The sequence below is a fragment of the Clostridium sp. ZBS15 genome (assembly GCF_023845705.1).
Classification (GTDB): Bacteria; Bacillota; Clostridia; order Clostridiales; family Clostridiaceae; genus Clostridium; species Clostridium aquiflavi.
The window spans coordinates 2,830-60,500 of sequence record NZ_JAMQHY010000012.1; the positions used below are offsets into that span (position 1 = coordinate 2,830).

At 28.4% G+C, this 57,671-nt stretch carries 49 protein-coding genes, 2 pseudogenes and 2 riboswitches (1 of these 53 running past the window's edge); of the genes and pseudogenes, 40 read left to right on the top strand and 11 right to left on the bottom strand.

Translation table 11 applies throughout. The annotated features are described in order from the left end of the window. Positions 1 to 465: 465 nt before the first annotated feature. The 10 genes from NG904_RS06100 to NG904_RS06145 all read left to right on the top strand — a co-directional run bounded on the left by NG904_RS06100 (position 466) and on the right by NG904_RS06145 (position 10,830). Positions 466 to 1,932: a glycosyltransferase family 39 protein gene (locus tag NG904_RS06100; protein WP_252230510.1), complete on the top strand. Its 1,467-nt coding sequence runs from the start codon at positions 466 to 468 to the stop codon at positions 1,930 to 1,932. 106 nt (positions 1,933 to 2,038) lie between these two features. After that, positions 2,039 to 2,344, top strand: a complete 306-nt coding sequence (locus NG904_RS06105) for a nucleotidyltransferase domain-containing protein (RefSeq protein ID WP_252230511.1) — start codon at positions 2,039 to 2,041, stop codon at positions 2,342 to 2,344. Continuing rightward, a complete protein-coding gene (locus tag NG904_RS06110; RefSeq protein WP_252214377.1) occupies positions 2,325 to 2,720 on the top strand; it encodes an HI0074 family nucleotidyltransferase substrate-binding subunit in 396 nt (131 codons plus the stop codon). The genes NG904_RS06105 and NG904_RS06110 overlap by 20 nt, the downstream gene beginning before the upstream one ends. Positions 2,721 to 3,135: 415 nt before the next feature. Then, a complete protein-coding gene (locus NG904_RS06115; protein WP_252230513.1) occupies positions 3,136 to 4,611 on the top strand; it encodes a protein adenylyltransferase SelO in 1,476 nt (491 codons plus the stop codon). 325 nt (positions 4,612 to 4,936) lie between these two features. Further along, the gene (gene modA / locus NG904_RS06120) at positions 4,937 to 5,731 is read left to right on the top strand and encodes a molybdate ABC transporter substrate-binding protein (RefSeq protein ID WP_502801455.1); all 795 of its coding nucleotides are present in this window, start codon (positions 4,937 to 4,939) and stop codon (positions 5,729 to 5,731) included. Between the two features lie 49 nt (positions 5,732 to 5,780). Next, positions 5,781 to 6,590 (top strand): ABC transporter permease, encoded by an 810-nt coding sequence (locus NG904_RS06125; protein WP_252230517.1) that lies wholly within the window; start codon positions 5,781 to 5,783, stop codon positions 6,588 to 6,590. A 20-nt stretch (positions 6,591 to 6,610) separates the two neighbouring features. Continuing rightward, positions 6,611 to 7,651 (top strand): ABC transporter ATP-binding protein, encoded by a 1,041-nt coding sequence (locus tag NG904_RS06130; protein WP_252230519.1) that lies wholly within the window; start codon positions 6,611 to 6,613, stop codon positions 7,649 to 7,651. A gap of 18 nt (positions 7,652 to 7,669) precedes the next feature. Next, on the top strand, positions 7,670 to 8,404 hold the full coding sequence (locus NG904_RS06135) for a Rossmann-like domain-containing protein (protein ID WP_252230521.1): 735 nt from the start codon (positions 7,670 to 7,672) through the stop codon (positions 8,402 to 8,404). A gap of 820 nt (positions 8,405 to 9,224) precedes the next feature. Continuing rightward, positions 9,225 to 9,365, top strand: coding sequence for a hypothetical protein (locus NG904_RS17460; RefSeq protein WP_353846050.1), 141 nt, complete (start codon positions 9,225 to 9,227; stop codon positions 9,363 to 9,365). Positions 9,366 to 9,753: 388 nt separating this feature from the next. Continuing rightward, positions 9,754 to 10,830: a galactose ABC transporter substrate-binding protein gene (locus NG904_RS06145; protein WP_252230523.1), complete on the top strand. Its 1,077-nt coding sequence runs from the start codon at positions 9,754 to 9,756 to the stop codon at positions 10,828 to 10,830. Between the two features lie 341 nt (positions 10,831 to 11,171). Here the strand turns inward: NG904_RS06145 and NG904_RS06150 are convergent, their stop codons facing one another. Further along, the gene (locus NG904_RS06150) at positions 11,172 to 12,035 is read right to left on the bottom strand and encodes an ABC transporter substrate-binding protein (protein ID WP_252230525.1); all 864 of its coding nucleotides are present in this window, start codon (positions 12,033 to 12,035) and stop codon (positions 11,172 to 11,174) included. A 974-nt stretch (positions 12,036 to 13,009) separates the two neighbouring features. Between NG904_RS06150 and NG904_RS06155 the strand changes: the two are divergent. The 3 genes and pseudogenes from NG904_RS06155 to NG904_RS17465 all read left to right on the top strand — a co-directional run. Beyond that, positions 13,010 to 14,018, top strand: a pseudogene (locus tag NG904_RS06155) (xylulokinase); the annotation flags it as partial. A gap of 152 nt (positions 14,019 to 14,170) precedes the next feature. Further along, complete coding sequence (locus tag NG904_RS06160; RefSeq protein ID WP_252230527.1) at positions 14,171 to 14,587, top strand: cupin domain-containing protein; 417 nt, start codon at positions 14,171 to 14,173, stop codon at positions 14,585 to 14,587. Positions 14,588 to 14,750: 163 nt separating this feature from the next. Further along, positions 14,751 to 15,071, top strand: coding sequence for a helix-turn-helix transcriptional regulator (locus NG904_RS17465; protein ID WP_353846051.1), 321 nt, complete (start codon positions 14,751 to 14,753; stop codon positions 15,069 to 15,071). Positions 15,072 to 15,191: 120 nt separating this feature from the next. Here the strand turns inward: NG904_RS17465 and spoVAE are convergent, their stop codons facing one another. Genes spoVAE through NG904_RS06185 form a run of 5 tightly spaced genes read right to left on the bottom strand, consistent with a single transcriptional unit; the run spans position 15,192 to position 18,141 of the window. Further along, a complete protein-coding gene (spoVAE, locus tag NG904_RS06165) occupies positions 15,192 to 15,545 on the bottom strand; it encodes a stage V sporulation protein AE (RefSeq protein WP_252214366.1) in 354 nt (117 codons plus the stop codon). A 22-nt stretch (positions 15,546 to 15,567) separates the two neighbouring features. Continuing rightward, positions 15,568 to 16,569: a stage V sporulation protein AD gene (gene spoVAD / locus NG904_RS06170; protein WP_252214364.1), complete on the bottom strand. Its 1,002-nt coding sequence runs from the start codon at positions 16,567 to 16,569 to the stop codon at positions 15,568 to 15,570. Then, complete coding sequence (gene spoVAC / locus NG904_RS06175; protein ID WP_252214362.1) at positions 16,570 to 17,049, bottom strand: stage V sporulation protein AC; 480 nt, start codon at positions 17,047 to 17,049, stop codon at positions 16,570 to 16,572. Positions 17,050 to 17,061: 12 nt separating this feature from the next. Continuing rightward, a complete protein-coding gene (locus NG904_RS06180) occupies positions 17,062 to 17,922 on the bottom strand; it encodes a DUF421 domain-containing protein (protein ID WP_252230529.1) in 861 nt (286 codons plus the stop codon). A gap of 12 nt (positions 17,923 to 17,934) precedes the next feature. After that, positions 17,935 to 18,141, bottom strand: a complete 207-nt coding sequence (locus NG904_RS06185) for a DUF1657 domain-containing protein (RefSeq protein WP_252230531.1) — start codon at positions 18,139 to 18,141, stop codon at positions 17,935 to 17,937. Positions 18,142 to 18,377: 236 nt separating this feature from the next. Here NG904_RS06185 and NG904_RS06190 point away from each other — a divergent pair, with 236 nt between their 5' ends. Beyond that, positions 18,378 to 18,581, top strand: coding sequence for a DUF1657 domain-containing protein (locus NG904_RS06190; protein ID WP_252214356.1), 204 nt, complete (start codon positions 18,378 to 18,380; stop codon positions 18,579 to 18,581). Positions 18,582 to 18,778: 197 nt separating this feature from the next. Here NG904_RS06190 and NG904_RS06195 read toward each other — a convergent pair whose 3' ends face one another. Together NG904_RS06195 and NG904_RS06200 are read right to left on the bottom strand one after the other, a co-directional pair. Further along, the gene (locus tag NG904_RS06195) at positions 18,779 to 19,144 is read right to left on the bottom strand and encodes a DUF4363 family protein (protein ID WP_252230533.1); all 366 of its coding nucleotides are present in this window, start codon (positions 19,142 to 19,144) and stop codon (positions 18,779 to 18,781) included. Positions 19,145 to 19,158: 14 nt separating this feature from the next. Further along, positions 19,159 to 19,887, bottom strand: coding sequence for a DUF421 domain-containing protein (locus NG904_RS06200; RefSeq protein ID WP_252230535.1), 729 nt, complete (start codon positions 19,885 to 19,887; stop codon positions 19,159 to 19,161). A gap of 345 nt (positions 19,888 to 20,232) precedes the next feature. On the opposite strand from NG904_RS06200, the gene NG904_RS06205 reads away from it, so the two are divergent. From NG904_RS06205 to NG904_RS06245, 9 genes and pseudogenes are all read left to right on the top strand, one after another. Beyond that, positions 20,233 to 21,285, top strand: a complete 1,053-nt coding sequence (locus tag NG904_RS06205; protein WP_252230537.1) for a galactose ABC transporter substrate-binding protein — start codon at positions 20,233 to 20,235, stop codon at positions 21,283 to 21,285. Between the two features lie 492 nt (positions 21,286 to 21,777). Further along, entirely contained in the window at positions 21,778 to 22,122 is a 345-nt protein-coding gene (locus tag NG904_RS06210; RefSeq protein ID WP_252230539.1) for an FAD-dependent oxidoreductase, read from the top strand. Between the two features lie 257 nt (positions 22,123 to 22,379). Beyond that, positions 22,380 to 22,610 (top strand): annotated as a pseudogene (locus NG904_RS06215) (serine dehydratase subunit alpha family protein); the annotation flags it as partial. 23 nt (positions 22,611 to 22,633) lie between these two features. Next, on the top strand, positions 22,634 to 23,389 hold the full coding sequence (locus NG904_RS06220; protein ID WP_252214344.1) for a J domain-containing protein: 756 nt from the start codon (positions 22,634 to 22,636) through the stop codon (positions 23,387 to 23,389). A gap of 335 nt (positions 23,390 to 23,724) precedes the next feature. Further along, complete coding sequence (locus NG904_RS06225; RefSeq protein WP_252230541.1) at positions 23,725 to 25,173, top strand: SWIM zinc finger family protein; 1,449 nt, start codon at positions 23,725 to 23,727, stop codon at positions 25,171 to 25,173. Between the two features lie 14 nt (positions 25,174 to 25,187). Then, positions 25,188 to 26,993: a hypothetical protein gene (locus tag NG904_RS06230; protein ID WP_252230543.1), complete on the top strand. Its 1,806-nt coding sequence runs from the start codon at positions 25,188 to 25,190 to the stop codon at positions 26,991 to 26,993. An 81-nt stretch (positions 26,994 to 27,074) separates the two neighbouring features. Continuing rightward, positions 27,075 to 28,166: an ATP-binding protein gene (locus NG904_RS06235; RefSeq protein ID WP_252230545.1), complete on the top strand. Its 1,092-nt coding sequence runs from the start codon at positions 27,075 to 27,077 to the stop codon at positions 28,164 to 28,166. 42 nt (positions 28,167 to 28,208) lie between these two features. Then, the gene (locus NG904_RS06240) at positions 28,209 to 30,578 is read left to right on the top strand and encodes a DUF5682 family protein (protein WP_252214336.1); all 2,370 of its coding nucleotides are present in this window, start codon (positions 28,209 to 28,211) and stop codon (positions 30,576 to 30,578) included. Positions 30,579 to 30,590: 12 nt separating this feature from the next. After that, the gene (locus tag NG904_RS06245; RefSeq protein WP_252214334.1) at positions 30,591 to 31,754 is read left to right on the top strand and encodes a VWA domain-containing protein; all 1,164 of its coding nucleotides are present in this window, start codon (positions 30,591 to 30,593) and stop codon (positions 31,752 to 31,754) included. 136 nt (positions 31,755 to 31,890) lie between these two features. Here the strand turns inward: NG904_RS06245 and NG904_RS06250 are convergent, their stop codons facing one another. Further along, positions 31,891 to 33,105 carry a DUF6348 family protein gene (locus NG904_RS06250; protein WP_252230547.1) on the bottom strand — a complete coding sequence of 405 codons (1,215 nt, stop codon included), beginning with the start codon at positions 33,103 to 33,105 and terminating at the stop codon, positions 31,891 to 31,893. Positions 33,106 to 33,452: 347 nt separating this feature from the next. On the opposite strand from NG904_RS06250, the gene NG904_RS06255 reads away from it, so the two are divergent. The 11 genes from NG904_RS06255 (at position 33,453) to NG904_RS06305 (ending at position 46,698) form a co-directional block, all read left to right on the top strand. Further along, positions 33,453 to 34,370 carry an MBL fold metallo-hydrolase gene (locus NG904_RS06255; RefSeq protein WP_252230549.1) on the top strand — a complete coding sequence of 306 codons (918 nt, stop codon included), beginning with the start codon at positions 33,453 to 33,455 and terminating at the stop codon, positions 34,368 to 34,370. A 206-nt stretch (positions 34,371 to 34,576) separates the two neighbouring features. Continuing rightward, positions 34,577 to 34,676: riboswitch (purine riboswitch) on the top strand. Between the two features lie 83 nt (positions 34,677 to 34,759). Further along, complete coding sequence (locus NG904_RS06260) at positions 34,760 to 36,163, top strand: NCS2 family permease (protein WP_252230551.1); 1,404 nt, start codon at positions 34,760 to 34,762, stop codon at positions 36,161 to 36,163. 255 nt (positions 36,164 to 36,418) lie between these two features. Next, the gene (locus NG904_RS06265) at positions 36,419 to 36,838 is read left to right on the top strand and encodes a YjdF family protein (RefSeq protein WP_252230553.1); all 420 of its coding nucleotides are present in this window, start codon (positions 36,419 to 36,421) and stop codon (positions 36,836 to 36,838) included. A 22-nt stretch (positions 36,839 to 36,860) separates the two neighbouring features. Continuing rightward, on the top strand, positions 36,861 to 37,469 hold the full coding sequence (locus NG904_RS06270) for a methyltransferase (protein WP_252230555.1): 609 nt from the start codon (positions 36,861 to 36,863) through the stop codon (positions 37,467 to 37,469). Positions 37,470 to 37,895: 426 nt separating this feature from the next. Further along, entirely contained in the window at positions 37,896 to 39,224 is a 1,329-nt protein-coding gene (locus NG904_RS06275) for a uracil-xanthine permease family protein (protein ID WP_252230557.1), read from the top strand. Between the two features lie 518 nt (positions 39,225 to 39,742). Further along, positions 39,743 to 40,414 carry a hydrogenase nickel incorporation protein HypB gene (gene hypB / locus NG904_RS06280; RefSeq protein ID WP_252214320.1) on the top strand — a complete coding sequence of 224 codons (672 nt, stop codon included), beginning with the start codon at positions 39,743 to 39,745 and terminating at the stop codon, positions 40,412 to 40,414. Between the two features lie 140 nt (positions 40,415 to 40,554). Next, a complete protein-coding gene (locus tag NG904_RS06285; RefSeq protein ID WP_252230560.1) occupies positions 40,555 to 43,245 on the top strand; it encodes an FAD-dependent oxidoreductase in 2,691 nt (896 codons plus the stop codon). 106 nt (positions 43,246 to 43,351) lie between these two features. Continuing rightward, the gene (locus NG904_RS06290) at positions 43,352 to 43,693 is read left to right on the top strand and encodes a hydrogenase maturation nickel metallochaperone HypA (RefSeq protein WP_252214316.1); all 342 of its coding nucleotides are present in this window, start codon (positions 43,352 to 43,354) and stop codon (positions 43,691 to 43,693) included. Between the two features lie 64 nt (positions 43,694 to 43,757). After that, entirely contained in the window at positions 43,758 to 44,780 is a 1,023-nt protein-coding gene (locus NG904_RS06295; protein ID WP_252214314.1) for an ABC transporter substrate-binding protein, read from the top strand. Then, entirely contained in the window at positions 44,780 to 45,862 is a 1,083-nt protein-coding gene (locus NG904_RS06300) for a FecCD family ABC transporter permease (RefSeq protein WP_252230562.1), read from the top strand. The genes NG904_RS06295 and NG904_RS06300 overlap by 1 nt, the downstream gene beginning before the upstream one ends. Continuing rightward, positions 45,862 to 46,698, top strand: a complete 837-nt coding sequence (locus tag NG904_RS06305) for an ABC transporter ATP-binding protein (RefSeq protein ID WP_252230564.1) — start codon at positions 45,862 to 45,864, stop codon at positions 46,696 to 46,698. Before NG904_RS06300 ends, NG904_RS06305 begins: the two co-directional genes overlap by 1 nt. 209 nt (positions 46,699 to 46,907) lie before the next feature. Here NG904_RS06305 and NG904_RS06310 read toward each other — a convergent pair whose 3' ends face one another. Further along, a complete protein-coding gene (locus tag NG904_RS06310) occupies positions 46,908 to 48,380 on the bottom strand; it encodes an amino acid permease (protein ID WP_252230566.1) in 1,473 nt (490 codons plus the stop codon). Between the two features lie 278 nt (positions 48,381 to 48,658). Beyond that, positions 48,659 to 48,833, bottom strand: a riboswitch (Lysine riboswitch). Between the two features lie 261 nt (positions 48,834 to 49,094). Between NG904_RS06310 and yjeM the strand changes: the two genes are divergently transcribed. Next, a complete protein-coding gene (yjeM, locus tag NG904_RS06315) occupies positions 49,095 to 50,606 on the top strand; it encodes a glutamate/gamma-aminobutyrate family transporter YjeM (protein WP_252230568.1) in 1,512 nt (503 codons plus the stop codon). Positions 50,607 to 50,726: 120 nt separating this feature from the next. On the opposite strand, the gene NG904_RS06320 is transcribed toward yjeM, so the two are convergent. After that, entirely contained in the window at positions 50,727 to 51,101 is a 375-nt protein-coding gene (locus tag NG904_RS06320; RefSeq protein ID WP_252214304.1) for a MerR family transcriptional regulator, read from the bottom strand. A gap of 186 nt (positions 51,102 to 51,287) precedes the next feature. Between NG904_RS06320 and NG904_RS06325 the strand changes: the two genes are divergently transcribed. The 5 genes from NG904_RS06325 to NG904_RS06345 form a co-directional block, all read left to right on the top strand. Continuing rightward, the gene (locus tag NG904_RS06325; RefSeq protein ID WP_252230570.1) at positions 51,288 to 53,048 is read left to right on the top strand and encodes a 1-deoxy-D-xylulose-5-phosphate synthase; all 1,761 of its coding nucleotides are present in this window, start codon (positions 51,288 to 51,290) and stop codon (positions 53,046 to 53,048) included. Positions 53,049 to 53,171: 123 nt separating this feature from the next. Beyond that, positions 53,172 to 54,053, top strand: coding sequence for a Cof-type HAD-IIB family hydrolase (locus tag NG904_RS06330; protein WP_252214300.1), 882 nt, complete (start codon positions 53,172 to 53,174; stop codon positions 54,051 to 54,053). A gap of 199 nt (positions 54,054 to 54,252) precedes the next feature. After that, a complete protein-coding gene (locus tag NG904_RS06335; RefSeq protein WP_252214298.1) occupies positions 54,253 to 54,717 on the top strand; it encodes a UPF0158 family protein in 465 nt (154 codons plus the stop codon). A 203-nt stretch (positions 54,718 to 54,920) separates the two neighbouring features. Further along, entirely contained in the window at positions 54,921 to 56,099 is a 1,179-nt protein-coding gene (locus NG904_RS06340; RefSeq protein ID WP_252214296.1) for a M20 metallopeptidase family protein, read from the top strand. A 432-nt stretch (positions 56,100 to 56,531) separates the two neighbouring features. Next, positions 56,532 to 57,671, top strand: the 5' portion of a protein-coding gene (locus NG904_RS06345; protein WP_252230572.1) for a beta-N-acetylhexosaminidase. Its footprint extends 465 nt past the window's final position; 1,140 of the gene's 1,605 nt are visible here — the first part of the coding sequence; the start codon lies at positions 56,532 to 56,534; the stop codon falls past the right edge of the window.

The following is a 57,671-nucleotide window of genomic DNA, read 5'->3' on the forward strand; positions in this document are numbered from 1 at the left end:
TTTACCTATTGCATATATCAACACGCATTTAAAACATAGCCTAATTTTTAAATTATTGAAGAAACCTTTATTAATGGAAGTTACCTTTGAAAAAAATTTTTTGACTTTTTCAAAGGTAACTTCTTTTTATTATATGAAATATGATTAAATGCAGCAAAATAGACATATAAAAGCAAAAATGGTAAACTTATAAAGTGAAATGTTTGTTTAGTAGATGATTAAAAATAAAGAAAGCTTAAAGTAAATGGAGATTAATAATGAAAAAATGTATAATTTATAAAAATATGAATTTCTAAAGTTGAAAAGAAATACTACATTTTTTTGTATTATATTAATTAAATATTTCAATCATGTGTACTTATAGGACAAGCAATATAACATAGGTCCTCATATCTACAAACAGATAATTTAACTCAGAGGTAATAAGATTTATGAACGTAACCCTTTAAAGTTAAAGGAGTAAAAATGAAAGTTAAAGGAGTAAAAATGAATAAATTAGATAACTTATGTACTAAGGTTATGAATACAATGTTAAAAATTATATTATCAATTATAATTATAGCAAGCATTTGTATTTTATTTCCTATACTTATAGATAGCAATGTTGGGACAATAGTATTTTTATTAGTTATAATAATTTCTATATTATTTGAATATAAAATAATAAATTCTAATATTAGCTATAAACAAAAAATATTTTCATTAATATTAATATCAATTTTTATCAAAATTTTGTGGATTTTAAATGCAGATAATACACCAAATTCTGATTTTAAAGTCATGTATGAATGTGGTAAAAATTTCATAGCAGGAGATTTAAGTTGTTTTAAAGGAATAGGCTATATAGGAAGATTCCCACATTTAACTATACATGTTTTATATATGGCAGCAATACAATATTTATCTCCAGCAAATAATTTGTTAATTATGAAGATTATAAGCTTGTTTTTAGGAACAACAGTAGTGTTAATTGTATATTTAATAACACTAGAATTGTTTAAAAGCAAAGAAAAAGCATTATTATCATTATTAATAGCAAGTGTATTTCCACCTTTTATAACGTATACTTCAGTATTTTGTAGTGAAAATTTAGCAATGCCTTTTTATTTATTAAGTATCTACTTATTTTTAAGAGGTATTGAATCTGATAAATATAAATTTCGATTATTTTGTATCAGTAGCATATGTTTAGCTTTCGGAAATTTATTTAGAATGGTTGCTATTATAATTTTAATTGCATATACTTTATATATTTTAATTTATTATAAAGATAGAATATTTAAAAAGTTAATAAATATAGTCTTTGTTATTGTTCCATATTTTTTAATTATAGTTTTAGTTAGTAGCATTCTTCAAAAGGTAAATATTACAGAAAATCCATTATGGAGAGGAAGCGAACCTAAAATAACAAATGTATTAAAAGGAACTAATTTTAACAGCTTAGGTATGTGGAACGTTGAAGATGCAAAATTGGTAGAAGAAAATATAAATAACTATGATGAACTTAAACTAAAATGTAAAGAAGTAATACATGATAGGTTTACAACTGCGCCTACTATTAAAGTGTTGATTTTTTATTTGGGAAAATTAGGATCACAATGGTGTATAGGAGATTTTGCAGGATCTCTTTGGACTCAAAAAGATGTTCCAAAAGAAAAAATAATATTTAAGATAGGAATTTTTAGTTCAGCACCTTTTCAAATATTTTATATTATAATATTGATTTTTATTTTTTTAGGATTAAAGAAGAGAAGTGTTATGAATTCAAACTCAAAATTAAATTTATTTTATCTAATATTTCTAGGATATATAGCTGCTTATTTAATTACTGAAAATCAAAATAGATATGGTTATATAATAAGTTGGTTATTTATTATTTTAGCTGTTGATGGAATTAAAGATAGATTTTTATTTAAAGCAAAAGATGAATAGATTTATAATTTATTTAAAAACAATTATATTTTCTATAATTCTTGAAATAAAATAATAAGTATATTTATAATTTGCTTATGTTATAATTATATTAAAAAAATTAAAGGTGATTAATTTGAATTTAGATAAAAATATATTAGAAGAAATAATAAATATAAGTAAAAAATATGATTATATAAATAAGGTAGTTCTTTTTGGATCAAGGGCTAGAGAAGATAATAGTTTAAAAAGTGATATAGATTTGGCTATATACTCAGATAAGGATTTAGGAGAATATATCGAGGATATTGAATTAAATACTAGAACATTACTAGAATTTGATTTCTCTGATATGAAAAATATAAAGGATGAATTTTTTAAAGCGCAGATTAATAAGGATGGTGTCATTATATATGAGAAATATAGATTTTAAATATATGAATTTAAAAAAAGCATATAATAAATTAATGGAAGTAAGTAAATTATATGATGGTAAAGATGAAATCATAAGAGATAGTTTAATACAAAGGTTTGAATTTACTTATGAATTGACACATAAAACACTAAAAGAATTTTTAACTTATTCAGGGGTGACATTAGAAAATTCATTTCCTAGAACCATTTATAAAAAAGCATATGTTAATAATCTAATTTCAGATGATCAAGTATGGATTAACTTATTAGAAGATAGAAATAAAACATCCCATATTTATAATGAAGAGTTAGTAAGCGATATTGCTAATAGAATAGTTAATTGCTATGTTGGAGCAATTGGTGAATTAGTGAGTAATTTAGAGAAAATGATATAAATATATATTCAATCAGGGAGTAGGATACTCCTTATTAGTTAAATGATAATAGAATGCGTGATACAATGGAAAGTCCTTTGAATTAAGGGCTTTTCTTTGTTTTATGATAAAACTAATTGAGAACAAGACAAATTATTTAAAAGCTTAAGTGAAGCCTTTATTATAAATTCTATGAATCATCTAATTATTATGAATCATCTACTTATGAAGAAAAAGTTCTCATTATAAATATATATACAAGTTAATATTATTGATGAAATAATAGTGTAAATTATAGCAATAAAGATTAATAAGAAAAAAATTTATGTATAAACTAATGAAGTAAACTATAGCTATTTTTATAATTTAGCTATAAATATGTAATTATAAGAATATCTAGTACTTTATTACAAATATAAATATTAAAGGAGATAAAATGAATAATAAAGAAGTAATTACTAATGCTCATTTGAATTTAGAAAATACGTATATTAAACTTCCTAAAAAATTATTTTCAAAACAAAATCCAAACAAAGTACCAAGTGCGAAGCTAGTAGCATTTAATAGATCACTAGCAAAGAATCTAGGGTTAAATGAAGAGTTTTTGCAAAGTGATGATGAAGTAGATTTTTTTGCTGGAAATAAAATTTTAGAAGGTACAGTTCCAATTGCACAAGCTTATGCAGGTCATCAATTTGGACATTTTACAATGTTAGGGGATGGTAGAGCCGTTCTTTTAGGTGAATTTATATCAAAAAATGGAGAAAGATTTGATATTCAACTTAAAGGCACAGGTAGAACGCCATATTCAAGAGGTGGAGATGGAAAAGCCACTTTAGGGCCAATGCTTAGAGAATACATAATAAGTGAGGGCATGTATGGGTTAGGAATTCCGACAACTCGTAGTTTAGCAGTAGTTTCAACAGGGGAAGATGTAATAAGAGAACAAATTTTACCAGGAGCAATTTTAACACGTATAGCAAAAAGTCATATACGCGTTGGTACATTTCAATTTGCTGCAAACTGGGGAACATTTGAAGAACTTAAAGCATTAGCTGATTATACTTTAAATAGACATTTCAAAAAGGCAGAATATGAATGTAATCCTTATTTATATTTACTTAATGAAGTTATAAAGAGTCAAGCGAAGCTTATTTCAAAATGGCAGTTAGTGGGATTTATTCATGGAGTTATGAATACTGATAACATATCTATTGCAGGAGAAACGATTGATTATGGTCCTTGTGCATTTATGGATGTCTATGACCCTAATACTGTATTTAGCTCTATTGACATTAATGGGAGGTATGCTTATGGGAATCAACCTAAAATAGGAGCTTGGAACTTAGCTAGATTTGCAGAAACATTGTTACCATTATTAGACGAAGATTTAGAAAGGGCGACCAAGATGGCTGAAAATTCAATATCTAAGTATAGTGATTTATATAATAAATATTGGTACGTGGGAATGAGAGCAAAGCTTGGAATATTTAATGAAGAAGAAGAAGATAAAAAGTTAATACAATCTCTTTTAACTATGATGAAAAGATTTAAGGCAGATTATACAAACACTTTTCGTAATTTAACATTAGGAAATCTAAATGATATAGATATGTTTAAAAGTGAAGAATTTAAGATGTGGTATGAATTATGGCAAGAAAGATTAACAAGGCAAGATGGATCAAGTGAAGAATTAAAGAATCTAATGGAACAAAATAATCCAACAGTGATACCACGTAATAATAGAGTAGAAGAGGCCTTAGATGCAGCAGTTAAATATAATGATTATGGTGTTATGCAACGTCTTGTAGATGTTCTTAAAAATCCTTATGATTATTCAAATATCAATGAATATTATTCTACATTACCAAAATCAACAAGTTGTGCATATAAGACTTATTGTGGTACTTAAATGAAGATAAAAATGCAATACATTTCTAAACTGCCCAATGTCTACTTGACAGAGGGCAGTTTATTGTTGTGGGTTATTTTAATTTGTGGAAAATAAAGAAGAACTTAATATGTTTTTAGATAAAATATTTATAATAGAAAATTATAATAAATTTAAATAAACAGTCATAGAAATAGTTAATATGTTGAAAAATGAAAAAATAGATATGGAATTTATTGACTGGTAAATAATGGAGTGGTATTCTATTTGTATAGAATACGAAAGAAGATGGTTACATTAGAGTGAAAGGGGCTAAAATGAATTACTAGAAGAGAGGATGATTTTTGTGAAGAAAAGGAATTCACTGATTTTAATTTCAACATTGTTAATAGTTGCTATTATGTTAGGGGGATGCGGACAAGCATCAAAACCTACTACTGCAAATAATGAAAAAGACAAATCTTTATTAATTTATTGTGCTGCAGGTTTAAAAAAGCCAATGGATGAAATAGGGGAAAAATTCGAAAAACAAAATGGTGTTAAAGCTGAATTTACTTATGCTAATGCATCAGATCTTATAGGTCAAATGGAGATTTCACATAAAGGAGATATTTGTGTATTACCTTCAAATAAAGACTATGAAACGGCAAATAAAAAAGAATTAACGCTAGATAAAAAGGATTTAACATATCATACACCTGTAATTGCTGTGCCTAAAGGAAATCCACTTGATATAAAAAACTTACAAGATTTTTCAAAGTCTGAAGTCAGAGTTATCTTAGGAGACCCTGAAACATCACCATTGGGGAAATTGGCTATGAAATTATTTACTAAAGCAAGCATTCAAGATGAGGTAAAACCTAATATTGTTTCAACAGTTTCTACTGTAAATGAGATAGTAACCTATCTTTCTATGAAAAAAGCAGATGCTTCAATTGTTTGGGAAGATAATGCTCTTAATGCAGCTAAAGATATAGATTGCGTTCAAATTCCAAATGAACAAAATTCAGTTGAAAAGGTAAATATAAGTACTCTGAAAAGTTGTGAAGATAAGGAGTTAAGTCAAAAGTTTATTGATTTTACTAATTCAGATGAAGGAAAGGCTATATTTACAAAAAATAATTTAAAACCTATTGAATAATATGCAAAATGTAATTGTTTACTTTGAAGCAGTATTGAGAGGCTAACTAATGAGATTTAATAAAAATTTAAAAGACATTTTTTTTAAAACATCTATATGTATATTTCTTTTGGTTTTTATATTATTTATAATTTTTGCAATATTTGGGGTATTACTAAGAGGCATTCCTAATTTAATAGAAAGTCTATTGGATAAAGAAATTCAGTTTGCAATTAAGTTAAGCTTTTTTACATCAACCATATCAACAATAATTTGTTTGATGTTTTCTATACCTATATCATATGGATTAGTTAGGTTTAACTTTTGGGGTAAAAAAATTATAAATGCAATAGTACAAATGCCAATTTCAATTCCACCAATTGCATCAGGAATAGCTCTTTTATTACTATTTACTACAAAGCCTATAGAGAATATTGTTACTAAATTAGGAATAGATCCTGTTTTCTCTGTATATGGAATAATAGTAGCTCATTTTTTTATTAATACTCCATATATGATAAGAATTTTAAAAGTAACTTTTGAAAGTATTAATCCTAAGTTAGAATTTGTTGCTAGAACACTTGGTTATAGCAGTTGTGAATCATTCTTTAAGGTAACGCTTCCATTAGCAAGAAATGGAGTAATTTCAGGAGTTATAATTGTATGGACTAGTGCATTGGGCGAATTTGGTACTGCTCTTATGCTTGCAGGAGCTATTCGTATGAAAACAGAGACATTACCAGCAGCAATATTTTTAAATTTAGCTGGTGGGGAACTGGATAAAGCGTTAGCAGCAGCAACAATATTAATAATTATGTCTATAGTATGTTTGTCTATTTTTCAATTGCTTGAAAAGAGAAATACAGAAAATATAAAATAATACTAAAAAGGAGTTATTTTATGCTTAAATTAGAGCATATTTATAAAAAACTGGGTAACTTTAAACTTAAAGATATAAATTTTGAAGTAAAAGAAGGGGAATATTTTGTTATATTAGGACCAACAGGAGCAGGTAAGACTATAATTTTAGAAATAATAGCAGGAATTTATAATCTGGATAAAGGGAGTATATATATAAATAATAAAAATTTGAACAATGTTCCACCGGAGCATAGGAATATAGGATTTGTATATCAAGATTATTTGTTGTTTCCTCATTTATCTGTGAGAGAAAATATCCTCTTCAGTTCTAAAGTAAAAAGTATGTCTAAAAGTAGTGCAGAGAAAGCTTTATTTAGTATATGTGAAATGCTTAATATAGAGCATTTATTGAATAGAAATATATATATGTTAAGTGGAGGAGAACAACAGCGTATTGCTTTCGCAAGAGCTATTATTACTTCACCACAAATACTATTATTGGATGAAGTCAGCAGTGCACTTGATCCTTGTACTAAAGAAATTTTTCAACAAAACCTAAAAAAAATGCATAAAAATCTAAATACTACAACTATTCATGTTACTCATGATTTTAATGAGGCTTTGTATTTAGCAGACAGAATAGCAGTTATGAATAATGGAGAAATTCTTGAAATTGGAAGTCCAGAGGAAATATTTGAACATCCTTCATCAGAATTTATAGCTAAATTCACAGGATTTAGTAATCTATTTAAATGTAAGGTAAGTGATAGAAGAGCGATTTTATCAAATGATGTGAAATTTGTTGTTAAAAATAACAGTGTACTTAATGAGGCCATAGCTGCAGTACGTGGTGAAAATATTTTTCTGTTCTTAGACCCTAGAACTCAAAGCTTTGAGAATAAATTCAAAGGTAGAATTGTTGAAATTATTAATCAAGGATTTATAAAAAAAGTTATAGTTGATGTAGGAATTGAATTAAACTCATTTGTAACAAAAAAATGCATTGAAGACTTAGAGCTAAATCCAGGGAAAGAAGTATATGTGGGAATTAAAGATAGCGATATACAAATTTTGAAATAGAATTATGGAGGCAATAATATGAATGAAACAGAATTTTATAATAGTTTATTTAATAAATTTATGAATATAGTCAATGATAATAATTTTTTAAATGATGAAATTAAGGTAAAAGGAAAGGCTTTAAAGCCAGAGGAAGCTATAGGAAATCCAGACAGAAAAGATTTTCCTATTATAAAAGGAAAGGAAAAATTGCTTGAAGCGGATTTTAGAGGTCAAAAAGGTCAAGCTTTTACGGATATGCCTAATAATTTTGAAGGAACTTTAAAACAAATTATTGAAATGCCTTTAAAAACTAATTTTGATACAGCGGTATATATTGCAACTTTAAATGCTGTATGTAGATATTTAAAATTAACAGATAAAACTATTCATTGTAAGGATGGAGAACCAGAAGTATGTGCAGAGAAATTTGCTTATTATATTAAAGATAAGTATGGTAATCCTAAAATAGCGATGATAGGGTATCAACCTGCAATATTAGAAAACCTTTCTAAAAAATTTCCACTTAGAATTGTAGATTTAGCTTGTGATACAGTAGGTAAGATTAAATATGGTGTGTTAGTTGAAGATGGAAATAAATCTATAGATGATTTGTTGAATTGGTGTGATATAGTAGTTGCTACAGGCAGCACAATAGCAAATAAAACAATAACAAATTTTTTAATCGATAAACCTACTATTTTTTTTGGTACAACACTTGCAGGAGCAGCATCTTTAATGAATCTTGAAAGATTTTGTTCATGTTCAAAATAGTAGGTATAATGTTAATATCCTTTTCTAACTTTATAATTTTTAACTCATCCAGTTATTCCAGAAATTAAGTTAAAGATACGGGATTGTTTGAATTTAAAATATTTTCTTATATAAAAGTTCAAGTTTAAAAAAATTTTATGTTAAAGTACACTTTATTGTAATAAATGAAAAATTAAGTGTAGATAGAAATACAAAAAAGAAGAAGATGTAAAGCAAATTTATGAAATTATAAAAGAATTAGTTTAATAAGCTTACCTAAAAGACTTAACCTAAATTTTCATTCTATTTAAAATTAGTACTTAAAGAATAAGTTAACTTTTGTATCTCGCTAAGTAGATATAGCCTAAGAAGCTAGTGTATTATCTACTTAACGGGGTGATTTTTTCTTTTTCAAATATATCGATACATGTTAAGGTTATTAAAAACTTAGCCAAAAGCTAAATGGTGAGTATTAGAAAGATATATGTCTTGAAGAAGAAACAGATGATTCTTATTGGTGGAGTGATGAACAGGAAATAATATAAGGAGCAAAATTATTTTATAATAAATATTAAAAATTTAATTTCAAATGCTCAAGTATGGATTAATTTATTTAGAAGATAGAATTAGAATATTTTTTTTATTAATACAAATGATAATATTAATTATTATAATTAAATATTTGTCTTGGAGGATTTAAATGAGCATTTAAAAAAATATTAGTATTTATTATAATAGAGATTCTACCGATAGGAGTTTTTAAAAATAATGTATTTGCTAATTCAAATTTTAATAAAGAGACTCCGATTAAGATAGCTGTATTCTAGGCAATTCTAATTCCATGTATATTTTTTTACTTAAAGAAAATTTGGAACGTATTGAAAAAGAGAATAAAGGTAAAGTAAAATTTACTTTCTTTGATGCAAAAGATAATCAAAGTTTACAAAATGAAAGTATTAAAAAAGCCCTTACAGAAAAATAGGATCTTTTTATAATAAATTTAATTACTCATAACTTAAAAGGTAGAATTGGAAGTCCATTAACATATTTAAGAACAAAGCACTCTATTTTAGCACTTAATGAAGCGGGAATAAAAACAGAAGAGATTGCATTATCTAACTGTGAATAGATACAAGATTGCGCTAAAAATTCTATTGAAGCTTTTTATTCTATTGGAATGAATTTAGCCTTTGGCAGACCTCCTCTTGAAAATACAAATTATAAATTTGATAATACAGGATTTACAGTTCATTTAACTTACAAGGAGTACACAAATAGTACAAAGTAAATGACAAATGTAATTATTCGTAGCTATGTTGGGTCTATTAGGTGAATATAGACTAAGTAAAAATAAACTAAGGAGAAATAATATGGAGGCATTAAGAAGAGTATTAAAAATTATAATAACTTCAATTATCATTTTAGTTATACTAGTATGTAACAGTAAAAAAGTTATAAGTGTTAGCAAAGACTTTCCAACAAGACGGTCTATTAAAGTAGCTGTACTTGCAAAAGATCTTGTTACTGATGATTATCTCAGAACTATTTGCAAAGAATTTGAAGATATTGGAAGAAAAAATCAGGGTAAGGTTGAATTTACATGTTATGATTCAAAATCCAATTTGGCAATACAAAATGAAATTATTGATAAAGTACTTAAAGAAGGTGTTGATCTTATATTACTAGATACAGCTGATACAAGATATTTACAAGAAACTATTAATAAAATTAAAATATATAATATTCCAGTAATAATATTTAATAGAGAACCACTTACAATGGAGGCTATTAAGTCTTATCCCAAAGCTATATATATAGGAACAGATTCAAAACAATCTGGAATAATGCAAGGAAAAATGCTTATTGATCAATGGAATACTAATAAAGAGCTAATTGATAGAAATAGAGATAACACAATGCAATATATTATGTTGCAAGGTGAACGTTACAATATGGTACCAATCGAAAGAACGAAATATTCTGTTTTAACAATTAAACAAGCTGGAATACAAACAGAAGAACTTGCATTAATTGTTAGTCAATGGGATTATGAATTAGCTAAAAGTGAAGTTAAGTCATTGCTTTTAAAATATGGCAATAAAATTGAAGTTATAATTTCAAACGATGATACAATGGCAATAGGAGCTATTCAGGCATTACAAGAATTTGGATTTAATAAAGGCGATAAAACAAATACAATTCCAGTTGTTGGAGTTGATGCAGTACCAGAAGCTCGAGAATTGATTGATAGAGGAATTATGTTAGGTTCTGTTGTTCATTATCCCAATGACTTGGTTCAGGCTCTTTATAGTGTAGGCATGAATTTAGTTGATAATAGAAATCCAGTTGAGGGTACTCAATACAAGCTTGATGATACAGGAGTTTCAATACATATTCCCTTTAGAGGTTATATAGAAAATGTTAGAGGTTATGTAGAAAACAAATAATTAATTTGCGGAGAATGTAGATATAGTAAATCTAGAGGAAGGTGGATCAATTATAATCACAAACAGCCCATATGTTGGTTATAATATGGGAGCATATCAATTTGGAGAATAAGAGAATTAGCCAAACATCTATAGAAATATAAGTGCTTTTTGTACTTGAAAAAGAAAAAATTGTATCATTAGAAAATATGTAAGATTGGATATGAAGTAGTGGATTTTAAAGGTCATGCGTAGTCTCCACCATAGAAAAAACTGTACATTTTTTGTACAGTTTTTTATTTTTAGACATAAATTTATTATGGAATTCTTATTTAAGTTATAATAATTAATTAGAATATCTACTATTTTTTAATATCGTCAGCTAAATATTTATCACTTAATCCATATTTTTTTAGAATTTTCTTGATAGTTTTATCTTTTTTCATATCATCAATTTTTTTATTCATTGCATTTAGCAAAGTAATATCATGTTTTTTGATTGCTATTCCTATAGTTCCAGGATATTCTGGGGTATATGGTTGTAATATTTTTAAATAGAGATTTCCTTTAAATAATAGATATTCTCCAATAATTGAGTCCATTAGACCAGCATCTATTTTCTTTGAGCTTATTGATGATAATAACTCAGGTATATCTTCAAAAACAATCACATCTTTTACTTTACCTTCTTTTTTCCATTTTTCTGCTAAATCTAGATACACGGATCCTTTTTGTGCTCCGATAACTGCATCTTTTAAATCTTCTATAAAATTGATTTTTGAAACTTTCGGCACAATGATAGCTTCTGACTGTTTATACAATGGATCAGTAAAATTTACTAATTCTTTACGTTTATCTGTAATAATAATTCCACTAGCTGCTACATATGTGCTATCATCACTATTTAGTTTTTCAAGTAAATCTGAAAAAGGAACTATTTTCATTTCTACTTTATTAAAGCCTAGTTCTTTTGCAATTTCATTCATTATATCTATATCTATTCCAGTGGGTTCATTTGTTTTAGTATCTATAAAAGAAAATGGAGCAAGATTAGATGTTAAAACAGTAAATACTTTTTCTTCTTTAATTTTTTCTATTTTATCATTATCTTCTGTATTAATTGGAGTTAAAGTATTAGTAGTTTCTGCACTACATATCTTAGAAAACCCAATACTATTTATAAGTAGAAGAAGTAAAATTATAATTTTTTTATAATTTTTTTTCATAAATAATATCCTCCTTGTATAATGTAGTTGTAACATTTGATAGAAAACTATTTATAATTCTATTAAAAAAGTATTATAAAATTTATCTGGTATATATTCAATTTATATTATTTAATTATTTACATATAACTGTATAGAAATGCTGTTATTTATGTATACATAATTTCATAATGAAGCAATATCAGGTTTGTTCTTATTATTGTCAGTATTACTCTTATCATTCTTGTTTTTGTTATATTGACATTTACCCATTAGTATCACCACCTTACTTTACTTTTTTATTATTCTCGGAAGAAGGTTACGCTATTCATCTTTGTAAATAAATTTTAGAAATTAGACTTCTTTATGTTGAAACACAAGCCAAACTATAACCTAAATTTGATGAAATAATTTGAAGTGGAGTACTTGATACAATTCTAATGCCTGATTTGTCAGTAGTTTTTGTTTAATATCAAGTAGTATAGATGAAAAAATAAAATTATGAAGCTAAGATCTGATTTCGATATTCAATTAAAGTCAGATCTTTAATTTTTTTTAGTAGCCCTTTTTGTAGTGTGAAAAATTATAGAAAATAAATTTCTAGTAAAAATATTGATAGACATTAGAGCGCTATCAAAATATAAAAATGTAAAAAGTTAATAAATAAAATGTGAGGGGGAAGTTTAAAGATAATTATTACTTACTTTGAGTGTAGATTCTGTTAATACAGTATAATTTAAGAACCCGAACTCATTTGATACTAGTAGAATTGAAGAAGTTTTGAGATAAATACTACGTTCTTAGTGATTAAAGGAGCAATTAGTAATAAGGAATATTATTTACATTAAGAACATTTTAAATAATTATGTAAAAGTTTACTGAAAAATGTTTACTAAGAGTAAAATAGTACGTACAATAAACTTATTAAAAGATATTTTAAAAGTTGTGATTTAAGTATAAATAAAAATATGTGTATAAAAATGGGAGGTTTAATTATGAGATATTTATTAGGTTTGGATATTGGAACATTAGGAACTAAAACAGCATTATTTGATGAAGAAGGAAACACAATAAAAACTGCAACATATGCATATGATTTATTTCAACCACAAGTAGGATGGGCAGAACAAAATCCAGAGGATTGGTGGCAAGCATGTGTTAATGGGATAAAAAATGTTATTGAAAAAAGTAATGTACAAGCATCTGATATTAAAGGTATTGGATTAAGTGGTCAAATGCATGGGCTTGTTTTATTGGATAAAGAATGCAAAGTAATTAGAAATTCTATAATTTGGTGTGATCAAAGAACAGAAAAAGAATGCGATTATATGACAAAAGTTATAGGAAAAGAAAGATTAATTAAAATAACAGGAAACCCTGCATTAACTGGATTTACGCTTTCAAAATTATTATGGGTTAGAAATAATGAACCTAATAATTATAAAAAGATATATAAAGTACTTCTTCCAAAGGATTATATAAGATTTAAATTAACAAATACATTTGCAACAGAAGTTTCAGATGCTAGTGGAATGCAAATGTTAAATATAGATACTAGAAATTGGAGTGAAGAATTACTTAAGGATTTAAATATAGATAAAAATATATTAGCAGATGTCTATGAATCGGTTGTTGTTAGTGGATATGTTACAGAAGAAGCTGCTAAGCTTACAAAACTAGAAGTAAATACACCAGTAGTTGGAGGCGCAGGTGATCAAGCAGCTGGAGCTATAGGAAATGGAATAGTAAATGAGGGAATAATATCAACTATAATAGGTTCATCAGGAGTAGTATTTGCAGCAACAGATACACCAAGATTTGATAAAGAGGGAAGAGTTCATACTTTATGTCATGCAGTACCTAATAAGTGGCATGTAATTGGTGTTACTCAGGGATCAGGTTTATCTTAAAAGAACATTCTGTGCTAAAGATTTTGAATATAGTGAAAAGTTGGGCACTGATGTATGCGATTTATTAACAAAAAAAGCAGCAAAATCAAAACCAGTAAAATAGCTACTGAGCAAATATGAAATTTGCTCATTTAATAAATACCTAGTTTTTTTATTATAAAGTTTATTGAAAATAAAATAAAAAGTGGTGTTAGTATAAAGTAGTGGCTATATTCTGCTAGTAATAAAAAAGATTTTTTATTCTTATTGTCAGTAGATAATTGCTATGATATAATTCAAACAATAAATATAATAAAAGGTGATTATATGGATTTTGAACATGAAACGATAAACATTAATCAAGATATTAGTGTTAAGTTTCAATATTATGATGATAAAGGCAGTATAATCTCGAAGCACTGGCATCGTAGCATTGAAATGATATACATTATAACTGGAAGTCTTGAAGTAAACGTAAATGGTATAGATTATAATTTAAAAGAAAACGATTTAATAGTTATTAATTCTCTTGAAATTCACTCAACAATGTGTAAGTATGGGAATACGGCTGTAGTACTACAAATACCTTATCAGTTTTGTGAAAAGTATATTGACAATATGTCTACAACAAAATTCTTTTGTAACCAACTATTACAGAGAAAATACCTTCCCTTAATAAGTTGAAAGAAATTTTAGTTAGTTTTCTTGCTATTTATAATAAAAAAGAATTAGGATATAAACTTAAAATTAACAGTTTGATTTTTAATTTACTATTTATTTTAGTAAAGGAATTTAGTAAAATCGATAAAAAATTTGACAATAAGAATAGTGATAAATATCTGGATAAATTAGCTTTAATAATAGATTATGTAAAAAACATTATTCAGAGCATATAACGCTTGAGTCTGTTGCAAGTGAACTTTATTTAAATTCAGAATATTTTTCTCGTTTTTTTAAAAAATATATGGGAATCACATTTTTAAAATATTTAAATAGTATTCGTCTGGAACATGCTTACATAGAGCTTGTAAACACGGATCATAATATTTCTGAAATTATCGAACGTAATGGTTTTAAAAACTATAAAATGTTCACGAAGTTATTTAAGGATGAATATGATTGTTCTCCTAATGAAAAACGTAAACAAATTAAAATTAACAATAATTAAATTTCTTTGTTTCCACCATTGAAACCCACTGCAACACTAATGTAAGTGTTGCAGTGGGTTATTTTAGTTGTTACATCAATTAAATATATGTAGGCATATGAAAGATTTTTTTTCATATGCCTAACCTTTTGGTTTAAATATCATGGCAGAAATAAATCCAAATATTATTGCGGAGGAAACACCTACACTTACTGTCTTTAAAACACCAGTAAATATTCCTATAAAACCCGTTTGCTCAGCCTCAGTTATAGCAGCTGTTACAAGGGTATTTCCAAAGCTACTTATAGGTACAAATGCTCCAGCACCTGCGAATTTCACCAAAGGATCATATAGACCAAATCCACCTAAAATTGCACCAATTACAACTAGTGTACAAGTTGTATGTGCAGGGGTAATCTTTAAAGTATCCATTATAAGTTGCCCAATAACACAAATTAATCCACCTATTATAAATGCAAAAATAAATTTTTCCATAACTTAACTCACACCTTCTTTTTTACATTTCTATAGAAACAGCATGGGCAACACTAGGTATGCTTTCCTTTTGTTGGAAGGAGATAGGAGACATTAAGGCACCTGTTGCAACAATCAATATTTTCTTTAATTCCCCTTTTCGCATACGATTAAGTAAATGTCCATAAGTTACAGTAGCAGAACAACCACAGCCACTTCCACCAGAAAAGCTTGGTTGGTCTTCTTTATATATTAAAAGACCACAATCTGTAAATATATCCGTTGGCATATTTATTTCATGTTTTTTTAATAAAGCATTAGCAAGTTCATGGCCAACTTTTCCTAAATCACCAGTGGCAATAAGATCATAATGAGAAGCATCAATATTTAAATCTCTAAAATGCGCTTCAATGGTATCTACAGCTGCTGGTGCCATGGCTGCACCAACGTTATATGGATCTGAAATACCCATATCTACTACTCTTCCTATGGTCGCAGAAGTTATTTTAGGTCCGTTTCCATTTTGTCCAAGGACTGCAGCTCCAGCGCCAGTTACTGTCCATTGAGCAGTAGGTGGTCTTTGCACACCATATTCTGTAGGATATCTAAATTGTTTTTCAGCAGCTGCATTATGACTACTTGCAGCTGCTATAACATATTTAGCTGCTTTACTTTCTATTAATTGAGCAGCTAATGCTAAACCTTCCATGGAGCTAGAGCAAGCACCAAATATTCCCAAATAAGGTATTCCTAAAGTTCTTGCAGTAAAGCTACTAGAAATGATTTGATTCATTAAATCTCCACTTAAGAAAAAGTTAATATTTTCTTTTTGTATCTTTGATTTTTGTATTGCTCTTTCACAAGCATGCTCAAGTAGAGCCTTTTCTGCTTTTTCATAGCTATCTTGCCCAAGCCATAAATCATCATAAAGTATATCAAAGTCATCAGCTAAAGCACCATTACCTTCAAAAGGACCACCAACGGCGGCAGAAGCTAATATTGTAGGTTTAGAATTAAAAATCCAGGATTGATGTCCTTTAAGCATTTACATCGCCCCCAACCATGTTATTGTTATTTTTATTGTAGCAATTACAAAAGAAGCAAAAACTCCATAAACAATAACTGCGCCTGCAAGACTGAACATATTTCCAGCTACTCCAAGTACAAATCCTTCAGTTTTATGTTCAATTGAAGCAGAAGCTATAGAATTGGCAAAGCCTGTAATAGGAACAGCAGATCCACATCCAGCCCACTGACTAAGATGATCGTAAATTCCAAGGCCAGTAAATAAAGCTGCAAAAAATATTAAAACTAGGGACGTAGGACCTACTGAGGTTTTTTCATCAAAATTAAAGTAGTTAATAAAAATCCACTGTAGTCCTTGCCCAATTGTACATATTGTGCCACCTACGAGAAAGGCTCTAATACAATTAGTTAAAATGGGTCTTTTAGGTTCTATACTATTTACTAATGTATCATATTGCTGCTGAGCTGAGGTCATTTTTTTCTTTTTCATATTTGACATTTATTTCACCTTCTAACGTAATAAATATGGTTCTAATTTTTTTATGGTTTTTTCTAATTTTTTAGCACTTTGTGAGTACATAGTTTTTGCATCTTCATTGTCACAGTCTAAAGAAAATGAAATAAGATCTGCTTGACTTTTTTGAATACTAGCATAGAGCATTTCTTTAATTTGTGTTTTAGGGACTTGTATCATATCATCAAAAAGATCTATATATAAGTCGCCAGAAGAATCTACTTGACCAAGAAAAACATTTTCAAGGATAACCCCTTTGATTTCTAGCTGAGTTGTAAGCCAGCCTCGATTTAATCCAGCATTAGTAAGACCTTCATTTAATATGTTTCCATCTAAAATAACTGTTTGTGGTTCAGTCTTAGGTGCTACTTTTTCTCCTAAATCATATGGGGTAATGGGCTTTTTATCAGCTTTTAAACTAATATTTATATCTCCAGTTGTTTCCATTACAGCAAATTCAACATCGGCTAAGTTAAATACTTTTTTTAAACGCATTTGTTGTAGGAATTCTTGCCCTGTAATTCTTTCTTTGGATAAGTTATCTTCCATAACTTTACCGTTTTTAACAAGAACCCGTTCTTTACCGTGCATTAGGTTATAAATCCATTTACTTCTCATGGAAGCATAATCTAAGATAATAGGCATCAGTGCCCAAACAGACAGTGTAATTAATCCGAAGTAAATATTATTAACTATATTTAAAGAAATTAAAGTAATTATAATAGCAATGACGGCATAAGAAATAAAATCAAAGGGTGTAGCCTTAGATAAGGTCTTTTTTTTCATATATTTTGTTATAACTAATGTTAAAAAAAATAAAATTATCGAATTAAATAATAGTATTAACCAAGAATCCATATGCCACCTCACTTAGTTGCCTTTATATTGGGGTTCCTCAAACTCCATAAAGCCTATTCTTTTTTCTAAGTCTGTTTTAATTTCATTTATTTCTTTATATGCCTGATTATAAATAGCGCTAGCTTCTTTATCACGTTCTTGCAATGAATACATTCTTAAGGTGGACTCAGACCCCTTTAGTGTAGCTAATGTTTCTTTTACCTTTGAAATCGCAGTCATATAAAAGTCTCCTTTATATTTATTAAGTTGTTTTCTAGGTTACTTTAACCAATAATCTTAGTTTTAATTCATTTTTAATATATATATTTATTTAAATTATTAAAGACAAATTGTTAAGGATTAATAAATATAAACTAGATTTAAAAAGGAATATATTTCATTATGAATAAATTGAATATTTAAATGGATTATGAACAAAATATAATTGCAACAAAAAATACAAAGGAGGAGTTGTTATGCCAACAGGAACAAAACTTGAAACAGCATTAGCTAGTGCTAAGGGATTAGGTGCTGATATGAAGACATTTTCTTTAGATACAGATAATCAAGAAGCAAAACAAATGTTTAATCAACTTGCAAATACAATGGAAAATGTAGAACAAACAATTCAATCAAGACTTGATTTTGTAAAACAAGAAGAACCTCAATATAATAAATAGTTAATTAATAATTGATATACTCTCATATCTAGTTAAATTTATATTTTATAGATATGGGAGTATATTAATATGTAATATAATTTTGAGTTCTTACTGGAATTATTAAACTATAAATTAATTACATAAATAAAATTTCAATATAAAAATAATTGTTAAAAAGCATATTATAACTATGCTTTTTATAACACATTTAGAGTTTATTTACCTAATCCATCCCAATGATCATAAGCTTCATTTAATTCAATAAGTGAAGCAGATTTATCTTTTGCCATTATGGCACCATTAAGACGTGCCATACTCTCTTGAAAAGAATTTATTTCATCTCTTTCTGAACTAAACTGAATTCTTTTAACTACTCTTTTCCAAACATTTGACAAATTTTTTGTTTTATCACTAGCATCTTCCCAGTTTTCTGATTCTACATCTTGAATAATCAATTGTATTGACTCAGGAATATTATCATTTTTTCCTAATGATTTTTTTAAAATAGTACTACTAAGCATAATTACTACAAAAAGAATTAATGCTACTATAGGTGTAGTTATGACTAAAAATTTTCTCATAATAGTTTTCCTCCTTAATATGGGCCCTTATAATCACCAACATCAGTTATTTTTACAGTGTGATCATCATATTTATCTATATACAAGGAACCAGAAGGAGTCAGTGTTGCAAGAAATACCTCTGAAACATCCTTGATTTGGTACATTTTTAGCTGATCCATAAGCCATTTTTCAGTTTTATTAAGTTGTTTTAAATTTTGATGTATAAGTATTCCATCGTAAATAAGTTCTGTACTTATGCCTGTTGACGCTTTAGTAATATTCATATCTTTAGGTGTTAGAGGTTCATATTGTGGTTTTTTAAGTACAGATAATTGTCCATTTGGTTCAATAATTGCAAAATCCACTTGTGACAAATCAAAAACATCTTTATTTCTTAATAGTCCCATGATATCAGAGACTTTGTATTTCATTTTGCGTAATGCATTCTCCATTATTTTACCATTCATAATTATAATTGTAGGTTCTCCATCTATGTATTTTGAAGCATATCTCCATTTTAATGTAATATATTCCATTGTATATCCTAGTAGAGCCCAAACAAAAAGACCTATAAAATGAGGCCAAGCTCTACTAGATAAGTCTGTTGTAAGACTTGCAGCAATAGATCCAATTGTTATTCCAAGGACATAATCGAAAAAACTTAATTGACTTATTTGTTGTTTACCTAATATTTTAGCAAAAATAAGTAAGGAAAAAAATCCGATAATAGAACGCACAAAAACTACTAATCCTTCATTCAATTTTCTTTACCTCCTAATCTTAATAATATACAGTTATTATTTGACTTAAAGTAAATTTTATACTGGTGTTAGTATAAAATAGTGTACACTTTAAGTGGAACTAAATAAAATATTATTTAGTTAAAAAATAAAGTGTTCATAAATGGATAAAGCAAAAGAAGATTAGATGAATTGATTAATGCAATTAAATAAAGCAATATGTTTAATATAAAATGTATTGTAGAAGGTAAATCATGTAATGAAAATATAATTAAGGAAAAGTATATTGAATTAGAATATTTTTTATTATTAATACAAATGCTAAAATTAATTATTATAATTAAAGAGATATCTTGGAGGATTTAAATGAGCATTTTAAAAAAAATATTAATATTTATTATGATTCCAATTATTCTAATAGGAGTTTTGAAAAATAATGTATTTGCTAATTCAAATTTTAGTAAAGAAACTCCAGTTAAGATAGGTGTATTCTTAGACAATTCTAATGCTATGTATGTTTCTTTACTTAAACAAAATTTGGAACGTATTGAAAAAGAAAATAAAGATAAAGTTAAATTTACATTCTTTGATGCAAAAGATAATCAAAGTTTACAAAATGAAAGTATAGAAAAAGCCCTTACAGAAGAATATGACCTTTTTATTATAAATTTAATTACTCATAACTTAGACGATGTAAAAAGTACTTTAATTAAAATCATGAGAAAAAATATTCCTTTAATTTTAAATCCAGACCCCACTGAAGAAATAATAAACTTTATTAAACCGTATAAGCGATTTGTTGTTATTGGAGCAGATTTTGAGCAATCGGGTACTATGGAAGGAAAAATACTTGCTAATGAATGGAATTCTAATAAAGAGTTCATAGATAAAAATCATGATGATGTATTGCAGTATGTTATGTTAAAAGGCAGAATTGGTAGCCCATTAACATATTTAAGAACAAAATACTCTATTTTAGCACTTAAAGAGGCTGGAATAAAAACAGAAGAGATTACATCCTCTAACTGTGAATGGATGCAAGATTGCGCTAAAAGTTCTATTGAAGCTCTGTTTCTTAAATATGGTAATAAAATTGAAGCTATAATTTCTAATAATGATGCTATGGCAGTAGGTGCTGTTGAGGCTTTACAGAAGTATGGATATAATAAAGGAAATAAATCAGAAACAATTCCAGTTTTAGGTATTGATGGAATGCCAGCTGCCAAAGATTTAATACAAAAAGGTTTTATGACAGGTACTGTTGCTTTAGATCCTCACGATCTTGCTGAAGCTCTTTATTCTATTGGAATAAATTTAGCATCTGGCAATCCTCCTCTTGAAAATACAAACTATAAATTTGACGATACAGGATTTACAGTTCATTTAACTTACAGGGAGTACATAAATAGTACAAAGTAAACACTAAATGTAATTATTCGTAGGTATGTTGGAGTTATTAGTGAATTGGTGATTAATTTAGAAAAATTGATATAAGAATAGAGGTAGGCTATGGATAGCTAATAACTAGATAATTTCCAAAATTCATTCTAAGAAAAAAATTAATATGAAAATAATAAAAAACCACCAATTCTAGTGTAAAATTTATTTGCAACAAATAAATTTACTAAGAAAAGGTGCCTTTTTTATGATTAATAATCAAGAATACATTTGAAAAAACACTGAAAAAATTATACTTTTATCTTCGAAAAGATTAAATAATTTAATTGCAATAATAATTGGTATTATAAATTCAAAATCTAAGGACAACTATTAACTAAATAGGAATCTAAATAAACTTTAGTTAGTTTGCAACCCTTCTCTATTAAGTTCAAATTTCCATGTTTTAAGCACCAATCATAAATTACACCTCTAGAAATAGTTAATATATCATTTGTAATTTCTAAGGCATCAATGGTAGAGGAAAGTAAGGAAATTTTAGGAGGACCTCACAATTTACCGTTTATGAACTATGATATGCTTAAAGATTTATTAAAATATGAAAATGTTAAAATAATAACATCAACATCTATAGCAGCAGCTAATGATGAAGGAGCAATAGTTAAAAACAGTGATGGTATAGAAGAAATATTAGAGGCAGATACAGTAATAATGTCTATAGGATATAGATCAAATAAAAATTTATATGATGATTTGAAAATGGAAATAGAAGATTTATATATATTAGGAGATGCAAAACAAGTAAAGAATATCATGTATGCTATATGGGATGCATATGAAGTAGCAAGAAGTATATAATTATAAAAGAGTTGTGTAAAATTATGTTTTTATACAACTCTTTTATTTTTATTTAGCCAATTATCCCTAGTATCGTCTATATTAAATCCATTAGTTTTAAAATCTCTAAACGTTTCTTGATGAACGATAGTACTTTAAATTAACTTTAATTTTCAGTATAATATTTTAAGTAATAATAAGGTGAAAATCCAAATAAACTACTTACAAACTGGTAAATGCTATGTAAGGGAGTAATTTAGTATGAAAAAAATGATAGAATCTATAATGCTTATGTTCAAATATTGAAGGAAGAACTAGTTCCAGCAATGGAATGCACAGAACCAATTGCAATAGCTTATGGAGGAGCTAAGGCTAGAGAGGTTTTAGGTGGAGTTACTGAAAAATGTAAAATTGAGGTAAGCAGTAACATTATTAAAAATGTAAAAAGTGTTATTGTACCAAATACAAATGGATTAAAGGGGATAGAAGCAGCACTGGCAGCAGGAATAGCATATTTAAATGGAGATGATAAATGATGGATTATCATAAAATATTAGGTGTAGAAAAAAATGCATCAAAAAAAGAAATAAGAGAAGCGTATGAAAAGCAAGTAGAAAAAATTAAAAAGGAAGTAGTTAATGAAAAACGACTTAATGAATTTTTGAAGTTATTTAATGAGGCATATGAAGCTTTAAATAGGTTAGAAGAAAGTCCACTAATGGATAAAAATGAAACGCTAATTATGCAGCCGCAAGAAATAGAAAAGGAATTGGAAGTTAATAATAAAAATAGAAATTCAGTTTCTAGAAATAGATCAAAAAGCAAAGTTAGAAATACTAGCACAAAAAAGAAAGACGATGGTAAAAGAGGATTTTCAGAAAATAAAGATAAGAAAAATAATAGGAATGATAATAGAGAAGAAAAACTTAGAAAACAAAAAATGGTTGAAAAAAGTCCAAAAAGTAATACTAAGCAAATATTTGATTTGTTTATGTTACCATTTAAGATATTAGCTTTACCATTAATAGCTGTATTATCAATAATAATATTATTATGTCAGATCATAAATGTAGTTTCATGGATAGCATCTAAAGTATTAATAGTTGGATCTATATCAATAGGGGCTATACATCTATATCAGGTTAATTTAGGACAAGTTATAAATTATAATATACTGATTTTGGCTACTTCAGTATTATTAGCATCATTCTTCTTACCTTATATATTAAAGTTTGTGTTGAGAATTTTTGAAAAATTAAATAATATGTTAAAAGACTTTGTTTTTTAATATTTATTTAAGATGATATATAAATTTAAGTATTAAATATAATAGGAGTATAAGGAAAACTATGAAAATCTGAATATTGGATTTTGAACTGCTCTCTGTCTACTAGACAGGGAGCAGTTCATTTTCGTGGATTTTTAGCATTTTTTATTTTTATACTTTAGATTAACAATAATATACAATTAATTTAGTTTCAATTTAATAACATAATATATATTTTATGTTATTAAATTTATATAAAAATATTAAGTATATTACATAAATATGATAAACTGATTGTATAATACTATTTATTACATAAAAATTAAAAAATTGTTATAAGGTTAGGTGACGTTATTTTGAAATTAACCAAAGAATATGTTGAATCAACTGCTTATAATGCAAGTTCATTTAATAATGCAAAAAAGCTTGTAAGCAAAAATCAAATTATAAAAACACATATTATAGGAGATAAGACTCTCATTTATGGGGAGTGTATGGGGAGTGGAAAAAAGAATTATATAGTATCAGTAGACTTTATTAATGAAAATGAACCTGTTTTCAGATGTAGCTGTCCAAGCAGACAGATCCCATGCAAACATGCAACTGCACTTTTATATCAATATTTTGAAGATAGCAGTAAGTTTGAAACAGGGGAAATTCCTGAGGATGTTTTAAGGAAAAGAGAAAAAATAGAAAAGAAAGAAGAAAAGAAAAAAGAAGAGATAATAAAGCCTAAGAAGGTTAATGTAAGTGCATTTATAAAGAAAATGAAAACACAGCTTGAAGGTTTAGAAATTGTAGATAAATTTATAAATGACACGCTTTCAGTTGGACTTGCATCTATTACATTATCACAGATAAAGATATACAACAAAGAGTTAATAAAATCTTTAAACAGTAATTATTATCTTCCAGAACATTCAGTAATAATGGGGGATATTTTAGAAAATTTAAGAATTATTAAAGAAGATAGAGATATAGAGGATGAAATATATTATGAAAAAACATTGGATTCATTAGGATATATTCAAAATCTTAATGTAAAAGCTAGAGCTGTTTTAAATAAGCATATTAAAGAAAAGAAATTTATAGATGAAGAGAGTGCTGATATATTTACAAAGCTCGGTTATATATGGAAACTTAGTGAACTCAGAAATCTTGGCTTTTACAGTGAAAATGGAAAGTTATTACAGCTTGGTTTTTATTGTGAAGAAGATGACTTAAGAAAAACCTATATTGATACAGGATTTTACATAAATCTTAGTGAAGATAAGATCTATAAGACGATGAATTACAGACCTTATCGAATAAGTAACAAAATTAAGGAAGAAGATACGATATTTGAAGTTTTTGAGGTACCTGAATTTTATATTTATCCAGGTCAGAATAATCCACGTATAAGATTTGAAGGCGGAGTTATGAGAAAAGTTTCAAAAGAAGATATAAAAGAAATAAGAAAATCTGCTAAGACAAATTATAAAGAAGCTTTAAAAGAAGTAAAGATTCAGCTTAAAAATACATTATGTGATAAACATCCAATTTTCTTAATGCATTATAATGAGCTAGTTAAGTTTGGAGAGGAGTTAGCAATAAAGGATGACCATGGAGAAACAATTATGCTTAAAAATACAAAAGATACCTCAATGCCTTCAACACTTGAAAATTTAAAGTTTATGCTTGGTAGTAAAGATTTAAAAGAGAATGTAATGCTTGGTATATTTGAACATGATTTAAATACAGGAAAACTTACAATGCAGCCTATAAGTATTGTTACAGATGATCAAATTATAAGAATATTAGGATAGTAAAAGGTGATATTATGAACGAATTATTAATACAGTTAAAACATTCCTTAGGACAAGCTGCTGTTTTGGGAACAAAGTCTTTAAGTGATGATTTCAGACTTAAGAAAATATCTGAGAAAATAAAGTTATTAAGCAGTAAAGCACAAGTTTTTTCTAAAATATATTCAACGCTTGAAGGTCTTTTAAATGAAGGTAGTGAAAATACTTATATTATAATGTGTGAGCTTGTGAATTTAATTAATGCAGTTTTATATACACAGGGAAATTCCCAAAGCATTGAAAAGGAAGAAAAATTTGAAATTGATGAAAATATAAAAGGAACTTCAGTCTTAAGATATTCAGAAATAAGAAATATAAAAGAAATTTTAAAAGGTGGAACTACTACAAAATGGGCTTCATTAAAAAAAGCATTTAAGGAAAATAAACTTTTTGATTACAGGCTATTAAATGATTTATTAGGCGAATTATCTAATTCATATGTATATGAGTATGATTTTAGTATTGTAACTATTCTTTCACAATATAATGAGGATATTGTACATATATTAATGGAGAAATTTGAAAAAAGTGATAAAGTTGCAAAATGCAATATTGTAAAAATAATATCTAATGTTGGAAAAGAAAAATATAATAATTTTTATAAAAAGTGTGTTCTTGAAGAGGATGCTGATAATGTAATATCTGCAGCAATCAAAGCATTAAAAGATGATAGAAATAATGAACAATTTCTTTTGGATTTAAAATTAAAAAAGAAAGCATTAAAAGAAGCAAGAATATTAGCGCTAGCATGTATGGATACTGAAAAGGCAGATGAAGAAGTTAAAAAATATTGTTTAAAAAATATAAAATTTTTAAATGAAGTTTTAAATGAAAGACTATTTATTAAAGAAGATGAAATTATTGAACTTATTGAAGAAAGCATGACAAAGGAATTTGGAGAAAAAAATACTAAGGATTATGAGTTTTTTTATGAAATGCTTGATGCATCAAAGAATTTTAAATCCAAAAGGATTATAGAAGTCTTAAAGAAGGCTGTTGATTTTGAATTTAATTTAGGAGATTATAAGAGAAATGCAGCAGTAAACCTTTTTTATCAGAACGATGAGGCGGTATATAAATATCTTTTTGATCTTAAGAAAAAGAGTGAATTTTATATTGGAATAAGTTTTGCAGCTGCACAAAAGATATATTCAAAAGAAGAGATATTTGAAGAATTTTCAAAAATTATAAATAAGAAGTTTTCACCAAATGAATCAACTCTTTCAAATTCAATAAAAATTATGTTTAATTATTATTATATGTCAGGTTATGTTGTAGGAGCATCTGATCGTATACCTGTAAATATAATAAAATTTAAGCCGTGGGACGAAAGATGGGTATATACTGCAATGAATGATAAAAACCTTATTGATTATGCATATGAATTTGTAAGCAAAGATCTAAATGATCAAGAAAAAAGCAGGATAAAAAAGTTCTGTTTAAATTATATTGAAAATATGAAAAATGAACCTGAATCAAAAGGCAAGAAAGTATATTATCTTGACACAAACCATAGTAAAAATATATGTGATGGAAACAGAATAAGAAGTATAATGACAATATTATTTAAAATTGGAGCCAAAGAAGAAGCCATGAATAATGTTTTATATTTTTCAAAATATTTCAGATATTTAACACCTGCTTATCAAGTATATATGAATGCTGATGATATTACATTTTTAGAAAATCTTAAAAATGAAGTATCAGAATATGTACTTTATGATGATGCTGTATTAAAGAGAATTGATTGTCTTATAGACATTTTAGCTTTAGGTAGATAAACATATTTGTTTTAGTGGAATTATAAATAACATTTGAAAAATTAAATGATAAAAATTAGAAGCGGGAAGGATAAACGTAGAATGAAAAAGAAAAAAGATATATTAAGACATCCAGCAGAAGTTCTTTATAAAAAAGAAATTGATATTTTAAAGAAAAGTGATGAAAATTCAATACCATCAGGATGGCAAATGTCTCCTAAAGCAGTTCTTACATATATTATAGGCGGTGAAGTTGATGGAAAGAAAATAACTCCTAAATATATAGGAAACAAGAGGCTTGTTGAAATATGTATTGCAACACTTCTTACAGACAGAGCACTTTTATTAGTTGGTGAACCAGGAACTGCAAAATCATGGCTTTCAGAACATTTGACTGCCGCTATTTATGGAAATTCCACAAAAGTTGTACAAGGTACAGCAGGTACAACAGAAGAACAGATTCGTTATTCATGGAATTATGCAATGCTTCTTGCTAATGGTCCAACTCCAGAAGCTCTTATAAAAAGTCCAGTTTATAGTGCAATGGAAGAAGGGGGAATAGCGCGTATTGAAGAAATTTCGAGATGTCCATCTGAAGTTCAGGATGCGCTTATATCACTTCTTTCAGAAAAGAGGATTTCAGTTCCTGAACTTGGAGAAGAAGTTCCAGCAACAAGAGGTTTCTCTATTATTGCTACAGCTAATACAAGAGATAAAGGTGTAAATGAAATGTCAGCAGCACTTAAAAGAAGATTTAATATAGTTGTTCTTCCAGCTCCTGATGATATGCAGACAGAAGTTAATATTGTAACAAAAAGGGTTGCACAACTTTCAGAAAATCTTCAACTTAATTCACCACTTCCATCAGAAAAAATCATAGAAAAGGTAGTTACTATATTTAGAGAATTAAGAAATGGTGTAACAATTGATGGAAAACAAAAAATAAAGCCTGTTTCAGGTGTATTATCTACAGCAGAAGCTATTTCACTTCTTGCAAATAGTATGGCACTTGCAGCCGGATTTGGAAATGGTGATATAAGCGATTATGATCTTGCTTCTTCACTTCAGGGGGCAGTTATAAAAGATGATGAAAAAGATGTTCTGGCATGGAAGGAATATCTAAACAATATATTGAAAAAAAGAGGACAAGAGTGGCGTGAGCTTTATACAGCATGCAATGAGATGAATTCTTAGACTATTAATTGAAAAAAGTTTTAAGGAAAGTGAGAAAAAAGTATGAGTGGAAGCAATAAAGAAGTAAATATCCATGAAAAAAATTATGCAGCCAGCTTCTTCCCTGTAAGACATCTTTCCCCTAATGGAGCATATGCTTTAAAAAAATACTTAGATAAGATAAATCCCGATATTGTACTTGTAGAAGGGCCAAGTGATGCCAATAATGAACTTGATAATATAGTAAATAGACATGTTGTGCCTCCAATTGCAATATTAGCTTATACGGATGAAATGCCTGTTAAAACAATTCTTTATCCTCTTGCATCATATTCACCAGAGTATGTTGCAATAAAATGGGCAAAATCTAATAACAAGGAAGTACGTTTTATTGATTTGCCATCAGATGTGTTTTTGGCAATGGAAAATATGCTTTGTGAAGACGAAGAAAATACAGAAAGATCTGATGATTCCAATATAAAAAAGGATCTGGAACTTAATGATAAACAGATCAGTAATGAAGATGAAATTTATACAGATATATATGAAACATTATATAGATCATGTGATGAATTTGACTATGATGCATTCTGGGAAAGGAACTTTGAACATCTTGACTATAATTATTATAGACAGGCCATGATGGAATTTGGAAGCAATTTAAGGCAGATACAGGAAAGCAGACAAAAAGATGATGCGAGAAATATTTTAAGAGAAGCTTTTATGAAAAGTGAAATTGAAAGGGCTGTAAAAGACGGTTACAGAGAAAATAAAATGGTAATAGTCACTGGTGCATATCATACATTAAGCCTTATGAGTGAAAAGACTTTACCACTTAGTGAAGAAGAAATAAAAAAACTTCCTAGAAAATCTTCAAAGCTTACTCTTATGCCTTATTCATATTACAGGTTAAGTGATAGAAGTGGCTATGGGGCAGGAAATAAGGCACCAAATTATTTTGAAATGATGTGGAAATTATTAAATGAAAATAAACTTGATGAACTTCCACAAAGATATCTTACTGTAATAGTAAGAAGTATGAGAAAAGAAGGTCATATAAAGTCATCAGCAGAAGTTATAGAAGCCGTAAGACTTGCAAAAGCACTTTCAAATATGCATGGAGGGAATATTCCTATTCTTCAGGACTTAAGGGACGGGGCAAAAACATGTCTTGGAGAAGGAACGTTCAGTAAAATTGTGACAGCAGCTGCTGAAGTTGAAATAGGTACTAAAATAGGGCATCTTCCAGAAGGAATGTGTAATACATCTTTGCAAAATAATTTTAATTTTATGATAAAGGATTTAAAGCTTACTTCATATAAAACTTTAGTTGCTACTGATGTAACTTTGGATTTGAGGGAAAACCGAAGAGTAAAAAGTGAGAAATCAGCTTTTATGGATTTAAATCGTTCATCATTTTTACATCAGCTTGAGGTATTAAATATTTCTTTTGGTAAAATTCAGAGAAGATTAAATGGAGATAATAACTGGAAGGAAGCATGGACATTAGCATGGAGGCCTGAAACTGAAATTGAAATAGTTGAAGCATCACTAATGGGGGATACAATAGAGATAGCAGCAGCGTATGTACTGAAAGATAGGCTTGATAAAGCAAGTAAGATAAAAGAAGTTTCAGAGATGATTTCAAAATGTTATGAGTGTGGTATGGATAAAATGGCATCATATTCAATTAATATACTTCAGAAACTTGCAGTGGATATAAATGCTTTAGATGAAATTTCAGAAGTTGCATTTAATTTATCATATATAATTAGATTTGGAACAATAAGAAAGATAGACACAGAAATATTAAAGCCAATTTTATCAGAACTGTTTTTAAGGGCAGCGCTTATAATGGTTGAATGTTCAAACTGTGATGATGCTGCAGCAAAATTATTAAGCAAATCAATTGAACAGCTTGATGTAATAGCACAATACCATGAGGATGTAGTTAATACTGAAATTTATATAAGAGAACTCATAGAGCTTTCAAACAGAGATGACAGAAATTCAAAACTTTCAGGAATAGCATGTTCAATTCTTATAGAAAGAGGACTTATTGATAAGGAAATGCTTAGCAGTGAAATTGGAAGAAGACTTCTTCCAGGAATTCCACCAGATATAGGAGCAGGATGGTTTGAAGGGCTGGCATGTAGAAACAGATATGTTATTTTAGGAAATCTCACTATATGGGAAAAGCTTGATGAATATATTATGAATCTTGATAAGGAAGAATTCAAAAGTGCAGTAGTATTTCTTCACAGAACATTCAGTACCTTTAATGGAAAAGAAAAATATATGGTAGCAGAAAATCTTGCAAACTTATGGGGAATAAGTGCAGATGATTTAAGTGAATATTTAAATGAAGAATTATCAGAAGATGAAGAAAAAATATTAGAAGATCTTGATAATTTCAATTTTGATGATTTTTAGGGGGTAGAATGTTTGGAGAAAACTGAAAATATAAAAAAGTGGAGAATGGTTCTTGGAAAAGAAAGTGAGGAATCATTTAAAAGCACAGTTGGAGATAAAGGAATTATAGCACTTGATAAAGAAGAACTCCTAATGGCTAATGCATTAGATGCCATTTATGACAACAGCAATCATGAACTTGAGAAATATGGCGGTGCAGGTAACGGGTTTTCTGCTCCTAAGATTTCAAAATGGCTTGGAGACATAAGAAAAATATTTGACAAGGATATAGTTAAGGTAATTCAAAATGATGCAATAGAAAGAAAAGGAATGAAACAACTTTTGCTTGAACCAGAAGTATTAAATGGAATGGCACCAGATATAAATCTTGCTTGCACATTATTAACACTCAAAAACCAGGTTCCAGAACGTTCAAAAGAAAGTGTACGTCAGTATATACAAAATATTGTAGAGGATATAAATAAAAGAATAAATAATGATGTGCAGAAAGCAGTTCTTGCAGCACTAAACAAAAAGAATCATGTTTCAAGAGGAACAGCATCAAGTCTTGATTTTAACTATACAATAAGAAGGAATTTAAAAAATTTCAATAAAGATTTAAATAAAATAATACCTGAAAAAATGTATTTTTTTGAGCATATGAATAAAGCAAATGGATGGAATATAATACTTGATATTGATCAGAGTGGATCAATGGGAGAATCAATTTTATATTCAACAGTAATGGGATGTATTCTTGCAAAAATGTCATCTGTAAGTACAAGGGTTGTTGCATTTGATACAAGTATTGTTGACCTTACTGAAAAATATGATGATCCTGTTGATATGCTTTTTGGAATACAGCTTGGTGGAGGTACTGATATACATAAATCAGTAGTTTATTGTGAGCAGTTTATAAGAGATCCAAAGAAAACACTTTTATTTCTCATATCAGATCTTGAAGAGTGGGGTAATCAGGGTGCACTAATAAATAAGATAAAATATCTTAAAGAAAGTGGAGTAACTGTTGTGTGTCTTCTTGCAATAAGTGATAATGGAGAACCATATTACAATAAGGATCTTGCAAATAAGTTTGCTAAGTTTGGAGTACCGAGTTTTGCATGTTCACCCAATTTTCTTCCAGAATTACTTGAAAAAGCATTAAAGGGTGAAGAGATAAGGATAGATAAAAAATAATTTTATGTTGGAACATTTTAATTTCTTGTAAGCAAGTTATATATATTAAGGTAATTAAATAAAAGCAGCAGATAGTTTTGATTTGACATGAAACTATCTGCTGTTTGAGGTTGTACAGGAATTTACAATAAATAAGTTATGAAATAATGTAATCTTCACAAATATTAAAAGATAAAGGACACATAAGTAAATCTTCTATTTTACTTCCATCATTAAGAGCTTTGTTTATAGCGTTAAATGAAGCACTGCAGGTTACAATATTTCTAAATTCATCATTATTAAAACAACCTCTTCTTATTTGATTATCAATAGTTTGATATATCCAGTTATAAGAAGTAAGCTGATCTTTAAATAAAGTAACATTTTCGATGCTACTACATAGTGTCATATTCTCAGCATATTGTACTTCAGGAAAGATAAATTTACAGAATATCTCTGGAATAAAGTTAAATAAGTCACATGCTAAAGATGGATCATTACACATTTTTATGAACTGATAATATAAATTTTCATATTTTTCGTTTGTATCACATAATTTAAACAAATCTAATGCTTTTAGTGTATTGTGAATGACTTGTTCTTTGCTGAATTTGTATTGAGTGTAGGTTTCCTTAGCTTGTATCAAAACAAAGAATTGCTTTTCTGAATATAAAGTAGTTTCTACATCCCATTCTTCTGCAATTTTATTTAATATTTTAGTAATGTTGTTACTTACTATTCCATTTATTCGACATTCACAGTTAACTGAATTAGCAGTTTTGCTAAGATATATTTTTACCCAGTATACTGGTTTGATGCCTAATCTATTTTTTATTTCATTATTAATAACTTCCCAATAATCTATAGGATTTTGCTGAACTTTCTTTTTACCTTGAGATGATATGCAGCTTTTATATAGTTTGAATTTACTCATCTTTTTGTTAAATTTACTTTCAAAGTCTTGTCCATCTTCATCCTTTAAAGCATGTGTTATACCACATAAAGCAGAAAAACAGAAGCTGGCAGTTGCCTGTTGTAATGCTATATCTGTAGTATTTCCAACACCTGCTGATGATTCAACAAACTCTTCATTAAATAAATTATGTTTTAACACAAATATAACTTGTGCCATATTTTCAGTAGCTTGAGGAACATGTACTTCTATTTTTAACTTTATATCTGTTATAAATAATGAATTAGATTCTAGTACACTATTTTCAACAGAATTAATCAGTATATTAAGTACTTTTTCTTCATTTGTTAAATCAGAATTATTTAAAGCATTTTCATTTTCTTGAGTATTATAAAAATTATTTGAATCCATATGATTTTTGTCTTTTTTTCCTTTGAATAAGTTGCGTATAAAACCCATTAAATAATCTCCTTTTGTATTTAGTTACAATTTCAATAATATATTTACAGATACTTATTATTCCAATAAAAGTATAAAATAACTTATATGGATTAGTCAACTTAAATAGTAATATCAAAGGATTTAATATTACTATTTAAGAAAATTGAAAAAATCTATTTTCTATGGCTATTATTATCGTTGAAATAACTAATACTAATATTGCTTTTTTTTAACTCCATTTAATGCTATGATCTTCATTAGTTCCTTTTAAACAATGCTATAAACGATTTTGTAATTGAGCTTATCATATATATGTCATTATGATAGTAAAGTAAAAAGACAAGGATATAGAAGGAGGAGATAAGATGTTTAATAAATTAACAGATAGAGTTTATTATATGGATTTTGAACAAGAAGGGGATAGACCAGTTTTAGGATTAGTAGTAGGAGATTCGTATTCATTAGTGATTGATGGTGGTAATTCAAAAGATCATGCAGAAAAGTTTTTGAATTATGTACAGGAATTAGATATACCAAAGATTAAATATTTAGTTTTAACCCACTGGCATTGGGATCATGTTTTGGGAATGAAAACTATGAATTTAATTAATATAGTACATAAAAAGTCTAATGAAAAATTAGAATGGATGAAAGGATTAGAATGGACTGATAAGGCTATTAGGGAGAGAGTAGAAAATGGACAAGAAATAGAATTTTGTGAACAGCATATAAAAATAGAGCATCCAAATAATGATAGAAATATAGAAGTAGCAAATGCAGATATTATATTTGATGGAAGTATAGGGATAGATTTAGGTGGAGTAACAGTAATGGTAGAATATATAAATGCTGACCATTCAAAAGATTGCTGCTTAGTAAATGTAGTAGAAGAAAAGGTAACATTTATGGGAGATGCGATGTATTTAGATATGTATAATGGTCCATGGAGTTATTCAAGAGAAAAGCTATATCCACTTTTAGATAAGCTTATTTCTTATGGCTCTGAATATTATATACCATCTCATCATTCTAAATATACCAATGAAGAGTTTAAGGTTTTCATAAGATATATAAAAGAAATCGGAGATTTGGTAGGGGAATCTACTGATTTAGAAAAGACTATATCAAAAATAAATAAGGTTAGAGATGAAGAACTATCAGAATGGAATATGGAAGATATAAATGTATTTATAGAAGGAAATAAGAAAAATAGATGCATAGGTTTTTCTGTTATAGAAAAACCTGGTGAAGTTAAGGAAAAACCTACAGGGGATTTATATTAAAGAGAATTATAAAGATAGAAAATGATTATTTAACAGGATTAGTGAATATCATGTAATAGACCAGTAGTATAAACAAATAAAGTAGAATTGTAGCCACCAGTGAATTTATCTATATTCAATGGTGGTTTTTTATTTAAAATGAAATCTAAATTTGTTGAATCGTGGGAAATAATACCGTTGCATTTAGAAAATTCTCTGTTATAATAAATTTATAATTTAATGATATCCATATAATTTTTGCAATTGGGCAAAGAGTTTCTACAAGAAGCCGTAAACTTCTTAGCTATGGGTTAATCCGTTTTTGCTATATAAAATTAGAAGCTGTAGCTACCATTGGATTTACCTATATCCAATGGTAGCCTTTTTATATTTATTTTTAGGAGGAGAGTATGAATAATAAAGGAATTCTCGAAAAATTATTTAAGTTAAAGGAAAATGGCACAACAACTAAAACAGAAATTTTAGCTGGAATAACAAGTTTTATAACTATAGCCTACGCCATATTAGTTATTCCAAATATTCTTAAGGAAGCTGGTATGAATTCTCAAGGAGCCTTAGGAGATGCAGCTAATAATTTAAGTATAATAAATGACCCTGTAGTAGGTGCTATATTTACAGCTACTTGTGTTATTTTCACAATAACTACATTATTTATGGGGTTATATTCTAACCTTCCATATGTTCTAGGACCAGGTATGGGACTTGTAGCATTCTTCACTTATGGAGTATGTTTAACCATGGGATTTACCTGGCAACAAGCGGTGGCAGCTGTATTTATATCAGGTATTGTATTCATAATATGTACAGTGACATCTTTAAGACAGTTAATAGTAAATTCATTGCCTCAAAATTTAAAAATCGCAATGACTTCTGGTATAGGACTATTCATAGCTTTAATAGGACTTAAAAATGGGGGAATAGTAATAGCAAATCCAGGAACTTTAATGCAATTTGGAGACTTTACTCAAAAGGGAATTTTACTTACTATTATAGGAATTTTCATAATGATAATTTTAATGGTAAAAAATATTAAGGGATATATGATTATTGGCATAGCTGCAACTACTCTTATTGGAATCCCTATGGGTATAACAAATTTAGTTAATGTAAAAATATTCTCACTTCCTCCATCTTTGGCACCAACATTTATGAAGATGGATTTTAGTGGTCTTGTATCTCATAATGGGGCTGGCGCTGTAGGAGCAATAACAGCTGTGGTAATGGTTATTTTAACATTTTCATTAGTGGATATGTTTGATACTATAGGAACTTTGGTAGGTACTTCACAGAAGGCAAATATGATAGATGAAAATGGAACGCCTAAAAATATGAATAAAGCTCTTATAGTAGATTCTTTCTCAACTACTCTTAGTGCATGTTTTGGACTTCCTACTATCTCAGTGTATATTGAATCAACTGCTGGAATTGCAGAGGGAGGGAGGTCAGGTTTAACAGCTGTAGTGGTAAGTATATTTACAGCTTTAACTTTATTCTTTTCTGGTTTAGTTGGGATAATACCTGCACAAGCTACTGCACCAGTTTTAATTCTTATAGGTATTTTAATGATTCAAACAATAACAAAGGTTGATTTTTCAACACTAGATGAAGCTATACCAGCTTTCTTTACTATAGTTATGATGCCTTTTAGTTACTCAATAGCTAATGGAATAGCTTGGGGTATAATTACTTATCCAATAGTTAAGTTGGTTGCAGGTAAAAGAAAAGAGGTTCATCCTCTTATGTATATCTTAGCAGCACTATTTGTTTTAAGATATATTTTAATACCACAATAGAAAAATTGTTATAAAAGAATCAATTAGAAATAAATTGGTACATATAGACGAGATACTTATAAAAAAAGTGTCTCTAGTCAAAGTTATTTATTGTATAAAATGTTTATCATGTTCAATAAATTGGGTATAATATTAAATGAGAGATAAAAACACAGTTCTGTTGGTAGTCAGAACCTATATAAAAATATAGCAGTAACCTGCCCTCCTGGGTTGTCCATTCTCTTGAGAATTTTTTATTTTCAGGAGGAGAAATTTATGTTAATATCAGTTAAACTAACAGTTTTTTTCAACGAACCTTTTTGGATAGGAATTTTTGAAATTCAAGAAGGGGAATACTACAAAATTAGTAAAATAACTTTTGGTGCAGAACCAAAGGATGCAGAAGTTTTTGAATTTGTATTAAACAATTATTACAAATTGAATTTTATCGAACAGGAATTTGAAGATAAAAAGTTTTTATTAAAGCGTGTGAATCCTAAGAGGGAACAACGACTAATAAAAAAACAATTAGAAAACAAGGGGATTGGAACGAAAGCACAAATAGCCCTAAAAAAGCAACATGAAGCTAATAAGATAGAAGGTAGGAAGAGAAGCAAAGAAAAAAAGGAAGCAGAAGAAAGAAAACAGTATGAAATGAAGAAAGATAAACGCAAAGAAAAACATAAGGGACATTAGTCATTTAATAAGAGGATATTATATGGAAGAACAATATTATGAAAATATATTAAATATTAAAACAGCTGGAAAACAAGATTTAGAAGAGGCAACTATACATTATAATAGATATGAACCAACAGCCTATGAAGCTTTAAATAAATTATGTGAAGAATATAAATTAAATAATACGGATTCAGTAGTTGATTTCGGATGTGGAAAGGGCAGGCTTAATTTTTACTTAAATTATTTATTCAAATGTGAAGTGACTGGAATTGAAATGAGTAAATATTTTTATAAACAAGCTTTAAATAATAAAAAATGTTATTTAGAAAAGCATAACGGTGACGAAGATAAGATTAAATTTGTTTGTACATTAGCAGAAAAATATGAGATTCAACCAGAAGATAATAAGTTTTATTTTTTTAATCCCTTTTCAATAGAAATTTTTATGAAGGTAATAGATAATATTATAGGTTCAGTATATAAAAATAAAAGAAATATAGAAATTATACTTTTTTATCCTTCAAATGACTATATATTTTTCTTAGAACAATATACATTTTTTATGATAAAGAAAGAAATAAGGTTAGATAATTTTAAAAATGATAGTAGAGATAGATTTTTAATATATAAGTTATCATATATATAAATATCTTTTAGAAAAAATATAGAACTAATTAAATTAATAATAGGTAGATTTATTTTACATAAATCTACCTATTATTGTATTTAGAATACCAATAGTTATATTTGTTGTCAATTTATAATAAATTATGTATTGAGTTTTTAAGAAATATTAGCATTTTCTAATTTAATTTATTAAAATGATAAATTAAATAACGCATAATAAGTGAAAATCAAGGGACTAAGAAAGAAAAAAGTTATCAAAATGAGAAAAAAGTTATCAAAGTGATAATTATTAAAAATTTTTTTGTATATAAAATGAATTTAATTATTATAAACTTAAGTAATGGGTAAAAATAGTAAATTTAATTGGCATAAGTATTGCGTAATAATATTTATAAAAATCATTGTAAACGTATAACAAGGTTTTAGTACAAGGGGGAGTTTTTTTATGGGATTAAATGAGAAGTCTTTACTTTTTCAATTTGAAGGTAGACCAAATTTAAAAGAAATAGTTCCGTTAGGATTACAACATGTTGTAGCTATGATTATTGGGTGCGTTACTCCAGCTATAATAGTAGCAGGTGTATGTGGATTAAGCCCAGAAGATAAAATTCTACTTGTTCAATCATCATTATTTTTTGCAGGGATAGCAACTTTAATTCAACTTTTCCCTATATTTAGAGTAATTGGTTCTAAATTGCCTATAATTGTAGGAACAAGTTTTGCTTATGTACCAACATTAATAGCCATAGCTGATGAATTTAATATTGCAACAATTTTGGGAGCACAAGTAATTGGAGGAATAGTAGCTGTTATTTTTGGAATATTTGTTAAAAAGTTAATTAAATTATTTCCATTAATAGTAACAGGAACTGTTATATTCTCAATAGGTTTATCATTATATTCAGTTGCTATTAGATATATAGCTGGTGGAGCTGGAAGTTCAACTTTTGGTTCACCTAAAAACTGGGGGATTGCACTTATAACTTTATGTGTAGTAATATTTTTAAATTATTTTACTAAAGGATCATTAAAGCTTGCATCTATATTAGTAGGAATTATTGTGGGTTATATTGTTGCTTTATGTTTTGGAATGGTTTCTTTTACAGATGTTCAAACAGCAGGGTGGATGCAAATACCTAAATTTATGCATTTTGGAATGAGCTTTAATGCTACAGCAATTATATCTATGGTTATAATGCATATTGTAAATTCTGTTCAAGCAATAGGTGATTTTTCAGCTACTACTGGGGGAGGAATGAATAGAGTTCCTACAGACAAAGAGCTTTCAGGTGGAATAATTGGTAATGGTATTAGTAGCATTGTTGGTGCATTTTTTGGCGGTATGCCTACTGCAACATTTAGTCAAAATGTTGGCATAGTAACCATGAACAAAGTTATAAATAGAAGCGTATTTGTATTTGCTTCAATAGTTATTATAATATCAGGAATAGTACCTAAATTTGCATCAATATTAACAAGTATTCCACAGTGTGTACTTGGAGGAGCTACACTATCAGTATTTGCAACTATTACAATGACTGGAATTAAGATGATTTCATCAATTAAACTTACAGCTAGAAATACTGCTATTGTAGGCTTATCAATTGCTTTAGGTGTAGGAATAGTTCAAGTTCCAGATGCATTAGCTTTATTCCCAGCTTGGTTTATATCAATTTTTGGGAAATCTTCAATAGTTGTAACTACATTAGTAGCTATAGCCTTAAATTTAATTTTACCAAAAGATGAGACAGAAGTAATAAGCATTAATAAATAATAGAATATAAATAAAAAATTATAACGATAGCGAGAAAGAGCTAATGGAGCATATAGATATCTAGCCTCTACCATAAAATCCACAATAAATTAATATTGTGGATTTTTGTATTAGTCTTTGTAATTAGTAAGTATTAAGTTTAAGTCAAAAATTATATCATAACATATATTAATAGTTTCATATTATATTTAATATAAAAACACAGTGATTTTATATTTTGTTAAAGTATAGTATGAAAAAATCAAAGCAATTTACAAATACAGTTATAAGAATAAGAAAATTATGTGAAAAATATTAATCCTTATTATGGATTATATGATATAATTTTCCTTAAGGTAATGCTTTTTATTATTTAAATGTAAGGCTCTGTTTTAAATGCGTGTTGATATATGCAATAGATAAAGTGGCATTTTACTCAGCCCACTTTGCTTATGCATATATCAACACTTTGCTAAAACATAGCCAAATATAAAAAAATAAAAGGATGGAATTTAACAAAAATGGGGGTCGAGAATTATATGGATAAGTATAAAGTCATTGATATTAAGAAAAGTGTTTTTGAAGATAATGATAGACAAGCAGATTTGCTTAGAGAAGAATTAAAAAAAAGTAAAACTTTTTTATTAAATTTAATGTCCTCACCAGGTTCTGGTAAAACAACAACTGTTTTAAGAACTATTGAAGCTTTGAAAGATGAAATGAGAATAGGAATTTTAGAAGCAGATATTGATTCAGATGTAGATGCAAGTACTGTGTCTAAAACTGGTACTAAAGTAATACAATTGCATACAGGTGGTATGTGCCATTTGGATGCAGATATGACAAAACAAGGTCTATATGGACTAGGAACAGAAGAAATTGATTTTGCAATATTAGAAAATGTAGGAAATTTGGTATGCCCAGCAGAATTTGATACTGGTGCATCAAAAAATGCAATGATTTTAAGTGTACCAGAGGGGGATGATAAGCCTCTAAAATATCCTTTAATGTTTTCTATTGTTGATGTTTTATTAATAAATAAGATAGATGCCATAGATTATTTTGATTTTAATTTAGAAGCAGTTAAAGAGTATGCTACAAGATTGAACCCAAATATTAAGATAATTCCTATTTCTGCTAAAACTGGAGAAGGAATTGATACATGGACTGAATGGATACGTACTGAAGTTAAGACTTGGAATGAAAAATAATGTCATATAAATTTTAAGCTATATTTTAAAACCATGTTGATATTGTAGTATAAAGCTCATGGACAGAGGAATTTACTTTAAGAATACTAAAATATCAACAGTAGCTTAAAGCATAGCAAATTTTAAATGGGGGAATAGATATGGTAAAACAAAAAGTATTGGATTTTGCTAATCATATAAGTATGAAAAAAAGAGGTTCAAAAGCTGCAATTACACCAGAAGACCCAGAATATAAAATTTTAGAACCAGTTGTTACGGATGAAATGGCAGAAGTAGGACTTTGTCTTGAATTACGTAAAAAGAAGAGTGCTGAAGAAGTGGCTGCTTTGTGTGGTAAATCTGTAGAAGAAACAGCAAAGCTATTATTAGATTTAGCTTTTGCAGGTGCTTGCTTTGTAAATGAAATAGATGGGGTTGATAAATTTTGGTTTGATCTTTGGGTTCCAGGGCAAATGGAAATGATAGTTAACCACCCTAGTAGGGAAAGTATTGAAAATTATAAGCAAATTGCAGAGGCTTTTGAAGGGTATGGAAGAAAAAAAGCTTATATAACAGCAGGTATTTTTTCAGTAGGAACAGGTCCCATGCGTGTTATTCCTATAGAAACAGCTATTCAAGGTGAGACTAGAAGAGCATCATATGAAGAAATTTCTAAATATCTTAATGAAAATACAATTTTTTCTGTTTCAGATTGTTCTTGTCGTACATCAAGAGAAGCTATGGGAGAAGGATGCGGTCATTTAAAAGAAGATATGTGTATTCAACTTGGACATGCTGCGGAATATTATATACGCACAGGAAGAGGTAGAAAAATTACTCGTGAAGAAGCTTTTGAGATTATTAAAAGAGCTGAAGAAAACGGTTTAATGCATCAAATTCCCAATGCAGATGGGCCAGGGCATACTCATGCTATATGTAACTGTTGTGGATGTTCATGTTACGCTACAAGAATTGCTGGAATGTTTCAAAATAATGACATGGTACGTTCAAATTATGTTTCTAAAGTAGATAAAGACAAATGTGTTGCTTGTGGAGAATGTGTTCAAGTTTGCCCTGTTAATGCATTGAAATTAGGTCAAAAATTATGTACTAAAACTCCAATTGTTGAAAAGAAGAGAGAAGACTTTGCTTATAACACAGAGTGGGGTGAAGATAAATGGAATGTTGATTATCGTATTAATAGAGAAAATGTTGTTGAAACTGGTACAAGTCCATGTAAAACAAATTGTCCAGCACACATTTCTGTTCAAGGTTATATTAAATTAGCTTCTCAGGGAAGATATAAAGAAGCACTTGAACTTATAAAACATGAAAATCCATTTCCAGCAGTATGTGGACGTATTTGTCCAAGAAAATGTGAATCTGAATGTACTAGAGGGGACATTGATGAGCCGGTTGCTATTGATGAAATTAAAAAATTTATTGCTGAACAAGACTTAAATAAGGACAATCGTTATGTACCAAAATTAAGACATGAATATGGAAATAAAATTGCTATTATTGGTGGTGGGCCTTCAGGTCTGTCATGTGCTTTCTATTTAGCTCTTGATGGTTATAAAGTAACTGTATTTGAAAAGCAAAAAGCACTTGGTGGAATGCTGACACTTGGAATTCCATCTTATAGATTAGAAAAAGATGTTATAAATGCAGAAATTGAAATTTTAAGAGAATTAGGAGTGAAATTTAAAGTTGGTGTTGAAGTTGGAAAAGATGTAAGTCTTAAATATTTAAGAGATCAAGGATACGAGGCATTCTATCTTGCAATCGGTGCTCAGACCGGTAGAAAACTTGGTGTTGAGGGCGAAGATTCAGAAGGTGTTATTACAGGTGTTGATTTTTTACGTAATGTAAATCTAGGCAATGAAGTAAAACTTGAAGGAAATGTAGTTGTAATTGGTGGTGGAAATGTTGCTATTGACGTTGCAAGAACAGCTATAAGAGTTGGAGCTTCAAAAGTTGATATGTTTTGTCTAGAAAGCAGAAAAGAAATGCCGGCACTTGATGAAGAAATTGAAGAAGCAATAGAAGAAGATATCGAGGTTAACAATTCTTGGGGTCCCAAAAGAATTGTTGAAGAAAATGGAAAAGTTATAGGAATAGAATTCAAAAAATGTATTTCAGTTTTCGATAAGAGTGGAAAATTTAGTCCTGTATTTGATGAAAATGAAACAAAGATTGTTAACACAAATCATGTTCTGATTTCAGTAGGTCAAGGAATAGATTGGGGCAATTTGCTAGAAAATAGTAAAGTAGAATTAAATCCAAACAGGACAATTAAAGCAGATTCATTTACTTTACAAACAAAAGAACCAGATGTATTTGCAGGTGGAGATGCTTTGACTGGCCCTAAATTTGCTATAGATGCTATTGCTTTAGGTAAAGAAGGTGCAATATCAATTCACCGTTATGTTCATCCTGGACAAAGCTTAGTTTATGGACGTGATAGAAGAGCTTATCATGCATTGGATAAAGAAAACTTAACTTTAGAAGGTTATGATCATATTAAGAGACAAAAAATAGATCATATAGAAGGAGCTAAATCAAAAGAAACATTTAGAGATTTACGTCCTACATTTACAGAAGAGCAAGTGAAGAAGGAAACAGAACGTTGTCTTGGTTGTGGAGCTACAACTGTAGATGAATATCAATGTATAGGTTGTGGTGCATGTACAACTAGATGTAAATTTGATGCTATTACACTTTACAGAAAATATGATGCACAAAGCGTAACACTTAAAGAGCTTAAACCTAAAGTTATTAAAAATGTAATTAAGCGTAAATTAGTAATTAAAGCTAGAAGAATTAAAAAGAGTCTCAAAAGAAATTCTTAATTAGAAAAAAGTAAGGTGGAATAGCAAAACATTGTACAAAAAAATACAGTGGGGAACACAAAATTCCATTTAGATTTTTAATATAGGGAAGTAGAGGTGGTTTTAGTTGCATGAATTAGGAGTGGTGTTTGAAGTTGTTAAGACTGTTAAAAATTTCGCAGAAAAAAATAGATTGACCAAAATAGAAACAGTAGTGCTTCAAATTGGTGAACTTTCATCTATGATTCCAAAATATATTGAAGCTTGTTATCCAGCAGCAGTTGATGGTACCTTATTACAAAATACAAAATTAAGAATTGAGATATTACCAGGTAATGGTATGTGTAAAAAGTGTAATACAGTTTTTAATATTATTCAAAATAATGGTGAATGCTCAAACTGTGGAGATAAACACTGGGAATTATTATGCGGAAAAGAGTTTATGATTAAGGAAATCATCGCTTGTTAAAACTGCTTTACCATCTTAACATTTATGGAATTATTTATAAAACAAAGAAATGGAGAAAATAGGAATGAACAAGAAGTTAAAAAGAATTATAGCTGCATTAACTATATCTGCATTAGCAGTAGGTGGAATAGGGTGCTCTAGTAATCAAATAGATAAAGTGGAAAAATCAAATACTGAAGCTCATACAAGTGATTTTGAAGCAGTAAAATTTGTATATTCAGATGGTGCTAAGGATTATGATGTAACAGTAAAATCACCAAGACAAAAGGCAGTTACATTATCTCAATTTATGACAGAAATGTTATTAGTATTAGGTTTAGAGGATAAAATGATAGGGACAGCACTTTTAGATAATCCTATATTACCTGAATTTGAAGAAGCCTATAATAAAATACCAGTACTTAAAATTGGAGAAGGTCATTCTGTATCTAAAGAAGGATTTATGGCTACAGGTGCAGACTTTGTAAGTGGATGGGATTCATCTATAAGTGAACAAACTACAGGATCACCAGATGAACTTATATCAAAAGATATAACTCCATTTATGGCTAAGTCTTATAGAGCAGATTCTACAGTAGAAACTGTTTATGAAGATTTTGAGCTATTGGGGAAAATATTTGGAGTACAAGACAAAGCTAAAGAAGTAATAGCTAAAATGAAAAGTGATATAAAAGCTGTAACTGATAAAGTAGGAGATATAAAACAAGAAGATAGAGTAAAAATGATGGTATATGATTCTGGCGAAAATGATGCAATGGTAGTTGGATCAGGTCTTGCTAACAACTTAATAGAACTTGCAGGTGGAAATAATGTATTTTCTAAAAATGCGACTAAGCCTTATATAAATGTTTCGTGGGAAAGCATAGTTGCAGAAAATCCAGAAGTTATATTAGTAACTGATTTCATGGCAGGAAACCCAGTACAAGAGAAAATAGATTTCTTAAAAGCTCATCCTGCGCTTAAAGATGTACCTGCTATAAAAAATAATAAAATATATGTTGTAGGATTAGCTGATTTATCTCCAGGTATTAGAAATCCGAAGCTTATCGAGCAAATGTACAGATATTTTTTTGGACAAAATAAGTAATGCAGGTAGCTTTAGAAGATAAAAAAAGCCTTTCTAAAAAGAAAGGTTTTTTATTTTGGGTTATAGCTTTAACTGCAATATTAGCAAGTGCAGCAGTTGGAGCAATAGCAATAGGTAGTACATATATAGAACCTGGAGAAGTATATAAAGTACTGCTTAGCAAATTAACAAATGGTGTAGTTTATAGTGATATTGGAACTATAATGACACAAAATATAATATGGGAAATAAGATTCCCTAGAGTATTACTCGGAGCTATATGTGGAGCAGGACTTGCAATTTGTGGAGTTCTTATGCAATGTGTAACTAAAAATCCAATAGCTGAACCATATATATTAGGTATATCATCAGGAGCATCTTTTGGTGCTGTTTTTGTTATAGTTTTAGGTGGTATGTCATTACTTGGAATAAATAGTATTAGAGCAGGAGCTTTTTTAGGTTCTCTTATATCAGGAATGTTAGTTTTTGCTATAGGCACTCAAATGGGAAAAGCAACATCTACAACAAGATTAGTATTATCAGGTATGTCAATATCAACAATTTTCTCGGCACTTACTAACTTAATTATATATTCAGCAGAAAATTCAAATCAAGCAAAGAGTGCTTTATTTTGGACTGTTGGTAGCTTAGGAGGAGCGAAGTGGGATGTGTTATTATTCCCATTTATTATTTTAGTTGTAGTTATAATAGTAGCGTTAATGACATCTAAATCACTAGATATATTACTTCTTGGTGATGACAGTGCAATAATACTTGGAATAAATATAAAGCTTATAAAATCTATAATTTTAATATTAGCGACACTGCTTACATCATCATTAGTTTCTATAACTGGGGCAATAGGATTTATAGGACTTGTAGTTCCGCATATATGTAGAACTATAGTAGGAAGTGATCATAAAAAACTTATAATACTTTCATCATTAATAGGTGCTATATTTTTAATAACAGTAGATATTATAGCTAGAGGGCTTTTCCCACCAATAGAAATACCTATAGGAATAATAACTTCATTAGTTGGAGGTCCATTTTTCTTATACTTAATTTCTAAGAAAAACTATTCGTTTGGAGGAAAAGAGTAATGTTTAAAGTGAAGGTTAGAAATTTAAGGTTTAGCATAGATAAAAAAGAAATATTAAAAGACATATCTTTTGAGATTAAAAAAGGTTCATTTGTAGGAATTATAGGTCCTAATGGTTCAGGAAAATCTACAGTACTTAAAAATATATACAGACTCTATAAACCATCAAGTGGAAGTGTATTATTAGATAATAAAGAATTAGATAAGATGAAACATAAAGATTGTGCAAAAGAAATTGCAGTTTTAGCTCAAGAAAGTAATACTCACTTTGATTTTACTGTTGAGCAAATAGTAAAGATGGGAAGATATCCATATAAATCTGTTTTTGAAGATTACTCTAAAGATGATTTACAGATGGTTCGAGAAATGCTAAAAAAGGTAGGCTTAGAAAGCTATAGTAAGAGGAGTTTTTCTCATTTATCAGGTGGAGAGAAACAAAGAACATTAATAGCAAGGGCTTTAGTTCAAAATACTAAATTTTTAATATTAGATGAACCAACAAATCATTTAGATATAGGATATCAGATACAAATTATGGACTTAGTTAAAAGTCTTAATATAACTACGTTAGCAGCTATACATGATATGAATCTAGCATCTATGTATTGTGATTATTTAATTGTAATGAAAGATGGAAGGATAAAGAATTTTGGAACAGTAGAAGAAGTGATAAATTCTGAAATGTTAAAAGACGTGTTTGGTGTAAATGCATATGTGGGAGTTAACCCTGTAAATAAAAAATTACAAGTATCATTTATGCACACACATGAACATATTAAAGGACTTGGAATAGATCATATACATGAAGATGGATTTACAGGAGTGCATACTCATTAAAGTTCAACAGATATTTTATAGAATTAGATACAATTGATTTATTTGGTGATGGATTTTAAAGGTCATGATGGCATCAAACAAGAAACCCACGATTAATTATGATATGCTTCCTTTATAGTAGACAGTTAAAATAATAAAACTGTTTTTATAAAGGGAGCAGTTCATTAAACTTAGCCGTGGGTTTTTACATTTAAATTTTATTATGTCAATTATACTGATTCTGATGTTTTGAATTTAACCTCCTCTAAATCATTATTATTATTTTCAGAGAAATTTAAATTAACATCATCTAAAGAAATAACTTTAGTTTTATGTTTAATTTTATAACCTATATACAATGCAAGAAATAGGGGAATTCCTATATAAGATGCAATTAAACCTTGCCAATCAATTCCATCGGGTTTTATACATGAGTAGCCTTGTCCCAACATTATGATTGTACACATTATTAAAGCTAATATAGGTCCAAATGGATATAATATAGCTTTGTATTTTAAACTTTTTAAATCCTTACCTTGGTGAATAAATGCTTTTCTAAATCTATAGTGACATATAGCTATACCTACCCAAGCTATAAATCCAGCAAGACCAGATGCAGCAACAAGCCAAACATAAACGGTACTTTCAGCAAATATACCAGTTAAAAAACAAGCTGAAGCAATTAATGTAGTTAAAAGTACAGCATTTACAGGTACTCCTTTTTTATTGGTTTTAGCAAATATTTTAGGGGCCATACCTTCTTTAGCCATGGAAAAAAGCATTCTACTTGATGCATACATGCCAGAGTTACCAGCAGATAATACAGAAGTTAATATAACTGCATTCATTAAGGAAGCTGCTCCTGCTATACCAGCTCTTTCAAATACCATTGTAAAGGGACTTGTATCAAGTCCTGCACTAGTAAATGGTATTATAGCACCTAAGACAATTATTGTTCCTAAGTAAAATATTAATATTCTCCAAAATATTGAATGTATAGCTTTTGGTATAGTTTTTTCAGGATTTTCACTTTCACCAGCAGCAATTCCTATAAGTTCAGTTCCTTGAAAAGAAAAACCTGCAATTAAGAATATAGAAAATATAGACTTAATACCTCCATGAAATGGACCATCAGCTATAGTATAGTTATGAAATCCTATTTCATTTCCACCCATTATACCTAAAATCATTAAAACACCTATTACTAAAAATATAATAACTGTAACTACTTTAACTCCAGCAAACCAAAATTCTGATTCACCATATGCTTTTGATGATAAAATGTTTAAACCTACTATTATTGTTAAAAATAATATACTCCAGAATAATGCATTTACATTTGGAAACCAATACTTCATAATTAAAGAACCGGCAACCATTTCTGCTGCTATTGTTATAGCCCAGTTGTACCAATAGTTCCATCCAAGGGCAAATCCAAGTGCTGGATCAATAAATTTATTAGCATAGGAACTAAAAGAGCCAGCAATTGGCATATAAGTTGCCATTTCTCCCAAGCTAGTTATTAAAAAGTATACCATAATGCCCACTAATCCATAAGCTACCAATGCACCGCCGGGTCCAGCTACATGTAAGGTATCACCCATTGCAAGAAATATACCAGTACCAATAGAACCACCTATTGCTATCATGTTTAAATGTCTTGCTTTTAAACTTCTTTTTAATTCATTTTTTTCTTCACTCATTTTTTTATCCTCCTTATGGTTTAAATTTCCATAAGTAAGTAACTAAGATAATATAAAGATTTAGGCACATGAAAAAATAATAGACCAATGCCGCACCATTATTCCTGCACTGCGTTTNNCGTTTGGAAAGGGCGCATGGCTAAAAAATCGACGGCTCCAAAGTCGCCTTAGCGATTTTGTTCTGTGCTTTAAACAATAAAAAATGCCATGAGCGTATACTCATGACATAAATACGAAAGTTGTATATTTAAATAAATATTACAATATCGTAAATTTCCATTGAAAATAGCTCTCCACAAAATAATTTGTGACAGTCTTATATATATTTTACATAAGACCAGTAAATAGCATGAAAGCAATCAACTATTTACTTCGGCGAAAGTTCCTTTCGTATTACTTCATTGAGCTTACCTCCATAATACTACTATTAAATTTCGCGCCTCTATCTAAGTTATTTACTTTTTAATTCATACATAATTATGGCGTAAAATTATAAATAAGTCAATAAAAAATAATGTATTTACATTATATAATAATATTGAGAGATCTTTCTTTTTAGTTATATGAATTCTATGTGGTGCAATTTAGTTATTAGAGTTGATACATAAAAATAATGTAATATGGAAAAAGTATTGTTGTTGTAATTGAAATAAAACAACAGTTTAGAAAATATGAAAGAAAATATTTAACAAATTTAAAATAAGGAGGAAAAAAATGAAGTCAAGCGTAAAATCAACAAAAAAATTAACCTTGGTACCTTTGATATTAATGATTTTTACATCTGTTTATGGATTTAACAATATTCCAAGATCATTTTACAAGATGGGTTATGCAGCTATTCCTTGGTACATTTTTTCAGGAATAACCTTCTTTGTTCCGTTTGCATTAATGGTAGCTGAATTTGGTTCTGCTTTTAAGGATGAAAAAGGTGGAATCTATTCATGGATGAAGAAATCCATTGGACCAAGATTCGCATTCATAGGAACATTTATGTGGTATTTTTCTTATGTAACTTGGATGGTTAACGTTGCATCTGGTATGTGGATTCCAGTATCAAATGCTATATTCGGAAAAGATACAACACAAAGCTGGGCTTTATTTGGTCTTCAAGGACCACAAGTTTTGGGGGTTTTAGGAATTATATGGATACTAGTAGTAACTTATACATCAACCAAAGGGATGGATAAGATAAAGAAAGTAACATCATTAGGTGGAACAGCAGTTTTATTATTGAATATATTCCTTTGGATTGGTGCTATAGCAGTATTTTTAGGGAACCATGGAAATTTAGCTGAGCCAATTGAAGGAGTTAAATCATTTACACAAACGCCAAATCCTAAATATATTGGAGATATAATTGCTTCGTTAGCATTTGTAGTATATGCTCTATTCGCTTATGGAGGAATAGAGGCTGTGGGTGGATTAGTTGATCAAACTGAAAAGCCAGAAAAAATTTTTCCCAAAGGAATTCTTATTTCAGCAGCTATAATCTCAGTAGGATATTCATTAGGAATACTATTCATTGGTGTATTTACTAATTGGGAAAGTGTAATGGGGATTAAGGAAGTTAATCTGGGAAATGCAAGTTATATAGTTATGTCTAATCTGGGATATTCACTTGGTACAGCTTTTGGAGCAAGCGAGAACATGGCTATAGTTTTAGGTAAGGGGGTTGCAAGATATGTTGGACTTTCAATGTTTCTAGCATTATCCGGCGCATTTTTTACACTTATGTATTCACCATTAAAGCAGATAATTGAAGGCACACCTACTAAATTATGGCCTGGAAAAATTGGAGAAACTAAACACGGATTGCCTATTAATGCTATGTGGATTCAAGCTACTATAGTTTGTGTAATGATAGGATTGGTAGCTTTTGGAGGAAGCTCAATGGCTGCATTCTTCAATATACTTGTTTCCATGACTAACGTAGCTATGACACTGCCATATGTGTTCATAGCTCTTGCATTCCCGTATTTTAAGAAGAAAACAGAAATCAATAAACCATTCGTAGTGTTCAAAACTCAAGGAATTGCAAATCTTTGGACTTGGATAGTTGTTTTAACAGTAGGACTCGCTAATTTATTTTGTATAATACAGCCAGCTATAGAAGGGGATATGCAAACAACAATCTGGAGTGTAGCTGGCCCCTTAATCTTCTCAGTAGTTGCGTGGTTAATGTATGGCAGCTATGAAAAGAAAAATAAAGGTGATATTTTAGAATAAACTATAAAATCCGCGGTAATGTTTTGATTATATTATCGTGGATTTTTATAGCTAAACTAATAATTAAACTATTTTCTCAATTTTAACATTTAAATTATATTTAGAAAAAAATCTATACTTTTACTTACAAATTATAGACTTTTGTTCTTTAATATAATGATTTATCTTATTATCTACAACTCTAAGATATGAATTAAAATTTTCTATTTCACTTTCTATATATTTTTTATGTCTTAAAAGTATATCTTCACGCTTACAAATGGTTTCAGGACCTTCTATGCATAAATCAACGTATTCTTTGATTTTAGCTATTGGCATATTAGTATTTTTTAAACAACATATTATATTAAGCCATTCCAAGTCCTTATCACTAAAAATTCTATTACCCTGTTTATTACGTTCAATAAATGGAAGTAAACCTTCTTTTTCATAATAGCGAAGAGTATGAACTGATAAGTTATATTTTTCAGCTACTTCTTTAATAGTATATGGCATTATGTTACCTCCTAAAAATAAGTGATATTATATTATACCAATTAGAGTCAACTCTAAGTAAAGAAAAAGTTAGAAAAAATAATTATTAGAAATTATCTATTGACTTAGAGTTAACTCTAAGTTTTATACTAATCAACATAGCAAGCATTACTGCTTTAAAACTTAAAAAAATTAGGAGGCATTAGTATGTCATTGAATATTTTAAATAGAATTAATGAGCCAAAAGACTTAAAAGGACTTAATAATGAGGAATTAAAATTATTATCTAATGAAATAAGAGAAATTTTAATAACAAGAGTAAGTAAGACTGGTGGACACTTTGGACCAAACTTAGGTATGGTTGAAGCAACAATAGCACTTCATTGTGTATTTAATTCACCAATAGATAAGATTGTTTATGATGTTTCACATCAATCATATACACATAAAATTTTAACTGGAAGAAAAAATGCATTTACAAATCCAGATGAATATAAAAGTGTTACAGGATATACTTCACAAAATGAAAGTGAATATGATTTCTTTACAGTGGGGCATACATCAACTTCAATTAGTTTAGCGTGTGGATTGGCAAAAGCACGTGATATAAAGGGAAATACGGAAAATATTATAGCTGTTATAGGTGATGGATCTTTAAGCGGGGGAGAAGCTTATGAAGGCTTAAATAATGCATCTGCATCAGGAAAAAATATAATAATACTTGTAAATGATAATGATATGTCTATAGCAGAAAATTATGGTGGACTTTATCAAAATTTAGCTTTACTTCGTAAAACTAATGGAAAAGCAGAAAATAATTTTTTTAAATCTTTAGGATTTGATTATCATTATGTTAAAGATGGAAATGATATTGAATCATTAATTGAAACATTTTCAAAAGTTAAAGATATAGATCATCCATTTGTAGTTCATATGCATACAGTTAAAGGAAAAGGATATGAAGATGCAATGCAAAACAAAGAAGCTTTTCATTGGGTAATGCCATTTGACTTAAAAACCAAAGAATCTTTAGTGAAAAGTGCTAGTGAGACATATGGAAATATTGCAGGAGAAATTTTATCACAAAAAGCAAGAAAAGATAGCAGTATTGTAGCAATAACAGCTGCTACCCCAGCTTCAGTAGGTTTAAGTTCATTTAGACATGAATTTAAAGATCAATTTATAGATGTTGGAATAGCAGAGGAACATGCTATAGCACTGGCATCAGGAATAGCATCACAAGGAGGCAAGCCAGTTGCATCTTTTGTAAGTTCATTCATCCAAAGAACTTATGATCAATTATCTCAAGATCTTGCTATAAATAATAATCCGGCACTTATTATGGTTCATGGTGGAGGCATAAGTGGTGGAGATGTAACACATCTTGGAATATTTGATATACCATTAATATCTAATATTCCTAATATAGTATATCTTGCACCAACAAACAAAGAAGAATATATTGCAATGATGGAATGGGGAATAGAACAAGATAAATATCCAGTAGCAATACGTGTTCCAAATATGACTGTAGTATCAAGCGGAGTTAAAATTGAACCTAACTTTGATAAGTTAAACACTTATAAGAAGGTTAAAGATGGAAATGAAGTAGCAATCATTGCTCTTGGAAGTTTCTATGATCTTGGAGAAAAGGTACAAAAGAGATTAAAAGAATCAACAGGAATAAATGCTACATTAATTAATCCTAGATTCATAAGTGGAATAGATAAAGATCTATTAAATGAATTATTAGATAATCATAAGCTAGTAATAACATTAGAAGATGGAATACTTGATGGGGGATTTGGAGAAAAAATTTCAAGGTTTTATGGAGATAAAGAAATGAAAGTACTAAACTTTGGTGCTTCAAAAGAATTTACTGACAGTGTACCATTAGAAGAGCTATATGAATGTTATCACCTAACTGAAGAGCTAATAATATCAGATATACAGAAGACTCTTAAATAGACTTAAATTTAGAAGACAATTTTAATATAGTAAGAAAAATTTTAATTATTATATAATTTTATGCAGAATACATGATACTATATATTAAGGAGAATAAACTATATTGAGAATGGAGTGATTCTAATGATAAAGCTTATAGCATCAGATATGGATGGTACTTTATTAAATAATAACCATGATATAGATGAAGAAACAGTTGATGCAATTAGAAAAGCAGAAGAGGCTGGAATAATATTTACAATATCTACAGGTAGAGAGTACGATAGTGTTAAAGGCATATTAGATAAGCATAATATAAAATGTCAATGTATTCTTTCTAATGGAGCAGAGTATAGAGATGAAGATGGTAATATTTTAAAGGTAATAAATATAAACGAAAAGTATGTAAAACAAATAATAGAGATATTAGATGAAAATAAATTACCAGCGCGTATATTTACGGATAAAGGTGTATTTACTACATCTACAAGAGAAGAGGCACTTCAAGAGGTTGTGTTTAGAACTTTGACTTTTAATCCTAACTTAACAGAAGATGAAGCTAGAAAAATGGCAGAAAAAGAAGGATTTTTTACAAGTTTAAAATATATTGAAGATGTAGAAAAATTTTTTAAAGATGGAATAGAAGTAAGAAAATTTGTAGCATTTCATAAAGATGTAGAGCTAATAGATAAAATGAAAAAGACTATTGGAAAGCTTGAAGGACTCGCAATATCATCATCATTTGATGACAATATAGAAATAACTGATTTAAATGCTCAAAAAGGAATCATTTTAGAACAAGTAGCTAAAAAAATGGATATAGACATAAAGAATGTTATGATTCTTGGAGATAGTTTTAATGACTACTCAATGTTTGAAATATTTGAAGAAAGTGTTGCTATGAAAAATGCAATACCAGAAGTTAAGGATATAGCTAAATACATAACAGATAGTAATGATAATTTTGGTGTTGCAAAAGCTATTCACAATGTTCTTAATAATGAAATGGATAATATGATTAAATAGATTTGATTTAGGGTCTGTATCAAAATGAATTTGATGCAGATCTTCTTATATTAATAATTTAACTTAAATAAGAAGAATGGTATGAATTACAAACAAAAGTGTAATGATTATAATAATAAATGTTTTATGTAATCAAGCTAGAGTATAATATACTTTACATAAAAGTATTAACTTAAAATATAATTGAAGAGGTAAAAACATGCAAGTAAATTTAAGTGATGTAATAGAGGCAATAGAATTTGAAGGAGAATTATTGAGTCATTATTACAATAAAAAAACAGGTGTAATTATATATTTAGAAGATGAAAGTACTTCAAATTATAAAGCAGATGATATTAACAATCTTGAAAATTTTGAGGAGTGGGAAAGGGAATTAATAATCTGTTTGCATGATTTAAAGGAAAACTTTGAAGACTATATTCAATTACCAAATGAAGATGAGATAAATGAATATGGAATGATGATAGATTTTTGTAAGTCTTTAGATGATGAAAACTTTAAAGATAAGAAATTAGAAGAATTACAAGAAAAATATTCATTACGTAAACTAAGAGAATATATTGAAAATATTGAACATCTTAGTGAATGGTATGATTATAGAGAAAATACTGAATACAAATTAGCTATTGATTGGTGTGAAAAAAATAATATAGAATATATTTAAATGTATATAATAAATAGATTTTTAATAAAACTTATTTAGATAAATTGTATGTTAAGTGGAAACTTTAAATCACATGATAATACTTTCGTAATGTTATCATAAGGTTTATTTATAGAAAGTATTAGAAACTAATATAGTTTATTATAAAAATACATATAATAAGATTAAATTTTTAAATAATAAAGTAGTAGAGGTGTATAAATATGTGTGGATTTTTTGAAAGATCAAAGGAAATTGAAGAAGAAATAATAAAAAATAGAAGGTTTTTACATGAAAATGCGGAACTTGGAAATGAATTACCTATAACTAAAGAATATGTAATAGAAAAACTTAAAGAAATAGGATGTAGTCCAGAAGAAATATGCAAGAGTGGAATAGTGGCAACAATAGGAGGAAAAAGAAACGGGAAAGTAATATTGTTAAGAGCTGATATGGATGCTTTGCCAATGAAAGAAGAAAGTGGATTAAAATTTTCTTCAAAGACACAATGTGCTCATACTTGTGGTCATGACACCCATACAGCAATGTTATTAGGTGCTGCCAAGTTATTAAAGGAAAAAGAAGATGAACTAGAAGGAACAGTTAAACTTATGTTTCAACCAGACGAAGAAGGTCTGGGAGGAGCAAAAGCAATGATAGATGCAGGAGTATTAGAAAGTCCTAAAGTAGATAGTGCATTTGGAATGCATATATTATCTAAAATTATGCCAACAGGATATTTAGCTTATAGCACAGGATATTGTGCAGCTTCTTCAGATATTTTTAAGATTTTTATTAAAGGGCAAGGTGGACATGGGGCTATGCCAAATCAAACAATAGACCCTATAAATGTAGGTGTACATATACATTTAGCATTACAGGAATTAATAAGTAGAGAAAGCGATCCAAATGATATGGCTGTAATTACTATTGGAACATTTAATTCAGGAGATAGTGCTAATATTATACCAGAAGAAGCTACTTTAACTGGTACTATGAGAAGTTTTTCAAAGAAAAATAGAAAAAAATTACTTGAAAGATTGAATGAAGTAGTAGATTTTACTGCTAAAACTTTTAAGGCAGAAGCTAAACTAGAGATTATTGATTCTACACCTGCTTTATATTGTGAACCTAAAATATCTGAGGAATTTGGTGAATATTTAAAAAAAGAATTAGGCAACAATATATCTAAAATAGATATAAATTTAGGTGGTTCTGAAGATTTCTCTCAAATATTAGATAAAGTACCTGGAACTATGGTTATTTTAGGAGGGGGTAGTGAACAAGAAGGATTTAAGTATGGTCAACATAACCCGAAGGTTATATTTAATGAAGATTGTTTACACGTAGGTGCAGCTGTTTATGCACATAGTGCATTTGAATGGTTAAAGAATAATAAATAGATATAAAAAAAGATATAGAAAAGATATTAAAACTTATAAATAAAAAGAGATCAGGATACTAAATTATACTGGTCTTTTTTTAAGTTAAAAAATTAAACTTTAATACTGATTTAAATTTAAAATACTTCTTAAAAGTATTGGAAATTGATACTTTTGTTAATATTTGTAATATATTTTGTGCAAGGTAATTAAATAGATAATAAGCTTTTATATAAATAAAAACATAAAGTATAAATATTGTACTAGACAGTTTTGTTACTAATTTTTTTATATGTATACTACTAGGAAGAAATAAAAATTAGTAAGTCAGTGATTTCATAGTATATACTTGCCTCTCTTAGGTTATAAAATAATAATGAAGGTTTAAAAGTGATTTCTATAATAATATACAAAGAAATCATATATTTTAAAATATTTAAGGATGGTGAGTTAATGAAGAATATATCTAATAAGCATTGGACGTTCATATCTATAATTATGCTAATGCTGATATTAGTAACTGTTTCTATTGGAATAATTTTCAAGGGAAATGATGAATCAAAAGCGATTTTTTCAGCAGCAGATAGTAAGAATGATATTATTCCAAGACCTCTAAATTATAAAAAAGGTGACGGAAATTTTATACTTACAAAAGATACTTCAATTTATGTAAAAGGAAATACTAAAGAAGAAACAGAAGAGATTAGTAAAATTGCAGAGTTTATAAGAGGAAAATTAAAGGCTTCAACTGGATTTGAATTAAATATTATTAAAGGAAAAGAAGGTAAATCAGGTAGTATTTATTTAACTACTATAGGATCAGAAGAAAATCAAGGTAATGAAGGTTATGAAATGGTAACTACACCTAAAAATGTTAAAATTTTAGCATATAAGGCAGAAGGTATTTCAAGAGGAGTTCAAACATTAAGACAATTATTTCCACCAGACATTGAAAAAAATACTATAGCTACTGATGTAGAATGGAGTGTTCCAGCTTCAATAATAGACGATAAACCTGAATACAATTATAGAGGAATAATGATTGATGTGGCTAGGCACTTTTTTACTATAGATGAAGTTAAACGTCAGATAGATTATGCAGCTCAATACAAAATAAATAGAGTTCATTTACATCTTAGTGATGATCAAGGATGGCGTCTAGAAATAAAAAAATATCCTGACTTAACTACAATCGGTGGAAGTACAGAAGTTGGTGGAGGAAAAGGTGGATATTATAAACAAGAAGAGTTTAAAGATTTAGTTAAATATGCAGCAGAAAGATATGTAGAAATAATTCCTGAATTTGATATGCCAGGCCATAGCAATGCTGCATTAGCTTCTTATGGATTTTTAAATAAAAATGGTAAAAAGAAGCCTTTATATACAGGAACTGAGGTGGGTTTCAGTTCTCTTATGACAGACAGTGAAAAAACATATGAATTTATAGATAATGTAATTAAAGAAGTTTCAGAAATATCACCTTCAAAATATATTCATATAGGTGGAGATGAGGCTAATAGTACTAAAAAAGAAGATTATGATTATTTTGTAGGTAGAGTATATAAAATAGTTGAAAAGTATGGGAAAACTCCA

Bases quoted from the DNA above. Each gene is read 5' to 3' on its own strand.
- NG904_RS06100 (WP_252230510.1), top strand. From the start codon at position 466: ATGAAAGTTAAAGGAGTAAAAATGAATAAATTAGATAACTTATGTACT.
- NG904_RS06110 (WP_252214377.1), top strand. From the start codon at position 2,325: ATGAGAAATATAGATTTTAAATATATGAATTTAAAAAAAGCATATAAT.
- NG904_RS06115 (WP_252230513.1), top strand. From the start codon at position 3,136: ATGAATAATAAAGAAGTAATTACTAATGCTCATTTGAATTTAGAAAAT.
- NG904_RS06125 (WP_252230517.1), top strand. From the start codon at position 5,781: ATGAGATTTAATAAAAATTTAAAAGACATTTTTTTTAAAACATCTATA.
- NG904_RS06130 (WP_252230519.1), top strand. From the start codon at position 6,611: ATGCTTAAATTAGAGCATATTTATAAAAAACTGGGTAACTTTAAACTT.
- NG904_RS06135 (WP_252230521.1), top strand. From the start codon at position 7,670: ATGAATGAAACAGAATTTTATAATAGTTTATTTAATAAATTTATGAAT.
- NG904_RS17460 (WP_353846050.1), top strand. From the start codon at position 9,225: ATGTATATTTTTTTACTTAAAGAAAATTTGGAACGTATTGAAAAAGAG.
- NG904_RS06145 (WP_252230523.1), top strand. From the start codon at position 9,754: ATGGAGGCATTAAGAAGAGTATTAAAAATTATAATAACTTCAATTATC.
- NG904_RS06150 (WP_252230525.1), bottom strand. From the start codon at position 12,035: ATGAAAAAAAATTATAAAAAAATTATAATTTTACTTCTTCTACTTATA.
- spoVAE (WP_252214366.1), bottom strand. From the start codon at position 15,545: ATGGAAAAATTTATTTTTGCATTTATAATAGGTGGATTAATTTGTGTT.
- spoVAD (WP_252214364.1), bottom strand. From the start codon at position 16,569: ATGCTTAAAGGACATCAATCCTGGATTTTTAATTCTAAACCTACAATA.
- spoVAC (WP_252214362.1), bottom strand. From the start codon at position 17,049: ATGTCAAATATGAAAAAGAAAAAAATGACCTCAGCTCAGCAGCAATAT.
- NG904_RS06180 (WP_252230529.1), bottom strand. From the start codon at position 17,922: ATGGATTCTTGGTTAATACTATTATTTAATTCGATAATTTTATTTTTT.
- NG904_RS06185 (WP_252230531.1), bottom strand. From the start codon at position 18,141: ATGACTGCGATTTCAAAGGTAAAAGAAACATTAGCTACACTAAAGGGG.
- NG904_RS06190 (WP_252214356.1), top strand. From the start codon at position 18,378: ATGCCAACAGGAACAAAACTTGAAACAGCATTAGCTAGTGCTAAGGGA.
- NG904_RS06195 (WP_252230533.1), bottom strand. From the start codon at position 19,144: ATGAGAAAATTTTTAGTCATAACTACACCTATAGTAGCATTAATTCTT.
- NG904_RS06205 (WP_252230537.1), top strand. From the start codon at position 20,233: ATGAGCATTTTAAAAAAAATATTAATATTTATTATGATTCCAATTATT.
- NG904_RS06210 (WP_252230539.1), top strand. From the start codon at position 21,778: ATGGTAGAGGAAAGTAAGGAAATTTTAGGAGGACCTCACAATTTACCG.
- NG904_RS06220 (WP_252214344.1), top strand. From the start codon at position 22,634: ATGATGGATTATCATAAAATATTAGGTGTAGAAAAAAATGCATCAAAA.
- NG904_RS06230 (WP_252230543.1), top strand. From the start codon at position 25,188: ATGAACGAATTATTAATACAGTTAAAACATTCCTTAGGACAAGCTGCT.
- NG904_RS06235 (WP_252230545.1), top strand. From the start codon at position 27,075: ATGAAAAAGAAAAAAGATATATTAAGACATCCAGCAGAAGTTCTTTAT.
- NG904_RS06240 (WP_252214336.1), top strand. From the start codon at position 28,209: ATGAGTGGAAGCAATAAAGAAGTAAATATCCATGAAAAAAATTATGCA.
- NG904_RS06250 (WP_252230547.1), bottom strand. From the start codon at position 33,105: ATGGGTTTTATACGCAACTTATTCAAAGGAAAAAAAGACAAAAATCAT.
- NG904_RS06255 (WP_252230549.1), top strand. From the start codon at position 33,453: ATGTTTAATAAATTAACAGATAGAGTTTATTATATGGATTTTGAACAA.
- NG904_RS06260 (WP_252230551.1), top strand. From the start codon at position 34,760: ATGAATAATAAAGGAATTCTCGAAAAATTATTTAAGTTAAAGGAAAAT.
- NG904_RS06265 (WP_252230553.1), top strand. From the start codon at position 36,419: ATGTTAATATCAGTTAAACTAACAGTTTTTTTCAACGAACCTTTTTGG.
- NG904_RS06270 (WP_252230555.1), top strand. From the start codon at position 36,861: ATGGAAGAACAATATTATGAAAATATATTAAATATTAAAACAGCTGGA.
- NG904_RS06275 (WP_252230557.1), top strand. From the start codon at position 37,896: ATGGGATTAAATGAGAAGTCTTTACTTTTTCAATTTGAAGGTAGACCA.
- hypB (WP_252214320.1), top strand. From the start codon at position 39,743: ATGGATAAGTATAAAGTCATTGATATTAAGAAAAGTGTTTTTGAAGAT.
- NG904_RS06285 (WP_252230560.1), top strand. From the start codon at position 40,555: ATGGTAAAACAAAAAGTATTGGATTTTGCTAATCATATAAGTATGAAA.
- NG904_RS06295 (WP_252214314.1), top strand. From the start codon at position 43,758: ATGAACAAGAAGTTAAAAAGAATTATAGCTGCATTAACTATATCTGCA.
- NG904_RS06300 (WP_252230562.1), top strand. From the start codon at position 44,780: ATGCAGGTAGCTTTAGAAGATAAAAAAAGCCTTTCTAAAAAGAAAGGT.
- NG904_RS06305 (WP_252230564.1), top strand. From the start codon at position 45,862: ATGTTTAAAGTGAAGGTTAGAAATTTAAGGTTTAGCATAGATAAAAAA.
- NG904_RS06310 (WP_252230566.1), bottom strand. From the start codon at position 48,380: ATGAGTGAAGAAAAAAATGAATTAAAAAGAAGTTTAAAAGCAAGACAT.
- yjeM (WP_252230568.1), top strand. From the start codon at position 49,095: ATGAAGTCAAGCGTAAAATCAACAAAAAAATTAACCTTGGTACCTTTG.
- NG904_RS06320 (WP_252214304.1), bottom strand. From the start codon at position 51,101: ATGCCATATACTATTAAAGAAGTAGCTGAAAAATATAACTTATCAGTT.
- NG904_RS06325 (WP_252230570.1), top strand. From the start codon at position 51,288: ATGTCATTGAATATTTTAAATAGAATTAATGAGCCAAAAGACTTAAAA.
- NG904_RS06330 (WP_252214300.1), top strand. From the start codon at position 53,172: ATGATAAAGCTTATAGCATCAGATATGGATGGTACTTTATTAAATAAT.
- NG904_RS06335 (WP_252214298.1), top strand. From the start codon at position 54,253: ATGCAAGTAAATTTAAGTGATGTAATAGAGGCAATAGAATTTGAAGGA.
- NG904_RS06340 (WP_252214296.1), top strand. From the start codon at position 54,921: ATGTGTGGATTTTTTGAAAGATCAAAGGAAATTGAAGAAGAAATAATA.